General features: G+C 44.2%; 41 protein-coding genes and 1 riboswitch (1 of these 42 running past the window's edge). Of the genes, 10 read left to right on the top strand and 31 right to left on the bottom strand.

The window, feature by feature from the left end; genetic code table 11:
* Positions 1–2,061, top strand: partial view of a TRAP transporter permease gene (locus AACT19_RS05365; RefSeq protein WP_017078820.1) — the 3' portion only. It extends 519 nt beyond the left edge of the window; 2,061 of the gene's 2,580 nt are visible here — the last part of the coding sequence; its start codon lies off the left edge, out of view; the stop codon is at positions 2,059–2,061.
* A gap of 104 nt (positions 2,062–2,165) precedes the next feature.
* On the top strand, positions 2,166–2,603 hold the full coding sequence (locus AACT19_RS05360; protein ID WP_004735912.1) for a universal stress protein: 438 nt from the start codon (positions 2,166–2,168) through the stop codon (positions 2,601–2,603).
* A gap of 167 nt (positions 2,604–2,770) precedes the next feature.
* Here the strand turns inward: AACT19_RS05360 and AACT19_RS05355 are convergent, their stop codons facing one another.
* Positions 2,771–3,733, bottom strand: coding sequence for a D-2-hydroxyacid dehydrogenase (locus tag AACT19_RS05355; RefSeq protein WP_076645646.1), 963 nt, complete (start codon positions 3,731–3,733; stop codon positions 2,771–2,773).
* Between the two features lie 34 nt (positions 3,734–3,767).
* The gene (gene rluA / locus AACT19_RS05350; RefSeq protein WP_076645644.1) at positions 3,768–4,502 is read right to left on the bottom strand and encodes a bifunctional tRNA pseudouridine(32) synthase/23S rRNA pseudouridine(746) synthase RluA; all 735 of its coding nucleotides are present in this window, start codon (positions 4,500–4,502) and stop codon (positions 3,768–3,770) included.
* Positions 4,503–4,660: 158 nt separating this feature from the next.
* Here rluA and AACT19_RS05345 point away from each other — a divergent pair, with 158 nt between their 5' ends.
* Positions 4,661–5,938, top strand: a complete 1,278-nt coding sequence (locus AACT19_RS05345; RefSeq protein ID WP_076645642.1) for an NRAMP family divalent metal transporter — start codon at positions 4,661–4,663, stop codon at positions 5,936–5,938.
* A gap of 116 nt (positions 5,939–6,054) precedes the next feature.
* On the opposite strand, the gene rapA is transcribed toward AACT19_RS05345, so the two are convergent.
* Positions 6,055–8,964 carry an RNA polymerase-associated protein RapA gene (gene rapA / locus AACT19_RS05340; protein WP_017080869.1) on the bottom strand — a complete coding sequence of 970 codons (2,910 nt, stop codon included), beginning with the start codon at positions 8,962–8,964 and terminating at the stop codon, positions 6,055–6,057.
* Positions 8,965–9,430: 466 nt separating this feature from the next.
* Here rapA and AACT19_RS05335 point away from each other — a divergent pair, with 466 nt between their 5' ends.
* Positions 9,431–10,810 (top strand): PhoH family protein, encoded by a 1,380-nt coding sequence (locus AACT19_RS05335; RefSeq protein WP_004735919.1) that lies wholly within the window; start codon positions 9,431–9,433, stop codon positions 10,808–10,810.
* Between the two features lie 199 nt (positions 10,811–11,009).
* On the opposite strand, the gene tldD is transcribed toward AACT19_RS05335, so the two are convergent.
* The 26 genes from tldD to AACT19_RS05205 all read right to left on the bottom strand — a co-directional run bounded on the left by tldD (position 11,010) and on the right by AACT19_RS05205 (position 42,248).
* Positions 11,010–12,455 (bottom strand): metalloprotease TldD, encoded by a 1,446-nt coding sequence (tldD, locus tag AACT19_RS05330; RefSeq protein ID WP_004735920.1) that lies wholly within the window; start codon positions 12,453–12,455, stop codon positions 11,010–11,012.
* A 19-nt stretch (positions 12,456–12,474) separates the two neighbouring features.
* On the bottom strand, positions 12,475–13,287 hold the full coding sequence (locus tag AACT19_RS05325) for a carbon-nitrogen hydrolase family protein (protein WP_076645638.1): 813 nt from the start codon (positions 13,285–13,287) through the stop codon (positions 12,475–12,477).
* 75 nt (positions 13,288–13,362) lie between these two features.
* A complete protein-coding gene (locus AACT19_RS05320; protein ID WP_076645636.1) occupies positions 13,363–17,232 on the bottom strand; it encodes a YhdP family protein in 3,870 nt (1,289 codons plus the stop codon).
* Between the two features lie 10 nt (positions 17,233–17,242).
* Positions 17,243–18,712 (bottom strand): ribonuclease G, encoded by a 1,470-nt coding sequence (gene rng, locus AACT19_RS05315; RefSeq protein WP_004735923.1) that lies wholly within the window; start codon positions 18,710–18,712, stop codon positions 17,243–17,245.
* Positions 18,713–18,732: 20 nt separating this feature from the next.
* Positions 18,733–19,419 (bottom strand): Maf family protein, encoded by a 687-nt coding sequence (locus AACT19_RS05310; RefSeq protein WP_076645634.1) that lies wholly within the window; start codon positions 19,417–19,419, stop codon positions 18,733–18,735.
* A 7-nt stretch (positions 19,420–19,426) separates the two neighbouring features.
* Positions 19,427–19,915 (bottom strand): rod shape-determining protein MreD, encoded by a 489-nt coding sequence (mreD, locus tag AACT19_RS05305; RefSeq protein ID WP_004735926.1) that lies wholly within the window; start codon positions 19,913–19,915, stop codon positions 19,427–19,429.
* On the bottom strand, positions 19,905–20,792 hold the full coding sequence (gene mreC, locus AACT19_RS05300) for a rod shape-determining protein MreC (protein WP_004735927.1): 888 nt from the start codon (positions 20,790–20,792) through the stop codon (positions 19,905–19,907). Before mreC ends, mreD begins: the two co-directional genes overlap by 11 nt.
* Positions 20,793–20,886: 94 nt before the next feature.
* Positions 20,887–21,930 carry a rod shape-determining protein gene (locus tag AACT19_RS05295; RefSeq protein WP_004735928.1) on the bottom strand — a complete coding sequence of 348 codons (1,044 nt, stop codon included), beginning with the start codon at positions 21,928–21,930 and terminating at the stop codon, positions 20,887–20,889.
* A gap of 150 nt (positions 21,931–22,080) precedes the next feature.
* Positions 22,081–26,376: a DUF6701 domain-containing protein gene (locus AACT19_RS05290; RefSeq protein ID WP_083717868.1), complete on the bottom strand. Its 4,296-nt coding sequence runs from the start codon at positions 26,374–26,376 to the stop codon at positions 22,081–22,083.
* Positions 26,377–26,378: 2 nt separating this feature from the next.
* Entirely contained in the window at positions 26,379–26,801 is a 423-nt protein-coding gene (locus AACT19_RS05285; protein WP_076645632.1) for an MSHA biogenesis protein MshP, read from the bottom strand.
* Positions 26,791–27,558 (bottom strand): PilW family protein, encoded by a 768-nt coding sequence (locus AACT19_RS05280; RefSeq protein ID WP_076645630.1) that lies wholly within the window; start codon positions 27,556–27,558, stop codon positions 26,791–26,793. The genes AACT19_RS05285 and AACT19_RS05280 overlap by 11 nt, the downstream gene beginning before the upstream one ends.
* Positions 27,558–28,160 carry a prepilin-type N-terminal cleavage/methylation domain-containing protein gene (locus AACT19_RS05275; RefSeq protein ID WP_076645628.1) on the bottom strand — a complete coding sequence of 201 codons (603 nt, stop codon included), beginning with the start codon at positions 28,158–28,160 and terminating at the stop codon, positions 27,558–27,560. The genes AACT19_RS05280 and AACT19_RS05275 overlap by 1 nt, the downstream gene beginning before the upstream one ends.
* Complete coding sequence (locus tag AACT19_RS05270; protein WP_076645626.1) at positions 28,157–28,672, bottom strand: prepilin-type N-terminal cleavage/methylation domain-containing protein; 516 nt, start codon at positions 28,670–28,672, stop codon at positions 28,157–28,159. The genes AACT19_RS05275 and AACT19_RS05270 overlap by 4 nt, the downstream gene beginning before the upstream one ends.
* A gap of 127 nt (positions 28,673–28,799) precedes the next feature.
* Positions 28,800–29,267, bottom strand: coding sequence for a prepilin-type N-terminal cleavage/methylation domain-containing protein (locus AACT19_RS05265; protein ID WP_076645624.1), 468 nt, complete (start codon positions 29,265–29,267; stop codon positions 28,800–28,802).
* Positions 29,268–29,301: 34 nt separating this feature from the next.
* Positions 29,302–29,844, bottom strand: coding sequence for a prepilin-type N-terminal cleavage/methylation domain-containing protein (locus AACT19_RS05260; RefSeq protein ID WP_076645622.1), 543 nt, complete (start codon positions 29,842–29,844; stop codon positions 29,302–29,304).
* Positions 29,845–29,959: 115 nt separating this feature from the next.
* On the bottom strand, positions 29,960–30,439 hold the full coding sequence (locus AACT19_RS05255) for a hypothetical protein (protein ID WP_076645620.1): 480 nt from the start codon (positions 30,437–30,439) through the stop codon (positions 29,960–29,962).
* 2 nt (positions 30,440–30,441) lie between these two features.
* On the bottom strand, positions 30,442–31,662 hold the full coding sequence (locus tag AACT19_RS05250) for a type II secretion system F family protein (RefSeq protein ID WP_076645617.1): 1,221 nt from the start codon (positions 31,660–31,662) through the stop codon (positions 30,442–30,444).
* Between the two features lie 12 nt (positions 31,663–31,674).
* Positions 31,675–33,399 carry a GspE/PulE family protein gene (locus tag AACT19_RS05245; RefSeq protein WP_076645615.1) on the bottom strand — a complete coding sequence of 575 codons (1,725 nt, stop codon included), beginning with the start codon at positions 33,397–33,399 and terminating at the stop codon, positions 31,675–31,677.
* Positions 33,389–34,540, bottom strand: coding sequence for a tetratricopeptide repeat protein (locus tag AACT19_RS05240; protein WP_076645613.1), 1,152 nt, complete (start codon positions 34,538–34,540; stop codon positions 33,389–33,391). Before AACT19_RS05240 ends, AACT19_RS05245 begins: the two co-directional genes overlap by 11 nt.
* Before the next feature lie 2 nt (positions 34,541–34,542).
* Positions 34,543–35,382 carry an ExeA family protein gene (locus tag AACT19_RS05235; protein WP_076645610.1) on the bottom strand — a complete coding sequence of 280 codons (840 nt, stop codon included), beginning with the start codon at positions 35,380–35,382 and terminating at the stop codon, positions 34,543–34,545.
* A 52-nt stretch (positions 35,383–35,434) separates the two neighbouring features.
* Entirely contained in the window at positions 35,435–37,072 is a 1,638-nt protein-coding gene (mshL, locus tag AACT19_RS05230; RefSeq protein ID WP_019350689.1) for a pilus (MSHA type) biogenesis protein MshL, read from the bottom strand.
* Between the two features lie 15 nt (positions 37,073–37,087).
* A complete protein-coding gene (locus tag AACT19_RS05225) occupies positions 37,088–37,420 on the bottom strand; it encodes a hypothetical protein (RefSeq protein WP_004735948.1) in 333 nt (110 codons plus the stop codon).
* Positions 37,413–38,060: a type 4a pilus biogenesis protein PilO gene (gene pilO / locus AACT19_RS05220; protein WP_004735949.1), complete on the bottom strand. Its 648-nt coding sequence runs from the start codon at positions 38,058–38,060 to the stop codon at positions 37,413–37,415. The genes AACT19_RS05225 and pilO overlap by 8 nt, the downstream gene beginning before the upstream one ends.
* Entirely contained in the window at positions 38,060–39,502 is a 1,443-nt protein-coding gene (locus tag AACT19_RS05215; RefSeq protein ID WP_076645608.1) for an MSHA biogenesis protein MshI, read from the bottom strand. Before AACT19_RS05215 ends, pilO begins: the two co-directional genes overlap by 1 nt.
* A gap of 2 nt (positions 39,503–39,504) precedes the next feature.
* Positions 39,505–41,520 (bottom strand): RNase E specificity factor CsrD, encoded by a 2,016-nt coding sequence (csrD, locus tag AACT19_RS05210; protein WP_076645606.1) that lies wholly within the window; start codon positions 41,518–41,520, stop codon positions 39,505–39,507.
* A gap of 161 nt (positions 41,521–41,681) precedes the next feature.
* Positions 41,682–42,248 carry a single-stranded DNA-binding protein gene (locus AACT19_RS05205; RefSeq protein WP_017078845.1) on the bottom strand — a complete coding sequence of 189 codons (567 nt, stop codon included), beginning with the start codon at positions 42,246–42,248 and terminating at the stop codon, positions 41,682–41,684.
* A 278-nt stretch (positions 42,249–42,526) separates the two neighbouring features.
* Between AACT19_RS05205 and AACT19_RS05200 the strand changes: the two genes are divergently transcribed.
* From AACT19_RS05200 to AACT19_RS05185, 4 genes are all read left to right on the top strand, one after another.
* The gene (locus AACT19_RS05200) at positions 42,527–43,174 is read left to right on the top strand and encodes a LuxR C-terminal-related transcriptional regulator (RefSeq protein WP_017084684.1); all 648 of its coding nucleotides are present in this window, start codon (positions 42,527–42,529) and stop codon (positions 43,172–43,174) included.
* Between the two features lie 157 nt (positions 43,175–43,331).
* A complete protein-coding gene (gene galU, locus AACT19_RS05195; RefSeq protein WP_004735975.1) occupies positions 43,332–44,204 on the top strand; it encodes a UTP--glucose-1-phosphate uridylyltransferase GalU in 873 nt (290 codons plus the stop codon).
* A gap of 270 nt (positions 44,205–44,474) precedes the next feature.
* Entirely contained in the window at positions 44,475–47,306 is a 2,832-nt protein-coding gene (gene uvrA, locus AACT19_RS05190; RefSeq protein WP_076645604.1) for an excinuclease ABC subunit UvrA, read from the top strand.
* A 96-nt stretch (positions 47,307–47,402) separates the two neighbouring features.
* Positions 47,403–49,166 (top strand): PglL family O-oligosaccharyltransferase, encoded by a 1,764-nt coding sequence (locus AACT19_RS05185; protein WP_076645602.1) that lies wholly within the window; start codon positions 47,403–47,405, stop codon positions 49,164–49,166.
* A gap of 104 nt (positions 49,167–49,270) precedes the next feature.
* On the opposite strand, the gene AACT19_RS05180 is transcribed toward AACT19_RS05185, so the two are convergent.
* Entirely contained in the window at positions 49,271–50,410 is a 1,140-nt protein-coding gene (locus tag AACT19_RS05180) for a pyridoxal-phosphate-dependent aminotransferase family protein (protein ID WP_004735978.1), read from the bottom strand.
* A gap of 176 nt (positions 50,411–50,586) precedes the next feature.
* A riboswitch (Lysine riboswitch) is annotated at positions 50,587–50,764 on the top strand.
* 109 nt (positions 50,765–50,873) lie between these two features.
* Between AACT19_RS05180 and lysC the strand changes: the two genes are divergently transcribed.
* Complete coding sequence (lysC, locus tag AACT19_RS05175; RefSeq protein WP_004735980.1) at positions 50,874–52,241, top strand: lysine-sensitive aspartokinase 3; 1,368 nt, start codon at positions 50,874–50,876, stop codon at positions 52,239–52,241.
* Positions 52,242–52,349: 108 nt separating this feature from the next.
* On the opposite strand, the gene metH is transcribed toward lysC, so the two are convergent.
* Positions 52,350–56,027 carry a methionine synthase gene (gene metH / locus AACT19_RS05170; RefSeq protein WP_076645600.1) on the bottom strand — a complete coding sequence of 1,226 codons (3,678 nt, stop codon included), beginning with the start codon at positions 56,025–56,027 and terminating at the stop codon, positions 52,350–52,352.
* A gap of 169 nt (positions 56,028–56,196) precedes the next feature.
* Here metH and AACT19_RS05165 point away from each other — a divergent pair, with 169 nt between their 5' ends.
* Complete coding sequence (locus tag AACT19_RS05165) at positions 56,197–57,477, top strand: cation:proton antiporter (protein ID WP_017078851.1); 1,281 nt, start codon at positions 56,197–56,199, stop codon at positions 57,475–57,477.
* Positions 57,478–57,671 lie beyond the last annotated feature (194 nt).

Here is a 57,671-nt window from a genome sequence, read left to right as displayed (position 1 = left end):
CATAAAGGTGCAAGCCTGAACAAGGCAATGTCGCATCTGTGGCTAACAACTGAAGGTGTATTCGGTGTTGCTCTTGGCGTCTCTACGTCATTCGTATTCTTGTTTGTACTGTTTGGTGCAATGCTAGAACGCGCGGGCGCAGGTGCTTACTTCATCAAGGTTGCGTTCTCTTTACTTGGCCACATGAAAGGCGGCCCAGCGAAAGCAGCCGTTGTTGCATCTGGCCTATCCGGTCTTGTGTCTGGTTCATCTATCGCTAACGTGGTAACCACGGGTACTTTTACGATCCCTCTAATGAAAAGAGTCGGATTCTCAGGTGAAAAAGCCGGTGCTGTAGAAGTTGCCGCTTCAACCAATGGTCAATTAACTCCACCAATCATGGGTGCTGCTGCATTCTTGATGGTTGAATATGTGGGTATCTCGTATGTAGAAGTGATTAAAGCGGCGCTATTGCCTGCTCTTATCTCTTACATCGCCTTGATTTACATTGTTCACTTAGAAGCATGTAAAGCAGGTATGACTGGTCTACCTCGTCGCCACACACCAACTATCGTACAAAGCCTACTGTCTTTCACTGGTACCATTCTTGGGCTATGTGTCATCAGTGCTGCGGTTTACTACGGTGTCGGCTGGACGAAAGATGTCTTTGGCGATGCAGCAACCCCTATTGTTACCGTTGCTCTATTGATCTCTTATGTAGCCTTGGTTCGAGTATCAGCAAAATATGCCGCTGAAGGTGGCATGGACATCGATGCCGAGCTAACAGAAGTACCCGATCCAGGCCCAACCATTAAATCTGGCCTGCACTTCCTACTGCCTATCGTGGTGCTTGTTTGGTGTCTGACTGTAGAGCGATTCTCTCCAGGTCTTTCTGCCTTCTGGGCAACGGTATTCATGATCTTTATTTTGATCACACAGCGTCCTTTGATGACTCTGATGAACAAATCTGACGATCTTGCAGAACAAACTAAAGCAGGTTTCGTTGACCTATTAGAGAGCTTGGTTTCAGGCGCGCGCAACATGATCGGTATCGGTGTAGCAACAGCTGCTGCGGGTACGGTTGTCGGCGTGGTTACTCTGACGGGTATCGGCTTGGTAATGACGGACTTCGTTGAGTTCATCTCAGGCGGTAGCATCATTCTTATGCTGCTATTCACTGCGGTAATCAGCTTAATCTTAGGTATGGGCTTACCAACAACGGCGAACTACATCGTTGTATCAACGCTGATGGCTCCGGTAATTGTTACCTTAGGCGCGGCGCATGGCCTGATCATTCCTCTGATTGCAGTTCACTTATTCGTGTTCTACTTCGGTATCTTAGCCGATGATACACCTCCGGTTGGCTTGGCAGCCTTTGCGGCCGCCGCGATTGCAAAATCAGACCCGATCCGTACTGGTATTCAAGGCTTTACCTATGATATCCGGACCGCGATCTTGCCATTCATGTTCATCTTCAATACCCAATTACTGTTGATGGGCATTGATTCTTGGTGGCATCTATTCCTCACTATCTTCTCTTCTGTGACGGCGGTACTTATCTTTGCCGCTGCAACGCAAGGTTGGTGGTTTACCAAGAACAAATGGTGGGAAACGATCCTATTATTGGTTCTAACTTTCTCTTTCTTCCGCCCTGGCTTCTGGTGGGACATGATTTATCCAGAGAAAGTTCTTTCACCTGGAGTTGAGATCGCTCAAATCACAGAAGGTCTATCTGTGGGACAATCTCTTGAGTTAAGAGTGGGTGGCGAAAACTTAGAAGGTGACTATTCTGAGAAGACGGTTCGCCTTCCATTTGAAGATTCTGCGACAACAAGTGAAGACCGCATTGCTTCAATGGGCTTAATGCTGACGAAATCTGAAGGCAAAATGATTGTCGACATGGTTGAGTTCGGTAGCCCAGCAGAAGCGGCTGGCATTGACTTTGATTGGGAAATTAAATCAGTTATCCAAGACGCAGAAAGACCAATGAAAGAGTGGGTATTCTTACCATCCCTACTCATTTTGATTGGCTTAGCGATGAACCAAAGAAGGCGTGCTCGTAAGGATGAGATTAGCGCGTAATGGATAGAGCCAAGTAGCGCTCAACTCTATTTGGCTTTATTACATGGAAAGGATAATCACAGCGCTTGGTCAATACTAAGCGCTGATAAAAAAGAGAAAAACACATGTATAAACAAATCCTTGTTCCTGTTGATCTTAACGACAAAGGCTTTTCTGACAAAGCTGTTGAATTAGCGGTATGGCACGCAAAGCACAGTAACGCTGAAATCCATATCTTGAACGTATTGCCGGGCATTCACATGTCGATGGTGGCGTCTTACTTCCCGAAAGATGCAGCAAACCAAATGAAGCTCGATGTGAAAAATCAGCTGAAAGAGTTTGCAGACAAGTACATCGACGATGAAGTGGTTTATAAGGTTCACGTTGCCGAAGGTAAAACCTACACAACGATTCTAGATTACGCAGAAAAGCTTGGGGCGGACCTGATTGTGATGCCTAGTCATAAGCGCTCGAAAATCGACAAAGTGGTACTGGGTTCAGTGGCGAGTAAAGTCGTACAGAATTCACCAATCAATGTATTGGTCATCAAACCTCAAGGCTAATCGCTTCTGGCTTCTGGCTTCTGGCTTCTGGCTTCTGGCTTCTGGCTTCTGGCTTCTGGCTTCTGGCAGATAAGCTAAGTCGAACTACAGACAAAACATCTAAAAAGGTTGGCTCAAAGCCAACCTTTTTTATGTCTGAAGCTGAGTGTATAACCGCTTACTGCGGCTTAACTGACGAGATTCTGCGGCTTACCAGAAACAAAGGCATCAATGTTATCGATTAAGATATCAGACAGCTTTTGAATTGAGCTATCACTGCCCCACGCCACATGTGGCGTTAATAGTAAATTTGGCAAATGACTGTTAGCCAGTAATGGATTTGAGTTGTCAGCCGGTTCTTGTGTGAACACATCCATACCCGCGCCCGCAATCTCTTGATTTTTCAAAGCTTCAACTAAGGCTTGTTCATCCACGAGTCCACCGCGGCCAGCATTAACTAACACCGCATTTGGTTTCATCATTGCTAGCTCTCGCTCTGAAATCAGGTCTCGAGTCGCTTCGGTCAATGGACAATGTAAGCTGATTGCATCTGCTTGTTGTAACACCGTATCAAAAGGTAGATACCCTTCTCGACAAGAGTCAGCCCCTTTACGCTCAGCAAAGATGACATTCATACCAATTGCTTTAGCCAATATACCTGTTGCTTGTCCTAAGCCACCACTACCGATTAAGCCTAATGTACTGCCTGCAACATCTTGAATCGGATGAGTAAAGAAGCAGAATTGTTGGTCCTTTTGCCACTCGCCGGCTTCGATGTCTTGATGGTAACCAACGAGATTACGCTTTAACGCAAATAGCATCGCGATAACATGCTCAGGTACCGATTGAGTCGCGTAACCTTGCACGTTTGTCACTGCGATATTGTTACCCTTGCAGTACTCTACATCGACATTGTTCACACCCGTTGCTGAAACGGCTATTAGCTTAAGCTGTTGTGCTTGAGCTAAATTCGATTCGTTGAGCACCACCTTATTGGTAATAACCACATCAGCGCCTTCAATTCGTTCAGACACTTGCTCCGGCGAAGTGAAATCATACTCAACCCACTGATGTTCAAAGCTGAGAGGTTTTAAATGGATTTGAGATGGGATGGTGGCTCGGTCGAGAAAGACCACTTTCAACTTCGGCATTGTACGTCCTTGCATTGGTATTGATTTAACCATTCTAAGCTTTTAGCTTGCTGTAGTCTGGAAGCTCTGGCGCAATTTCAAAGTGCTGTTCAATTTGCGGTGATGCTTGAGGGTAAAACTCACACGGAACAAAGGCTTTGAAAAGCTGATTATTAGCCGGATGATAAAAGCTCAGTTCACACGCGTGCAGAGCTAACCTATCACTATAGTTAAACGCATCTGGCGTTGCATAAAACTCGTCGCCAACGATTGGATTCCCTAGTTCCATGCAGTGAACACGTAACTGATGAGAGCGGCCAGTGATCGGCAGCAACTTCAACAATGCCGTTTGAGCCTCTTGTTGCTCCACCACATAGCGAGTCTGTGATGGCTTGCCATCCCCGAAGCACACCTTTTGTCTTGGTCGATTTGGCCAATCACAAATGAGCGGCAGATCAATCAAACCTTCTGCTTCTTCTACTGAACCCCATACTCGGGCGTAATAGAGTTTGTGTGTCAGTCGATATTGAAATTGCTTCTTCAAATGACGCTCAGCTTGTTTGTGTTTAGCGAGCAGCATCAACCCCGATGTCGACATGTCCAGTCGATGCACCACCTGAATCTCCGCAAATTCGACAACCAACCGACTCCACATACTGTCGTAATGCTCTGGCAATCTCCCTGGCACCGAAAGCAGGCCTGCAGGCTTGTTCACCACAAGAATATCGTCATCTTGATAAACAATATCAATCCACGGTTCACGCGGTGGTGTGTACTGTTCTAACGCCATTAAAGCCTCTTAATTACTAGTGAATAAATAATTTACGGTTGATTCGTTTATTAATAAATACAATTTTCGACATTTTTGTACATAAAAGTTGACGACCTTACAAAACATGGTATTGATAGGGTAACGGATAATAAGAAGTCAGCATCAAAGGAAAAATGATGGAAAGTACGGTTAAAACCACCAGCACAAAAACACCAACCTCAGCTCCCCTATCAAGTTTAATTAAGTCTCTTGGCCCAGGCATTATGATGGCCGCAGCAGCTGTAGGTGGATCTCACTTAGTCGCCTCAACCAAGGCTGGTGCGATTTATGGTTGGCAGCTAGCCGCGCTTATTATCCTCGTAAACATATTTAAGTACCCGTTCTTCAAAGCTGGTATCCAATACACACTAGGAACGGGTCAAAGCTTGGTGGAAGGTTACTCTAACCTAGGCCGCCCATACCTTGTGATCTTTTCGATACTGAGTGCTATTTCCGCAGTCGTGAATACCGCAGCCTTGCTGTTATTCAGTGCGAGCCTACTCAGTTACTTTATTCCTTTCGATTTAGCCACCAGCACCTTGTGCATGATCGTTTTAGCGACCTGTTTGATCATTCTTTTTGCGGGCCATTACCGCGCGCTCGACACTCTCTCTAAAGCGATCATGGCGATCCTGACCATCACAACCTTAGCTGCTGTTGCGATTGCTATTGGCTCTCCAGTCGAACCTGATGCCGCTTTTGTGCCACCATCACCTTGGTCATTGGCAGCTATCGGATTTATCGTGGTGACTATGGGTTGGATGCCTGCGCCTATCGAGATCTCAAGCATCACCTCTATGTGGCTAAAAAGCCAAAAAGAGAAACAAGACGTGACCGCTCAATCTGCCCTGTTCGATTTCAATGTAGGCTACATTGGTACGGCATTGCTTGCATTGGTATTCGTTGCTTTAGGTGCTCTGGTACTTCACGGCTCGGGAGTTGAATTGTCTCGCTCTGGCGTTGGCTTCACTCATCAGTTGGTCGGTATTTACGCCTCTACAATTGGTGAATGGTCCCGTCCACTGATCGCAATCGTCGCCTTCTTCTGTATCTTTGGCAGCACCATTACCGTTATCGATGGCTACTCACGCGTACTTGCTGAATCACAGCGTCTACTGCTTAAAAAAGAGAGCAGCCCAAGAATGCTACAAGGGTGGATAATCATCGTATCTATCGCTGCGCTAGCAATCGTAATGTTCTTTAGTGCAGCCTTGATGCCAATGCTCGATTTCGCGATGATACTCGCCTTTATCACGACCCCATTCTTCGCATTACTGAATTTCATTTTGGTGAGCAAAGCAGAGCTACCTAAAGCGCTTGCGATTGGTAACAAACTGAAATGGTTATCGATAGCCGGTCTCACTTACTTGTTTGGCTTCTTAGCTCTGTTCGTTTGGTGGAAATGGTTGATGTAATCAGCTCTCCAAATTCCTAGCCAATCTCTTAACCAAACTGTTAACTAAGTTATAGATACAAATAAGGCCTTCATGATGAAGGCCTTATTTCGTTAAAGCATTTAGCTAATTCAAACCTAGTTGTGAGAAACCACAATCAAGCGTAATGAATCTAGCTGAACCTGAGCCTTGCTGATGTAACCGGTCAGTTCATTGATTTGAGCTTCGATAACCTCTAGCTCTTCATCACGAATGTTAGGGTTAACCGCTTTAAGCGCTTGTAGACGCTCTAGCTCACCGTTCAAGTTGGTTTGCATATCTTTCTGGGCTTGCTGACGAACTTCTTCAACCTTCGGCAGTACATGCGTCTCACCAGCTTCAATTAGCTTGTGAATTTCACCCTGTACTGAATTCACCAACTTGCTTGCCAAGTGACGGTTCACAGGGCTTAGCTGACGGTTAAAGCTATCGAACTCAACCTGAGCAGATAAATCGTTACCACGACCATCCATCATCAAACGAATCGGCGTCTTAGGTAAGAACTGGCTGATCCCGCTGCGCTTTGGCGCTTGTGCATCAACAAGGTAAACCAGCTCAAGCAGGATAGTACCAACAGGTAACGCTTTGTTTTTCAGTAGCGATACCGCAGACGCACCCACACCTTCACTCAATAGCAGATCAATACCGCCCTGAATCATTGGGTGTTCCCAGCTAATGAAGTTCATGTCTTCACGAGACAGCGCAGTTTCACGATCAAACGTGATGGTTGCACCTTCATAAGGTAGGCCTGGGTAGCTTGGAACCATCATGTGCTCAGATGGCGTTACAACTAGCGCATTTTCACCCTTATCGTCTTGGTTCAAACCAATGGTATCGAACAGACTCAGTGCAAAAGACACTAGATTAGTATCACCGTCAGTCGACGCGATCTTTTCTGCAATCTCATGCGCTTTTTCGCCGCCATTTGAGTGCATTTCTAGTAGGCGATCTCGGCCTTTTTCTAGATCTGATTTCAGGCTTTGGTTTAGCTTCGCTGATTCTTCAATCACTTCATCAAGCTGCTCGGTATTACCAGATGCCAGCATTTCGATCAGTACATCAGAATACTTATCGTAAACTGTGCGACCTGTAGGGCACGTCTCTGCAAATGCGTTCAGACCTTCATCGAACCAACGCGCTAGAATCGCTTGCGATGTGCCTTTTAGGTAAGGAACGTGAATGTCGATATCACGCAGCTGACCGATACGGTCCAAACGACCAATACGTTGCTCAAGCAAGTCTGGGTTGAATGGCAAATCGAACATCACTAACTGGTTAGCAAACTGGAAGTTACGACCTTCAGAGCCGATTTCACTACAGATAAGAACCTGAGCGCCACCCTCTTCTTGAGCAAAGTAAGCCGCGGCTTTATCACGCTCTAGAATTGACATGCCTTCGTGGAATACGGTTGCACGCACACCTTCACGCTCACGTAGTGCTTGCTCTAATTGAAGAGCAGTACTCGCACGAGAGGCGATCACTAGGATCTTTTCGCTGCGCTTATCTTGGATCTTTTCAATCAACCAGTTCACACGTGAATCGAACTGCCACCAGCTTGAATCTTCACCTTCAAACTCTTGGAAGATCTCTTCTGGGTACAGCATCTTCATCGCACGAGCTTCGGGAGCCATTTTGCCACCGATCATGCCTGATACACGCATAGAGGTTGTGTACTGGGTTGGGATATCCATCGGCAGTAAGTTTACATTGCGCTTAGGGAAGCCTTTGATTGCAGCACGTGTGTTTCTGAAAAGAACACGACCTGTACCATGGCGATCCATAAGATTATCAATCAGTTCTTGGCGAGCTAACGCTTGCTCTTCTTCGCTGCTATCGCCCTCGATAACGCGGAATAGAGGCTCAACATCTTGTTCAGATAGAAGCTCAGTGATCTGATTCTTCGCGCTGTTTTCAAGCTTCACGCCAGAGAACAATGCCGTTACTGCATCAGCAACAGGGGCGTATTGGTCTTCTTCTTCCACGAATGCTTCGTAATCGTAGAAGCGATCAGGATCAAGCAGACGCAGACGTGCAAAGTGACTCTCACGACCCAGCTGTTCAGGGGTTGCTGTCAGTAACAGTACGCCAGAAGTATTTTCAGCTAATCCTTCAACCACTTGGTATTCGCGGCTCGGTTTGTCTTGGCTCCACTCAAGGTGGTGCGCTTCATCGACAACCAACAAATCCCACTCACCTTCAAGTGCTTGCTCGTAGCGCTTACGGCTCTTGCGTAGGAAATCCAAAGAACACAGAACGTATTGCTGTGTATCAAATGGGTTATCTGACTCCGCGAAGGCTTCAATACAACGCTCTTCGTCAAAGATAGAGAAGTGCAGGTTGAAACGGCGCATCATCTCTACTAACCATTGGTGTTGTAGAGTTTCAGGTACCACAATCAGAATGCGTTCAGCACGGCCAGACAACACCTGTTGGTGAATGATCATGCCTGCTTCAATGGTTTTACCTAGACCCACTTCATCAGCCAGTAAAACGCGCGGAGCGTGACGACGACCCACTTCATGAGCAATGTACAACTGATGAGGAATCAAACCAGCGCGCATACCACACAAGCCACGCATCGGGCTCTTATGTTGTTGGTATTGATTGCTTAGCGCGCGGTAACGAAGCACAAAGTTATCCATACGGTCGATTTGACCTGCGTACAGCTTATCTTGTGGTTTGTTAAAGCGGATCTGGTTGCTTAAGAATATTTCACGCAGAGTCACCTCTGTCTCTTGAGTATCTTCACGAGTGCCCAAATAAGTCAGTAGCCCTTTATCTTCGATAACTTCTTCGACAGTTAGAGACCAACCTTCTTGGCATTCGATGACATCGCCAACATTAAACGTTACTCGGGTTACGGGAGCATCAGTGCGTGCATAAACACGATTCTCTTCTGATGCTGCAAACATTACTGTCACTGTTCGAGCATCCATTGCTACAACGGTACCTAAACCTAAATCGCTCTCCGTATCGCTTATCCAGCGTTGCCCCAAAGCAAATGTCATGAATCGACTACCTCAATCTTATAGTTGGAATTTGGTCATGTTAACTGCAGTTTTAAACAAGAGCGTTATCGCGCTTGAACTAAAAATATAGCTAAAGATGCCTAGTTTGCAGCCACTTTTTAAGTGCGCTCTTAATAATAAATATCTCGAGAAAATGGTGCAGAAAAAGGTCGCTAATCTTACTCGATGCTGTGATTTAGGTCACGCCTAAAGGAGATGATTTCATACTTTTTTTCTGTTTTCGCCAGTGCAATCAAACTGTCAAAAAATCATGGGTAATCTATAGGTAGCAGATTGCTGCTCTCAAACGAATACGCCATATTCATTCACAACGATATGGCGATATTTCTCTAGATGAAGTTTAGGTGAGTAGTTGACTATCACCGGAATGAGATACTAATCTTTATATGAGCTTTATCTACGTTCAATGAATGCAAGGCAAGCCGCACGTCGGCAAGGAGATGCTATGGGCGAGACCAACCGGAAGCTATTTGTTTTAGACACTAATATCCTACTTCACGAACCCTTCGCTATATTTTCTTTCCAAGAGCACGATGTCGTTATCCCCATGACCGTGCTAGAAGAACTCGACAGAATCAAAGACAGTAAAAGAGACGTTGCTCGAGATGCGAGAATTGCGATTCGAACGCTCGAAGACTTGTTCAGGGAAGCCACACCAGACCAAATATCGGAAGGCATTCCTTTTTCTAAAGACATAAACGCATCTGGCAGTATTTCAATACTCGCTGACTACGAACTTCAAGAAAGCATCAAAGCCTTCGCCGATGACAAGGCAGGCGATAACCGAATCCTCAACGCAGTTCTTTACCTTCAAAACAAACGCGCACCACGCGAAGTGGTTCTTATCACTAAAGACATCAACATGCGCTTACGAGCCAAAGGCGCTGGGGTCCGCTTTGTTGAAGACTATCAAACCGACCAATTGATTGATGACATCCAATACCTCACTAAAGGCTTTCAACAACTCGAAGGCTCATTCTGGGATGGCGTCGATAACGTCGAAAGTAGGAGTTTAGGCGGAAAAACGCTGCACACCCTAGCGAGAGCACCTTTCGATCCAACCTTCCTCAACCAATATGTGATTGACGAAGAAAGTGACTTTGCTGGTCGTGTAGAAGAGATTGAGGCCGAACGCATTACGCTCAGAGATCTCAGTCGAGAAAGGTTAATGAACCGCAAGACATGGGACATTACACCTAAGAATGTCTATCAAGGGATGGCGATTGATGCACTGCTCGACCCTGATATCGATCTGGTGATTCTAACGGGCGCTGCAGGTAGTGGTAAAACACTGTTAGCCATGGCTGCCGCACTTGAACAAACCATAGAGCGTAAACAATTCGATAAGATCATCGTAACCCGAAACACACCCGATATCGGTGAGTCGATTGGTTTCCTTCCCGGCACCGAGGAAGAAAAAATGCTGCCTTGGTTAGCGGCGGTGACCGATACACTGGAAGCTCTGCACAAGAACGATCACTGCACCGAAGGCTCGATGAAGTACATCTGTGACAAAGCCAATATCCAGTTCAAATCGATTAACTTCATGCGTGGTCGCTCAATCCAAAATGCCTTTGTCCTTTTGGATGAGTGTCAAAACCTCACTGCTTCACAAATCAAAACCATCATCACCCGTTGTGGTGAAGGCACCAAGATCGTCTGTTCAGGAAACCTAGCTCAGATAGATTCATCCTACTTAACCCCTGTAACTTCAGGCTTAACCTACATGGTCGAGCGTTTTAAAGACTTCGAAGGCAGTGCCAATATTCACCTCAATGGTGTGGTACGAAGCCGACTGGCCGAGTTTGCTGAAGAGAACATGTAACGGTTCGGTTTAGTAAATAGCGATCCAGAAACAGAAAAGCCCAGAGACAGAAAGCCCAGAAACAAAAAAGCGCCTCACATTGGAGGCGCTTTTAACTTTAGCTTTAGCTTTAGCTTTAGCTTTAACTTTAACTTTAACTGCAACTGAAACTGTAATTTCAACTAGCTTGCTATAACAAATCTGCTGAAGTTGGTCTGAATTACTCAGTACCACCAACCGTTAACGAGTCTAGTTTCAATGTTGGTTGACCAACACCGACTGGTACGCTTTGGCCAGCTTTACCACACACACCAACACCACGGTCAAGGCTAAGGTCGTTACCCACCATAGACACTTGCTGCATCGCTTCGATACCCGAACCGATTAGCGTTGCACCTTTCACTGGGTGAGTGATCTTACCGTTTTCAATCATGTACGCTTCAGAAGCGGAGAACACAAACTTACCAGAAGTAATATCCACCTGACCGCCACCAAAGTTCGGCGCGTAGATGCCTCTTTCAACCGTCGAGATAATCTCTTCAGGAGTATGCTCACCTGGCAGCATGTAAGTGTTGGTCATGCGCGGCATAGGAAGGTGTGCATAAGACTCACGACGACCATTACCTGTAGGCGCTACACCCATTAGACGAGCATTAAGCTTATCTTGCATGTAACCTTTTAGGATGCCGTTTTCGATTAGCGTGTTGTACTGACCATTAACGCCTTCATCATCGACGTTCAATGAACCACGTAGATCCGTTAATGTACCGTCATCAACAATCGTACATAGGCTTGATGTGACTTGCTCGCCCACTTTGCCAGAAAATACTGAAGACTCTTTACGGTTGAAGTCACCTTCTAAACCGTGGCCTACCGCTTCATGCAGAAGAACGCCCGGCCAACCCGAACCAAGAACGACAGGCATTGCACCAGCAGGTGCAGCAACCGCTTCAAGGTTAACTAACGCTTGGCGGATTGCTTCATCAGCAAATTGGTAAGCAACCTGAGAACCATTAGCATCACTTAAGAAGAAGTCGTAACCAAAACGACCACCGCCACCAGCACTGCCACGTTCACGACGATCGCCTTTCTGAGCAAGTACGCTAATAGACAAGCGAACCAGCGGGCGAATATCACCAGCGAAAGTACCATCAGTTGCCGCAACCAGCATCTGCTCATGTACACCACTTAAGCTTACCGATACTTCAGTTACCATCGGCTCTTTAGTACGAATGTAAGCATCAAGCGCTTTAAGCAATTCTGTCTTTTGCTGCTTTTCCCAGCTTGCTAGCGGGTTTACCGCGTCATAGTAAGCTTGGTTAGAGTTGCGCTTGAAAGCTTGTACCTTGCCGTTTTGGCCTTGTTTAGCGATACCGCGAGCCGCGATTGCACTCTGTTTAAGGCCATCCAATTGGATTTGGTCAGAGTAAGCAAAACCGGTTTTTTCACCAGAGACTGCTCGTACACCAAGACCACAATCGATATTGAAAGAGCCGTCTTTAATAATGCTGTCTTCTAGCACTAATGACTCGTGCCAGCTTGACTGAAAATAAATATCAGCATAATCAATTTGGCGGGTAGCAATGCTCGCCAATGTATCTGCGATATTTTGCTCCGTCAGCCCTGTTGGGTTCAGTAGCGCTTCTTCAATTTGATTAATGCTCATAAATGGCTCTTGTTTGTAATTAAAATTGATTGGTAAATCGAGTGTGTTGCGCGATTGGCATATTTTGCCTGATTGATTCGCAACTGGATGTGTCTATCTCAACCACCATACTTTTAGGATCTTGGTCTAGCTGTGCGACCACTCGTCCCCATGGATCAACCACCATTGAGTGTCCCCATGTTTCTCTTTGACAAAGGTGTTTTCCCCCTTGCCCCACCGCGACAATCCACGATTGTGTTTCGATCGCGCGGCATCTTAATAATGCTTCCCAATGCGCTTGACCCGTTACCGCAGTAAACGCTGCTGGTACCACTATGATTTGTGCACCTTGCTTGCGTAACTCTGAATACAAGTGAGGAAAGCGCACATCATAACAAATACTCAAACCTAAGCGACCAAAAGGCGTTTCCGTCGTCACAACTCGCTCACCCGGCGTGAAAATATCCGACTCTCGATAGCACTTGTGCGCATCGGCGACATCCACATCAAACATGTGTAGCTTATCGTAATGAGCAACTAGGCATCCAAAGTCATCAATCACTAGGGTTGTAGTGGTCACGCCTTCAGCTGTGCTTATCGGCATACTACCGACAACGATCCACATTCGGTGAAGCTTGGCTAACTCAAATAATTTCTTTTGTAGTGGGCCATCATTTAGAGGCTCAGCATACTGGTGATAGTCGGCTTTACTGCCAAAAACTAACGCGTTTTCAGGACACACAACCCACTTAGCCCCCAACGCTTTGCACTTTGCTACTTCTTGAGCAAGGTAAGCAAGGTTCAATTCAGGGTTAGGGCCAGATGTCATTTGAATCAACCCAACACTATCCATGTGTCTCGCTCCTCTATTCATTATGATTCAGAAATCGGCATTTGACCGTATATTAACCGACGGGCTTGTTATCAACTACTCAGCTAATTTTCTCAATTTTTCGGGTAGCTGGAACTCGCCAGAACTACGAGAAAGCTCACTTACCGTAGGTGAATCCAATGGGCCTTTTACCGAGTAATTCACTTGAGTAAAGACTTCAACCACCGGCGATATAACCGTAGTCACCGCCAATACATACAACGCCGTTTGAGGCGTTACCGCAAAGGCCGTTAATACTGGAATACCCGAGGTAATATCAGGGGTAAAGTTCACCTCAGCATCGACCAAGCGCGTGTTGAGGTTAGCGATTCCTTTGATTTTCATCTCACCTGCGACCGCATCCATGTTCAGATCGTTCGTCAGGAAGATACCATTTTGAATCTTGCCGGTTCCTGTGATGCTATTGAATGCCATGCCTTTATCAAATACATCCGAGAAATCGAGCTGCATCTTACGGATAATCGAATCTAAGCTAAACAACCCCAACAATCGAGCCGCGCCACTGACATCCGAGATGATACCTTTACCAAACTTGGTTTTAACGTTGCCATCAAGGGTATCCATTTTGATCCCCCAAGGCGAACCATCCCAATTCAGTTGGCCTTCTAACTCGAATGGCGCTTTTTGAATTCCGGATGTAATGCCGAAACGCTCCATGAGCTCGCTATTGTTTTCACCTTCAATATCAACGGTTAGCGATGAATGACTCTTGTCACCATTCAGTGCCCACCAGCCACTCACATCGGCTTTATTGCTCCCGCTACGAACTTGAATCTTGTTCCATTCAAGCCGATCGTCTTGTCTAGTCAACTCAACATCGACAGTACCGACCTTATAGCCTTGTAACCAAAAATCGTTCAGCGTTAACTTCAGGTTAGGCATCGCATCATAGATCTCTCTATCTAGCTTAGAGATCAATGGTGCTTCTTGTTCTTTACGTTGCAGTAGTTGCTCTTGGTTTTTCTTATCGCTCCATTCAGGAACAAACAGATGCAGGCGATCCAGAGAAACGGTTAAGTCGTAAGGAGGCAGATAATTAATATCTCCTTCGATCTCTTGGCTAGACACTTCCATTTGCCACGCTTGTTTGTTCTTTCGGGCACTAAAATCGACATCATTCCAAGAAATACCGCCTAAGATCAGCTCTTTACTCTCAAAGGTAATACGGCTTGGCGCTGGAATGGTTGGCGTATTCATCTGGCTAAGTATTGCATCTGACGGTTGCACTGGCTCCATCACCACTGATAACCAATCATCAGCATTGAATTTATCCGTACGAATCAACGCATGATGCCCAACGACAGGGCTAATTTTATAGCCACCACGACCCAGCACTAAGTTGGTCGCCGTTAACTCAGGAACATCGCCGGTAATATCAATCTCAGCTTGGTATTTAGTATTCGGCAGTTGCAGACGCGCGGTAATCGACTCTTGGTTGCCCGAGGCTTGAAGCCTTGCAGAACCACTTTCTAGTGATTTTTTCGCCAATGGATACGGGTAATCACTCGCCAAGTATTTAAGATCTGACTGTAAATCTAATTGGTAAGTAAACCCGATGTCATTAAGTTGAATATCGATCTGGCTTTGCCATTGCGCATGACCTGACAAGCCGCTCAACCACTGCTCACCAACATAAGGCTCTAGAGGCTTAACGTCCCAATCGCCCAATACATCGATATCAACGGCATATCCAGGCCCATCATTGAGCCCTTTAAAGTCAACGGAAATACCTTGCTTTAATAAATCGGCAGCGAGACCGTTGGCCGTAATCACATCATTATCAAATTCAATGCGCCCAGTGGTGTTTTCAAGCACCATTGGCGGCGCTTCAATCTCTACATGGTTATCTTTGAGATCAGCATAACCCCACGCTCTTGGCTCTTTTTCGGAATCAAAAGGAATATTAAGTTGGAATTCAGACGATACATCACCACTCACTTGCAGCGCCGTTAGGGCGGCACCCACAGAATCAACCAATGGTGAAGCCGTCATGTAATCACGAACCGCATTACCTGACGCCGTCGCTTTAGCTTCAATTTCAATATGGCCGCCTTCCCCTAAATAAGGAATGCGTCCTGTGATTCGGTCGGCTGTCACATCCATCAGTTGAGCGGAGCGAGAATCCAGATGCATCGCATCATTTTCAAACAACAGATCAAGTTGAAGATCGGTAATCAATGGCCAGGCAGTATCAAAACTGAACTTAGCGTCCTCTAAGCCAACCCAAACTTGGAAAATACCATCGTGGTTGGTGTATGGATACTGAGACAAATCGCCATGCCACAACAGTTTTACGGTATCCGCTTTACCCGCTTGAATCGCAGTAGAAAGGTAGTCGGTAAGATCTTGTCCAAGTGCCAATGTAGGTAAGTAACGCCATGTCTCGCCGACATTGTAAGCATCAGCTTCGCCGTAGAACGATAAGAATGGGCTAGCATCCTTTGGAAAGTCCAAGCGAAATGCGCCTAGGACTTGTAAATCTGGCGTGGCTGCTGTGATTTTATCTGACCAAAGCTTCCAACCGTTTTCATCTTGCTGCCAAACAATATCAACTTGACCTTGTTTGATATTCAAAGGCGCTTGAAAGACATCACCATAAGGAAACACATCATCAATCACATGCAGACTGGCTTTCGCTTCAGATGCAGAGCCAAACACACTGCCTGAAACTTGGCTAAAGCCCGGAACCAACTCCCATTGCTCAATGGCGAGATCAGAAAAATTCGCTGAATAACGTAAGCTTTCGATGCCAGAATCCATTGAGACCCGAATATCAGAAACGGAGCCACCAGGCTTCAACGAATTGATCATTTTGGTTGATTGCGCAGAATCAGGCAGCAACTTGATTAACGGGGTAATAGTTTCTACATCGAGTTCAGAAACATTGAGCTCCCAAGGGCCGCTATTCCACTTGAAGGCAACATCTAACTCAGGCCAAGGCCTATCATCCGTTCTAAGATTAAGTGAGTGACCATTCACTTGCCATCCATCATCAATTGGAGACAACTTAAACACCCCTGACTCAAGCATCAGATCATGTTGGCCATCTTCGTTCCAAGTCAATTCAGAAGGTAACACCTCAACATACGCACTCACTGGTTTGCTGTTTCTCAAGGTCAGCCAGCTATTCAAACTCACTGTACCTGTTTCAACACCAGACTCAGCCTGCATGTAACGGGTTAGCCATGGTTTAACCGAGATGTTATCTGCACTCACATAGAACTCACCGGTTACATCGGTTAATGAGCCACCATCGATAAAGTTAGCACTTACTGACAACGAGTTAAGATTGGCGTCTTTAATGCTAACAACCCCTTCAGCAAGGTGATGTTTATCTGTGTTTTGCCATTTTAAAATGTCGATATCGAGCTGACGATCTTCGCCCGAGACTGAGCGATAGAGAAGTGAAGAGTCTTTAGCGGTCACATCCACCAAAGTTTTCAATAGTAAATTATCCAGCTCTTTCATCACACGCTTCGAAGAACCGGGATCTTTAGGTTCGTCTGTACCGTTTCCAGCAAACAGATCAATTGAGCGAATATCAAGATACATTTGATTCATGACCAGATCGGCCACAACTGGACGCATCTGAACGAGCGATTGAATCAAGTCAAACTCGACTTCAACACGCTCAACAGAGAAGGTCACATCTTCTGCATTTGGGAGGCTGGCTTTAACGCCTTGTAGAGCAATAGAAGGGTGAGTGTTGCGCCAAAAACCGCCCACATCTTGAATAGAAAACTCAAAACCGGAATGTTGGTTTACCCAAAGCTCAATTTCAGATTGATACTTATTTAAATTGGGTAAGGCTACACGCAGTGTAGTAACAGCAATGGCTAGCGTTACTAAGAGAGTAACCACTAACCATAGACATGCACGAAGAATCAGAGTAACGCTTGAACTCACAAAATATCCATTACATCATAACAACATCAAACTGCTCTTGTATGTACAGAGGCTCAGCTTGGATTTTAACTTGTTTACCAATAAACACCTCAAGCTCCGCAAGCGCATGTGACTCATCGCCCTCTAGCGCCTCGGCAACGGCAGCTGCCGCATAGACCACAAACTTATCAGCGTCATACGCACGATTCACTCGTGTGATCTCTCGAAGGATTTCATAACAAACGGTTTCAACTGTCTTCACACTGCCACGCCCTTCACAGGCAGGACAACTCGAACACAGAATATGCTCAATACTTTCACGAGTACGTTTACGCGTCATCTCAACCAAGCCAAGCTGTGTGAAGCCATTGATATTGGTTTTCACACGATCTTTGTCTAGTGCCGCCTCTAAAGAAGTTAGTACTCGCTTACGATGTTCCTCAGACAGCATATCGATAAAGTCGATAATGATGATGCCACCTAAGTTACGCAAACGCAGCTGACGAGCAATGGCTTGCGTCGCTTCTACGTTGGTGTTGAAAATCGTCTCTTCTAGATTACGACGACCGACAAAGGCACCGGTGTTGATGTCGACGGTCGTCATCGCTTCCGTTTGGTCGATAATCAGATACCCACCAGACTTCAATTCGACTTTACGATCCAAAGAGCGTTGAACTTCGTTCTCGGTATCGTACATATCAAAGATAGGCTTGTCGCCTTCATACAACTCAAGCTTTTCAGTCAGCTCTGGCACGTACTCAGAAGTAAATTCTTTTAGGTTTTCATATTCTAAACGCGAATCGACCTGGATTCGGCTCAACTCAGTACCCACAAAGTCACGTAAGATACGCTGGCTTAGGCAAAGTTCACCGTATAGACGAGTACGAGCTTTATGTTTACCACGGCGCTCTAACACTTTGAGCCATAATCGCTTCAAGAATGCCGCATCTTGTGCCAACTCATTCGAGTCTGCGCCTTCAGCTGCAGTACGGATAATAAAGCCACCGTGTTCGTCACAGTAACGAGACACCACTTTTTTAAGGCGGTTACGTTCAGACTCACTGTCGATACGTTGAGATACGCCAACATGGCTTGCGCCCGGCATAAAGACCAAATAACGAGACGGTAAAGTAATATCAGTCGTTAAGCGGGCACCTTTGGTACCAAGAGGATCTTTGACGACTTGAACCACAATGTCTTGTCCTTGGCGAACAAGCTCAGAGATGTCACGAACCTGAAATTGCTTCTTTTCGTTTTCAGCAACACATTCAGTGTGTGGAACAATATCAGAGGCGTGTAGAAAAGCTGCTTTCTCAAGGCCTATATCCACAAAAGCCGCCTGCATTCCCGGAAGAACACGGCTTACACGTCCTTTGTAAATATTTCCTACGATACCGCGTCGAGCATCTCGTTCGACATGGATCTCTTGAAGAGCCCCCCCTTCAATCATGGCCACGCGAGTTTCACTCGGGGTCACGTTCAGCAACAATTCAGCACTCATGGTGCACCTCAGATTAGTAATTATAAGAATTCTTGCAGTAGCTGGTCCGTTTCATATAAAGGCAAGCCGACAACGGCGTAATAACTACCTTCGATTCGGGTAACAAAGCGCCCACCCAAACCTTGAATCCCATAGCTACCGGCTTTATCGCATGGCTCCCCTGTTTGCCAATATTGTTTTATTTCTTGTTCACTGAGGGGTTTAAACCATACGTCGGTAATAATGATTTCTGTTCTTTGTTTTTCTTCTGAAACCACAGAAACCGCCGTCATCACTTGGTGACGCTCGTTTGCTAACTGAGTAAGCATGCGCTTAGAGTCGGCAAAATCGGTAGGTTTCTCGAGCACTTGCCCTTGGCTTACGACGACTGTGTCAGAACCAAGAACGACTGTTTCAGAATCAAGAGAAATAGCATCAGAGTCAAGAGCTACGATGCCAGAGCCAACCGCTACATTATCAACACTAGAAACTACATTATCAGAACTAGGAACGACATGCTGCTTTTCAGAAGGGTTATCTTTCAATAAAGACAACGCAGCTAAGGCTTTATCTAAAGATAGTCGCTTAACGTACTCTTCGGCGGTTTCTTGGGCGTGTTTACACTCTTCAACATCAGTTACAAGGACAGAAAACTCATAACCAAGTTGAGATAGCAGTTCTTTGCGGCGTGGTGAACCGGATGCCAAAACTAAATGCTTCTTTTCCATTGTCACTCTACCTTACATGCCAATGACGACGTACGCGTCTCATTAATAGAAACATCCAAGGCCAAAGTATACAGTTTATCAATGCGCTCCATAACGATAATGGATTGAAAACGACATCTTGGATCAAATATTCACCAAAGAAGATCAACACCTCAAACAATACCGTTAACGCAGCAATAATCATCGCTTGTTGCCATAGCGCCATGTTACGAATGACTAGGAAATTCATCGCAATAATGTACATAACGATTGCCATCATCATGCCTCTAATACCTAACGTCGAGCCTATTAATAGATCCCACAATAAGCCAAGAATCAAAGCGCTACCCACGTTAACACGGTGAGGTAGAGCCAAAACCCAGTAACAGGTAACCAGTAGCAGCCAAGATGGTCTAAATAGATCCAAACTACCAGGCCAAGGAATCGTTTGCAGAATAAGGGCTACTAAAAATGAGCAGCCAATGACTACCTTGCTTCTTAAAACGCTATTGGCCATCTTCGCCCTCTAACAATGCTTGTTCTATGCTGGATTGATCCGCTTGCATCTGTTTGTTTTCATCAGGCCATACTAGCAGCAAGTATCTGAGCTTATCGAACTCAACCACAGGCTCCGCTTTGATAACGGCAAACTCACGTTTCGGGTCGTAATCAACGGCAGTAACGTAGGCAACTGGATAACCTTCTGGATATACTCCACCGAGTCCAGATGTCACCAATAGATCTTCTTCTTGTATATCGGTACTGGTTGGAATGTGCTCTAGCTGGATCTCATCAATCATGCCATTGCCCGAAGCGATCACTCGAATATCGTTGCGAATAACTTGTACGGGAATCGCATTGTTTGCGTCAGTCAGTAACAGGACACGACTATTGTGAGCAGCAACAAAAGTCACTTGGCCGACAATGCCTTTTTCGTTGATCACCGGTTGACCTTCATACACCCCATCAATCTGACCTTTGTCGATCACAACTTGATGACGATATGGTGAAGTGTCTACCGCCATAACTTCAGTGACGACTTTCTTTTCATCACGGATAAATGGAGATCCTAACAGCTTACGGAGGCGCTTGTTTTCTTCTTGGTATTGCTCAAGCAGAATCAGCTCGCTCTTCAGACGCAAGACTTCTCGTTTAATATTATGGTTGGATTCGATAAGGCCTTTACGAGTACTAAAACGATCGTAGACACCATCGAACATAGTACGAGGTAAGTTGGCTGCATATTGAATAGGTGCAACCATGCTGTTCAATAGATAGCGGACATTTGAGAAAGCATCTAAACGACTATCAGCCAGCATAAGGCTGGCTGATAAAATTACAGCAAAAAACAGGCGCAATTGTAGAGAGGGACCTCTACCAAAAATTGGCTTCATTCTATATTTGGTCCTAGAGCTACATTTGATCCTATAGACAAGGTCCTAGGCTCTTTACATAAAACTAGATAAGAAAAGAGCCTAACACTAGATATTATTCTTCGCTGAACAGGTCGCCGCCGTGCATGTCGATCATCTCTAGGGCTTTACCGCCACCTAGAGCAACACACGTTAATGGCTCTTCTGCCACAACAACAGGGATACCCGTTTCTTCAGTAAGCAGACGATCAAGGTCTTTAAGCAGTGCACCACCACCTGTCAGTACCATACCGTTTTCTGAGATATCAGAAGCAAGCTCTGGCGGACACTGTTCTAGTGCAACCATCACTGCAGATACGATGCCAGATAGCGGCTCTTGAAGTGCTTCAAGAATTTCGTTTGAGTTCAGGCTAAAGCTACGAGGTACACCTTCAGCAAGGTTACGACCACGTACTTCGATCTCATCGACTTCATCGCCAGGGTAAGCTGAACCGATTTCGTGTTTAATCTTCTCTGCTGTCGCTTCACCGATCAAGCTGCCGTAGTTACGACGAACGTAGTTGATGATCGCTTCATCAAAACGGTCACCACCGATACGTACAGAAGACGAGTAAACCACACCGTTTAGTGAGATAACCGCAACTTCAGTCGTACCACCACCGATATCAACAACCATTGAACCTGTTGGCTCAGATACACGTAGGCCAGCACCAATCGCAGCAGCCATAGGCTCATCGATTAGGTAAACCTCACGAGCACCAGCACCTAGCGCTGATTCACGGATAGCACGACGCTCAACCTGAGTTGAACCACAAGGTACACAAACCAAAACACGAGGGCTTGGTTTAAGCACACTGTTGTCATGCACTTGCTTAATAAAGTGCTGAAGCATTTTTTCGGTTACGTAAAAGTCAGCAATTACACCGTCTTTCATTGGACGGATCGCTGAAATGTTACCAGGCGTACGACCAAGCATTTGCTTAGCAGCGTGACCAACAGCAGCTACACTCTTTGCTGACCCCGTACGATCTTGGCGAATAGCGACAACGGAAGGCTCATCAAGAACAATGCCTTGGCCTTTTACATATATAAGGGTATTGGCTGTACCTAAATCAATCGATAGGTCGTTTGAAAACATGCCACGAAGTTTTTTAAACATATTCTTCGCTCATCCTGCAAGAATTAGAAGACAAAAATTGCACTAAATGTACCAATGCCTTGCTGTCACGGCAAGGCATTGAAGTATAAACATGGACTGAAACCCGCAATTTCTTACAGATTCCTAACTTAAGGGGCAAAAATTATATTTTTACTGACCTGTTAAACCACTTTCACCTCGATAGATCACTCGATCGTTACCGCGGTAGATGCCGAATGTGACAACGGTGGATGGATCCTGCTCTCCATTCACATCCGAGACTTTATCGCTACCCCAATCGTATCTGAGCCATGGCGTATCATCCATACTTTGCCACAACTGCACTTGTTCACGGGTATTTACGCCAGGGTTTTGAGAAGCAGTCAAGTCTCTAGACTCCCCATCAGAAACTTGGCCGCCATTAGCGAGTGTTACTGTCGTGGTGACACTGCCGCCTTCTGACCAAATTACATAGCTAGCGCTCGAAGAAGCAGCAACATTTGTTGTGCTATCAACGTCATTTACAACAAAACGGCTACCATTCCAGTATTCAGTTCTTAATGGAATAGTAATTGCTGTCCCGGAATTACCACCAACATCATCTAAATCTATTCGACCAAAGCGAATATCGGGTTGTATTGTTAACTTTTGACCACCTTCAACGAATTCTACCGGATCAACATTACCAACACCTGCGACAATAGAAATATCTGTAGGCGTTGTTAATACATTATCAACAAGACTTCCGTTGAAATTAAAAGGTCCATCTTCATAATTGTTCGCTGCACTCTGTTTTATCCAACAGAGACTCGAATTATCACCACATATACTATTATTTTTCGGCGAGTGAGAAAACTCTCCTAAACTGCCTATTTGTGCAGTCCAAGAACCATTCCCGAAGTCAGGAGACACAAAGCGACTTGTATATAAACCCGACTCCATCAAATTGAATTTCGCACGTAAATTTGAGCTGTAGTTAACGTTGGCATAATTGATAACAGTCTGCTTCTTAGAGTTAAGAGCTTCCACTTCAAAGCTAACTGAATCAAAATTTTGATTCATATAGATATAACTTTGTGAATTCGGCTCAACCCAGGCTTGGTCATAAAGAGAAAAATATTTAGGATAGAATCGCCCTATAAGTTGAGAATCTGAGTCTAACGTCATACCCAAGTAAGTGGGATTAGCCGTGTTACTTCCATCGTTGACTTCATAAGTCTTAACTTCAAAGCTTCCAACTTCGTTCCATGAGTTATCATTGAACTCTTTCACGCCACCAGAATCACTCGGCAGAAATGATGGAGAAACCTGGGAAAGGACCAGATCCCCAGCATTAGCGTTACCAACCGGATAAATAACCTGTCGAGTAATCGGTAAAGGCCCATTATCCAAAGCATAATTTGTCGTAATAGGTAATTGGCATTCATCAGCACCTATGTTGACTTCAGCATACGTGATAGGGCGATAAGTTATCGAAAACTCATCTCCTGAAGCCATAAAACCAGTATCTCTGCTCGTCGAAGCAGGATTTAAATTAGAAGGCGCTGATGTTTCTTTAACATCACAAATCGCAATTTTCCAAGGTCTAGCTTTAAACTTAACCTTCCCAACCACTTCTTTGATTGTGTTCTCTGGACAGTCTTCTGCGTTAGGGAAATCATCGCATGAAATAGGAGCCTTTAGATCACCTTCAAACATTCCAGATTCATCGAATTTAATACTAATACTCCCTTCACCATTGGTTACTGAGACATCAAGATCTAAAGGTGTGCTATCTCCCGAGTTAGGGATGAATTGAGTTTGAGTGATATTCGTCTCATCCAAATCGACAGAGTAGCCCAATGAAATAGGCTTGCCCGTACTATCACACGCCAGTGCCTTAATCGGGATTGAACCTTTCTGTTGACCCGCTATCAATTCGATATACTCTTCGTTATTGATCTCAAATTTTAGTGGCACAAAGATAAGGTCGCTAGTATCTTCAATCGCGGTTCCAACTACATTAGCCGTTACAGGAATAGCGCCATATTGATTACCATCTCGACTATCGATATCAAAAACAAATCGCTTGTTCTGACTGTCAAATGAACCATTACTAAAAGTGACTCCCTGTGCGCTTATTGATACGGATTCTCCATCCACATCATCCATTGGCTGATCGTTATCATCATAAGGTGTTACGTAAACTTGAGCAGTATCATCGCAAGTTAAATGGTAGTTATTAGGGTCAATAACTATATATTTTATCGAATCGCTAGGTTCTGGTGTCGTGCAACCGTCCAGAACTTTAGCGTATATATTATTATCATGGTTAGTCACCAAGATCTGTTGTACAGCAAGCGCACCTGTTAAATTTGTCCTAGTACCTTGTAACACAACGCCATTGGAACCAAAGCCAGTTGAATCAATATAAACACTTGCATTAACTGTAATATCATGATTATTAATCAACCAATCTGGTGTTCGCCCTCCTCCTGACTGATGACCTACGAAAATAAGATTCTCATAATTCCCATTGGCATTTATTTGAATAAAATCCTTGGAGATATCTATACTCTCATAGTGGATAACCACCTTTCCCTTTATATTTATCTTTGCGCTATTTCCAGAAAGAACTAAAGACCTAACCCAATATTCCCCTGGACTGAGTGTTAGTTCTCCTCTATCACCTGAAATTTTGATGCGTTCAAACTGTCCAGGAGTTACGATCCCATTACAATCATGGGCAGTACAATCAGCAACGGCACTACCATACTTAAAGTCAGGTAATGTTGGAGGGTAATAAAAGCCAGAGCTAGGATCGTTATAACTTAGAGTTGCATCAAAACCACAATCCTCAGCGACTCCTCCTTCACCATAAACGCAGCCACTAGATAAAGATGATGATGCTATTTCATTGAAAGACAGATCGTACTTGCTGTCTAAGAATAGTTTTATTCGGTCTCCAGAGAAAGATATTTTACTTGCGTGCGGTTTATCTTGGTAATAGCTATTGGTTTGAACAGAAGTCGGAAAATATTCACACACATCAAACTCTAGTTGTTTATTTTCAAAAGCAAAATAGCCAACCTGCTCCATCGCTCGATGCTTACGATCACCTAGGCTACTAGTATCCTCATCAAACGCGAATGTAAATTTATTATTAGTCTGCTTACAATAACGAAGCCAACCTCCATCCCCACCACTACGAGTTTGCTTGTTCGCAATAACACCAAACTTTTCGAATTGTTGAGGGTGATTTAGAGAAATTTCATTTTTATCACAAGACCATGCAATAGAACTCGAATAACCAGGATTATTTGTTTGATTAAACTCCCCCGCTTGATCGAACACCAGATTAGTAGCCCCATCTTTGTCTGTACCATAGAATGCATCAATAGCAAGATAAGCAACTTTTTTCTCTATAGTCGCATGCCCTTGCCGACCTGTCTCTAATGCTAACTTGAAACCATTGCTAGATAACCCAGAAATTGCCGTTGTCGCCCATTCAGAATCTTTCCCTTGCACTTGAGCCATTATGACAGGCTCAATCATACTCGGGATACTTGAATTAAGATTAACCGTCTCCCAATAATCATTACCACCGCCACAAGCTTTTCCCTTGCATTGAGACTTAGTAGTGCTAACTGTACCAGCTTGACCATATACGACATCCCCATTACTATCTAAAAACTCAAGTTTTCCGGGCTCAGTAACAAAATAATAAATAGGGTACATTCGGTCGGTATTTCCTGTGCCGGGTGGAGATTCACTAATTATTGTTGCTTGTCTCCTATCTAAACTAATACTCCCTACACTTGCTTTTGTTGGCGCACTAGCGTTAATTTTATCGGAATCAATCGTAGACATTAAAAATACAATAGGGTCGGAATATCGGTTTTTAAATACTAAATCACAACCACCAGTACAATTGGACCCCTCGATAACACCAAACTCGTAGTTAACATCTTTCAAGTCGGGGACAGGATCCGGCTCTTTTTCCCCTTCAGCACATTCAACGACCACGGTATCGCCCGATACCAGTAAAGTCCCATTCCCACCACTAATCGACATAGCTACTGGTGGTTGTTGCTGTATATACCCTGAACCAGTATCAAGCTTGTAAATGAGTCTACCTTGCTTGCCATTATCCGATGTAGGATCGTAAATTAGAAGAACACGTTCTCCTGGATTTACATCTGAGTCGATTATCTTGGCATTACTACCACTAACACTTGACCACAGCTCAACCACTGAGTTATTTGATGTAAACGTAATCGTTACCGGAGTTGGGGCAGGGACAGTGAATGCAATAGAAAAGCCATCTTTCCTTTTGAGGTTACTACACTGTTGAGGTGAAAAGTCATCATCAGCTGAAACGAAAGATGCGTGACACAACGCAATAATGAATACACTTAGCTTCAAAAAATTGAAATAACAACGAGCATTACTTTTAAATACTCTAAAAAAAACAACGAAATCTTTCATCACTACTCCCTCACCCATACTTCTTGGCGTCGGGTTACTTTAATATTGTCATTGCCACATGCTGCAGTAGCTTCTATTTTAAAAAATCGGCGATCTTCACCATCGAGATTTAGCTCTCCAATAGACGTGCATTGCACTGCTTCTAGAGCACAGTTGTCATTAGCCACATCAATACTTGGAACTACATTAACGACACTGCATGCATCTGATACAGCAGAGCTTCCCACCGGATAAATCTGAGTTAAAGCCCACTCATTAGCGGAATTTGCAAGTAACCACGCTTGAGAGCCCAAAAACTCTTGGGTTAGAGCATCACTACTTGCCCAACGGACACGGTTCAATGATGTCGCAAGAAAGCCCATAACTACCAAAGTAAATATTGCGACGATAAGTACGTTTCCTTGCTGCTTCTGCTTACGGGACATTTTGCACCTGCACATCATGTATGTAGTCACTCACTTCACCATTTTGTGAAAAACGTAACTTTATATGAACTAGCCCACCTCGATGTAGAGATGGCTCTAGGTACCTAAACTCGCTCTCAGCAGCATCAATGTTCGCAGCGACTGTTTCTCCGTTACGAGTAATAAACCCACCGGTTTCACTTATTCCTGTATTTAAGCAATAAATGATTACGTTATTCACATCATAAATAAAGTGGCGGTTAGCAATGGATTCACTATCTAAGCTGACTTCTGAGTCAGTTCTAGAAAATTGATGGTCATTATCTGGGTCAGGAACAACTTCTGTTGCATTGACCGATATTCTTTGACCTGAGGTATTATCCGTAAGATCAGACTGACGAGTAGGGTTCACCACCATAAAATCATTTTCGCCAAGAACTGGATTATCCTGTCCAATAAGAAAATCTACAGTGCGCGCTCCACCAATCAATACAGGGTCATAACTATAAAAACCCGAGTATTTAATTGGATAGAAAGACAGACACCTCTGCATAGCGATACTTATCGGCACATCAAAGCTGTTGGGAACAGCATGTTTAATTTCACGTGACATCTTTTCTAAAACAAACTGAGCTTGTGTTTGTAAGCGTTGGCGATCAATCGAGTCGGCATAACCCTTCATGCCAAATTGCACAAATCCCGCTATACCAAGGAACAAAAACATTGCGACGACGATGGTTACGATCATCTCTATAAGGGTAAAGCCTTTTTGCTTCATCAGTAATTTCCCTTATAGGCTGTCAATGTGTAAGGCCCATATTGACTGGCAAAGATATTAATCGTGATAATCTTAAAATCTTGGGGACGAGTGGTATCTGAAATATCGGAACTTGTCGCATAACTAACGCTAACTTCCGCACGAAAGTTCTTGTATTCATCAGCGCTAGAGTTGTTAAGGACATCAGTAAGATCGTGCTCTACATTACTACGACACTGAGCAGCAGTGGTTCCTGTCTTCCAGCAACCAATAAAGTCATCAACATCGTTATAGCTCTCAGGGCTCGATACTAACTCTCCAGCATCCAAGCCAAGAAAGCCTGCATCTGTACAGTTGTTATCTGGGTTTGATGCATTAGCAGGAACTCTTAGCTCACCACATCGAATAGAGCCGCCATCAAAATCGCTCCACTGATCAAACCCCCTTGATAGGATTTGACTCATTAAGCTCTGGCCAAGTGCCACCGCGCGAGTTTGATAGTGCGGTGCCGCAGATTCACGCATTTGTGGATACAAATAAGAGGTAAAGCCTACTAAAGCAATTCCCATAATGATGATCGCAACGATCATTTCGATAAGAGAGAAACCTAGGTGACGCTTCATGAACAGTTTCCCTCTGAAACGTAGCCTTGACTGTTAATAAGCACCTCACAAGAGCTGCCACCAGTAGAATCTCTTACGGTAATGGTTTCAGTAACAGACGGATTACCAAAAAGGTCAAAGGTGTAAGTTTTATCTGTAGGTGTAAAAAGCACATCCTCTTCGAAGTAATTGATATCGCTTCGAGTAGCGGCAATATCCGCCTTTTCAGATACAGAACTAGCTGTATCAATCAGGTTACAACCTGCTAAAGATCCCAAGCAATCTCCAGTGCTGTTGATCCGTAATTGATGTCTTGCTTCAGTGGCATCACTGTTTGATTGCATGCGGGCAAGCTGAACATAACGAATGGTAGCAATCACTTGCTCTTGCGCGGCATATGCAGACACACTGCTTAGACCTATATAACGACTAGTCGCAACCACACCAATAATCGCAAGCAAAATAATTACCACGATTAACTCGATAAGAGTAAAGCCATTGTGTCGATTTAAAAAAGGAGTTTTTACTGGCATGATGCACACTAACCATCTGATAGTAATTGATTAATTATAGCGCAGAGAACAGTTAATGTCTGTGGAGAAGGTGAGGCATTTTAAGTAAAAAAAAGGCCAGCTTAGCTGGCCTACTCAAGTTACAATATTAACACTTGGTATTAATTACTGTTGCAGTAGCAATCGCGGAGCTCGTCGCTTCCTGGTAACGGACAAAACAACCTTCTGTCGCAGACCAAGAGCTTTCTTTTTGCTCCTTAAAAGTATAGGCAATAAAGCTGCCAGTACCTACACCTGTCGAAACAACACTCCAGTCAGAACTTAGGCCGTCTACAGCTTCACCAATACCTGTAGCACTTGCCATTGGGTAACCATAAATAGTATCAATCTCATCTACGACAGTTTTTGTCTCCGCAGTTTCCACACCATTTATTGCGGCTTTACCGTAAACAATACCAGCTGCACCAGCCATTGCACCCTTTAGACCTTGCAGTGAAGATTCACGGGCATCGGTTTGCAAATTAAGGAAACGTGGTGCCGCAGTTACAGCAAGAATACCTAAAATAACAATCACTACCACTAACTCGATTAGGGTAAAACCACCTTGCTTTTTCATACTACTTTCTCACTTGGTTAAATTTAAAATATTCTTAATTGTCTAGCGTTACTGTTACCGAACCAGATGTAACGTCGTACTCAAAATAATGTTCTTTGCCTTCTTGCTGTGTATAACGACATACAGTATTCACATCTGCTGTCGCCACATATTTTTCTCCATTAGAAGCAGTCGTTGCAGCCACTGATGGTGGGTTCTGAAGAAGATTTTCCATAAGACGAACACATCTTGCCGGGTTAAAAGTAGGGGTACCTATACCGTTAGTACTATTATCTTCAAGTTCATAAGGGTAGCCATCACGGTAAGTATCATCGGACTCCGTTAACCAGAAGTCTTGACCATCATAATCAACTTGTGGTCGTTCTTGAGTTCCAGCTACCGGACGACCGTTCCCTTCCCACTGTGCACGAGCAGAAAGCACAGCTGTAGCATATCCACCAGCAACAGCTTCAATACTTGCTTCTTTTGCATTATCAGTTACATCAATAAATCGAGGTAACGCTGCCACAGCAAGTAAACCTAAAACAACGATGACAACAACTAGCTCAACGAGCGTAAAACCTGTTACTTTTTTCATGGAAATACCCTTGAAATGTTAAATATAAACGTATTCTAACTTGTAAAAAAATTAATGAAATGTTTTTGTGTCAAAAAAACCACTATCGTCAAAAAAAATGACAATATACAAGCAGTTACTCATTAAAACTTACTTTTACCAAGAATCCTACTGACTTATTTATTGTTAAAGTGGAGTTTTTAACTAATTGATAACGACATTCATAACTTCCATCAAATAATTCTCCCCTCCTTAGTTCAAAAGTGTAGCCTTTAAATTTTTTTTCAGGGGAAGCTAGTTTAAGTAACTCTTGACAAGTGTTGTCACCACTTGTCGATGGAATCACCCATCCACTTAAATCGTACGATATACCATTACCATCTAATTGCACAAACTTTGGTTGCTTATTCAACAACCAATATTCATGATATTCGTTTAACTTTAGTTGCATCGACTTTGCTGATGCAATCAATGAAACTCTCTGCGCTTCTTCATTAATTCTTTTCGTGAACGAAAGGAAAGTACCTATAAGACAAAGAACCACGGCATAAATGATAAAGCGCTGAACCCACTTTAAGCTTTTTACGTCTCGTTGAAACAAAGGCTTCGACAACATGACTATTTCATTACATCCATCATGCTCCACATTGGTAAGAAAATCCCCAATGCTAGCACTAACACCATACCGGCAACGATGACCAACAAAATGGGTTCTATTCGCGCAGTTAATGTTTTTAAGTCATAATCGACTTCTCGGTCATAGTAATCGGACACTTCCAGCAACAGCTCATCGATACGCCCCGTCTCTTCACCTACAGAAATCATTTGTATCACCAGTGGTGTGAAAATTTTGCTGTTAATGGCGGTAGATGAAACCGTACTACCTGCTTCTATTGCTGATTTCATTGCTTGAACGCGAAGTTCTAGAAAGCGGTTATCCAAAGCCTCTGCCGATAAAGCTAGCGACTGGTTAAGTGGCACACCCGCTTTTAGCATCAACGCGAAAGTACGAGAAAATCGCGAAAGTAGCGCTCGATTCACTACCCCACCAATCACGGGTATTTTTAAGCGTAACCTATCCCACTTTTCTAGGCCGTCATCTGTCTTAATCCAAGCCTTAAAAGCGAAGATAAGACCGAAAATCACACCTAGCATTAAGCCCCAGTAATTCACAAAGAATTCCGACATACCAATCAAGATACGAGTGGGTAGCGGTAGGTCGACGCCAAAACGTGCGAACATGCTAGAGAACTGAGGTATCACTTGTGTATTCAAGACAAACATAGCAACGGTTATAAAGGCAATAACAAAAGTGGGGTAACGCATTGCAGTCTTGATTCGTTTGCGAGTTTCGACTTCTTGCTCATAGTATCCAGCCAATTGCAGCAAAGCTTGGTCTAGACGACCAGTATTTTCACCAACCCCTATCATAGAGACAAACAGCGGACTGAACACCTTGGGATGCATCTGCATTGATGCTGATAATCCACGACCATTGGTTAACTCAGCAACCACGTCTTCTAAGGCCGCTTTCAACTGCTTATTTTCACAGTTTTGAGTCAGGCCTTTCATCGACCTTAATAGTGGTACACCCGCCTTGGTTAGGCTGTATAACTGTCGACAAAATAGAACCAAGACTTCAAGCGGAACATTTGGTGAAAACAGACTCGATACATCCATATCCAGTACTGAACCACCACTTTTACCCAGCTTGATTGAAGTCGGAATAATCCCCTTACTCATCAAACTTTCTGCGGCAAGATCTTCGTTATTCGCATCTAACTGACCAGTAACCTGGCTGCCATCAGAACTGCGACCTACATAACGATACGTTGGCATATCACTCTACCCCTACAGATAAATTGGGTCAGTGGCACCGGAAGCATCGCCTTCACCAAGGTGCATGATTTCATCGAGGCTCACGACACCTTGCAAAGCTAACTCCATCGCAGAAGCCAACAACGGTTTGTAGTTTTTAGACCGCCTTGCCGTTTGAGCAAAGCCAACCGCATCATTCGCTCTGAGTGCATCCATCATGTCTTGCTCTAGCTCCAACATTTCAAATACACCAATACGCCCTCGATAACCGGTTAGGTTACAGTTCTGGCAACCACGACCTTTCATGAATGGCACAGCCACTTGATTTGGGAAACGTACGCTCAACCACTGCTTACGAGGTTCATCCAATTCATCCTCAATCTTACAATCAGTACACACTTTACGAACTAATCGCTGTGCCACCACCGCTCTCACGGCACTTGCCACGAGATAACCGGGAGCCCCCATGTCCATCATACGTAGTGCGCTGTCTACTGCATCGTTGGTATGCAGCGTACTTAAGACTAAGTGGCCAGTCAGTGCGGCTCTCAAACCAATCTCAACAGTTTCGTGGTCACGCATCTCACCAATAAGGATGATATCGGGATCCTGACGAAGGAAAGTTCTGAGGATAGTAGAGAAATCGAGATTGATCTTAGGGTTTACCTGAACTTGGTTCACACGAGGAAGGCGGTATTCCACCGGATCTTCCGCGGTAATGATCTTTTTGCCCGGCTCGTTTAATTCGCTTAGCGCACCATAAAGGGTGGTTGTTTTACCTGAACCCGTCGGGCCAGTGACCAAGATCATGCCATGTGGGCGGCGTAACTGTTGACGAAGTCGAACCAACAGATCACTTGGTATTCCTGATGCTTCTAATTTACGAAGGCCGGCTGATTGGTTGAGAAGACGCATAACCACAGACTCCCCATGTTGCACGGGCATAGTCGACATACGAATATCAACAGACTGACCTTTGGCTCGAATGTTAAAACGACCATCTTGAGGAAGACGCTTCTCTGAGATATCGAGGTTTGCCATTAACTTCAAGCGCAGTACGAGTGCAGAGGCAATATTGACTTCATTCAGCAGTGTTTCATGCAGCACGCCATCAATACGCTGACGAAGACGCAATACGTTTGAATCTGGCTCAATATGAATATCAGATGCACCGACTTGGATTGCATCTTCAAATAGCGAGTTGATCAGCTTAACGACCGTAACTTCGTCACTGTCTTCACCTGCAATATCAAAATCAAAGGCGTCATTGACTTGGTGTTCGGCATGAAGCTGCTCGGCGAAAGACGCAATTTCTTTGGTTCGGCGGTAATAGCGATCAAAGCCATCCACTAATTGTCTTTCTTGAGCGACAACGAATTCAAGCGCGTAGTCACCTAGTTGGCCAAGCAAAGATTCCTGAGCAAACAGATCCGCAGGATCACTCATGGCGACACGTAACGTATCGCCTTGGCGTCCAATCACCAATGCACGAAGGCGACGGGCATGTACTTCAGGTAAAAGCTGCACCGCTTCAACATCAACAACGGCTCGACTTAAATCAATCAGAGGAATAGCGAGTTGCTGAGACAAGAAACTCAACATCTGTTGTTCTGATAAGAAACCAAGTTCAATCAGCGCATCACCTAGCTTACGACCGGTACTTTTTTGAGCAGAAAGAGCTTGTTCAACTTGGGCCTCAGTGATGATTCCCTCTTCGACGAGCAAATCACCTAGCCTTTTTCTTAATCTAATTTGCATCGCCACTCTCCTCTAAAGCTTTGATTATTTTTAAGCGGTCACGCACAAAGTTTTGCGATTGAGATGAGATTCCAATTCTGGTTAAGGCACCTTGGTATGACTCTTTTGCTGCAGAAAAATCAAGTTGACGCTCTTGTTGAATCGCAAGACCAAGCCACCAGCGAGCATTATCTGAATCAACCTCGACTAACTTTTGGTAACTCTCGAGCGCGATGTCTTCTTGCTGAGATTTTTGACTCAATGCCGCACGCATTGCCAAATAATCTTGAGTAGGATTTGGTGGCAGGTGGATTAACGGGCTTAAAGCCGCTTCTGCTTGGTTAGCTTTAACCAGAAGTTTAGATAAACCCAACCGTAGCTTTTCGCTATTGATATTAAGTTTGATGCCAGATTGAAACAGCTCGTAGGCTTTACGAGTATCACCCTTGCCAAAATAGAGAATCGCAAGTTTCTGGCGGACATCTTCATTTCGTGGCGTGTAGCGTAGAGCTTCAGTGTAACCTTTCAAAGCACCAGTAAGATCATTCGCATCAAGCGCTTTCTGAGCTCGCCCTTGTGCATTCACTGATAACTGCTCAGGCGTTAGCTCTACCTGCTCAATCAACATTTCGCTATTTGCTGAACTGTCAGAGGATTCTTTCTCATTAGAGATAGGAGCCGGATCTTTTTTTGCCACGCTAGCAACGTAAATCGGCTTTGGAATGTCAACATTACTCGCCTTAGCCGTGCTTAACGGTTTAGGCGTAGCGTCGGGGGTTCTCGCTTTAAAAGTACTCGACGTTGTCGTTGGCTTAGCTTGAACGTTATTTTCCGCTACTGTACTTTCTGCTGAACGGGGCGTTAAATCTAGCGTCACTAATTTCTTGGTTGGCGATGAGAGTGTTTGAGTAACAACATTCTGCATTTCTCCAGAACTCTCTATGACAGAGACCTGAACTTGTGCATCTCGAGTTGAGATTGAATGTTCAACGGTAGGGCCTTGTGATATCGCCCAACCGCCCATAGCTAAGCTCAGAGTGAAACCTGCCACTAACCAAACCAATGGGGAGCGTGTTTTCACTTTAGGCACCACTGCCGCTTCAATCGAAGTCGCTGACTTTTTCTTTGCCAATTCAGACAAGGCGTTATTTATGACGCTCATAATTAATTCCAACCCCACAGTATTGGCGTTTTAAATTTAGGCTTACACACATCGTAAGTTTCATGCATGGCTGAAAACAGGTGCTGGTTGTCGATACTTTTCTTATCTTCACTGAACGAGAGCAAAAGAGCCTTATGGCATAGTTGATTTATCAATCTTGGAATACCTAACGATGAGCGACAAATCGCCTTTTTTTGATTCAAACTGAACAATTCAGGATTACCGCCAGATTTAGCGATCCGATTATCAATATACGCCACCGTTTCATCGAGAGTCAGCGGCCTCAGTGTTGAACTAAACGTGATTCTTTGACGAAACTGCCGAAGGTGATAAGCCTCTAGTCGAGCATCCAACTCAGGCTGCCCTAATAAAACAATTTGCAGCAGTTTTTTATCTTCAGTTTCAAGGTTACCGAACAACCTTAATGTTTCGAGAGCTTCATCCGATAGAGCTTGAGCCTCATCAAGAATCGCTACCACTCTTAAACCTGAATTGTGCAATTCAATAAGCTTGTGCTGAATGTTATCAACCAAGGTTGCTTCATTATCGACAGCTAAACCAAGCTCTGTAGCAACAGCCTGGCGCAAGTCTGCCCCTGATAGCACAGGATTTGGTAAGTAGATCAGAGCTGTACAGTTATGTAGGTGATTGACCAACATCCGACAAACCATGGTTTTTCCAGTACCAACCTCTCCGGTGACCTTAATCACGCCCTCGCCCATTTCTAACGCCGAGATCACCGTCTGAATCGCTTCGAAATGAGGCACTAAACCATAAAATAAATCGGTATTCGGCGTTAAGGTAAATGGCAGTTGTTCAAAACCAAAGTGAGCTTGATACATAAGTGACCTAGCTTAGTTAGATGCTGCCAATCTACATGGAGAAGATGAGTGGCTACTCTTCATCAGGGAACCATTCTTGTAAAAGGTCTCGAGAACGCTCCAACTCAGATTGCCAAGTATTAACGCCTACAATGGTCGGTTTCAATAAAATCACAAGCTCAGTTTTTTGCGTTAACTGATTGGTATTACGGAACAAGTGACCGAGTGCTGGGATATCACCAAGGAATGGGACTTTTGAGGTCACATCACTGGTATTTGATTTCATTAGCCCACCAATCACCACAACATCTCCATCTTTGGCACGAATCACTGAGTCAGATTCACGAATAGAGCTTTTCGCCAAAGGAAGTTGCACTATGCCAGTTGTTGAACCTAGGTTGAGCTCTTTCACTTCTTCCTCTACTTCAATAACGGCTGGGTGAACATGTAAGAACACGCTACCTTTATCGTCTATCTGAGGGGTCACATCTAAAGAGATACCAGAGAAGAACGGAGTTAATTCAACCTCAGGTGCGACATTCGCGTCATCACCACTACCGACCGAACTTGATAAATCTGTTACGTAGTATTCGTCGGTACCCACTTTAATAACCGCTTTCTGGTTATTTGCCGCCGTGACTCGCGGGCTCGATAGAACATTAAGGTCACCTTGAGTGTCCATAAAGCTCAAAACTGCTTCAAAGCTGCCATCTGAAATCGTTACGTTAGTTTGTCCGCCTAACAAAGAGCTGATTGCATCTAACGGCGGTAAAGTACTTGCCGGACGATCAATTACAACGCCACCGCTGCCAATCGACTTAGACAAATTCGACCAGCTAATTCCCTGTTGGTAACCATCACTCAAAGTGACTTCCATGATCTTGGCTTCTAAGATAACTTGACGTTGCAAACGCTTCTGAGAAATACCTAAGAACTCTCGAACCTCACGAATTTCGTCAGGGTAAGCACGAACCGTAATCACACTGGCTTGCGGGGTTACCACTACGCTTTGCCCATCACCAGAACCAATGAGGTGAGCAACTGCCGCTTCAAGCTGTGGCCAGAAATCACTTTCAGAAGTCGTTTCAATCTCTGTTCCACCATTCGATGTCGAATTCGATGAGTTAGAAGAGTTGGATGAATTTGACGAGTTTGAGTTTGAGCTTGAAGAGCTCGATGAATTCGAATCTGAGTTAGAGATCGTGCCTGTGGTGATGGTCGTCAATGAGCGACCTGAACGCTTCACTTGTAAGTAATCAACCGGGATCGTAACCGTGCGCAGACCTGCAGGGTAAATCTGAATAACTTTGCCACGTTTTTCTATATCGTAGCCATACATATCCTGAGCAACAGCCAACACTTCATCTAACGTCACGTCAGTTAAATTAAGAGTAAGGTTTCCAGACACTCCTGGGTGAATAGCCGCGCTGTATTCAGTGCCTTTTACCAAGCTAGCAAAAAAGGTTCTCGCTTCAACACCTTTAGCCTGAATACGAAAACGCTTAACGGTTTCCATACCCGGAGACATGGCATCAGAATTAAGCTGAGGCATCAGGTCATCTTGTACCGACGAAGGAAGATCACGAAGCGCTTTGCTATTCGCTTCATTAATCGATTCGTTTAAAGACTCTTTGATCTCAACGGGATCTCGATGCCCCATCGAACAGCCGACTAAAGATGACACTAGGATTGCTACTACAAGTTTACGCATGTCTTCACTCTAACCTTAATTATTCTTAACATCTAAAGAGAACATCTCTAATTTCCACTGCTTAGAGCTTCTCTGCAGAGTGACGTATTCTGGATCTATGTTCTTAACTCGGTACCCTCTGATCGTTTCTCCTTGACCGAGAATCTGACCATTCATAATGGCATAGCAAGGTGTATCGCCTTTGCACACAATACTTTCTAGAGAAGGTAAGCGATAACGAGTTGGCGCCTTTTTAGCTGACGTTGTTTTTTGTTGTGGCGTCAACCAACCTAATGGCGCTGTAGGATCCTGTTCGGCCCAAGCCATTTGGCTACTAAAAAGTAATGACAACAAAAGAGTTCTAACCACCGATAAACTCCTGTCTAGTACCTAGTGTGTAAACCTCAAACACCAGTCGAGCTTTAGGATATTCTTCGACCGAATACTGAAATGTGCGCCAGTAATAACTGACAGGAAGAGACTCAAGCGCTTGAAGATAAGCGGAAATATCAAAGTAACTGCCCGTTAATTCCATTCTTACAGGGTGAAGAAAGTAGCCTGAATATTCACTGGTCTCTTGATTATTCGAAATCGCTTCCGGTTTTAACGACTCTAGCGATTCGAGCTTAAGTCCATTTCCGGCATTAAGAACACTCTCCAATAGCTGAGACATTTGAGAAGGCGTGATCAGTCCATCGACAATCTGGGAAAGCTGAAGTGACAGATCTTGGCTCTCCACCAGCAGTTTTTTGTACTCTCGATTAATGTCTTTGTCTGGGTCTTTGTTTAACTTAGCTTGAAGAACGAGCAACTCACCTTGCTGTCTCTGGTTTGCCTGAGTTAGATTCATCGTCTTTGCATTTTTAGCCTGTAAATCGAGATACGCAGGCTCAACCAACAAGGTGAACAACAACATGGATAGGCCAACAAAACCACACACGAAAAGTAGCCATTTTTCTCTCTGACTTAATGCAAGAAACTTATCGCTGAGCTGGTTCCACTGCTGCATTATTTACTCTCCCTGCGAGTACTTAGCTCAAACGTCACCACATCCTGATCATTGCGACCAATTTTTAGTTTTTCAAAAGCACGTCCAACTAAATTAAGCTCACTTTTAAACTGACCAATCCAGTTAGGAACCACATTTGCGTTACGAGCAAAGCCACTAAGATCTAAAGTATCGTGAGTCATGTAGATATGCGAAAGAGAGATGTCATTTCGGCCTAATTTAGCTAAGGAATTCATGACGCCAGAATACCCGACTTGTTGTGAATCGTCGTATTGTCCGACCGCCTTCAAAGCCTCTTTTTTAGCCTGAGTCTCACGTTTGAGACGCGCAACTGCCGCCACTTTCTCTGGAGACGGTTTATGCTGAGTTAACTTACTATTCAATTGGTTAACTTGCTTGTTAAGCTGGTTCGAGTCATGTTGCAAAGCTGTTAGGGCTTTATCTAGATTAGAAGCTTGATACTGCATTACAAAGTAACCACCAAGTAGCAGTACACAAACGAGCCCCCAACTCGCAACAACATTGGTCAGCGTAAAATATTCTTTCTTAGGCTTGAGATGTTCAGGGTAAAGGTTGACATTAAAAGCCTCTTTTTCAGCCGCGAGCTTAACCAGCAAGCCCTCTGAATTATCACGCTCACCTTCAACGAGTAGAGAAACTGTCGAACTCAATGTGTTATTTAACGCGCCCTGTAACTCAGACTCATCTTCCTCATCACAGCAGATTTTCAACTGATGAAGTTGAGTACCTTTAATTTGAGAAGAAAGGTAATCAATCGAGCGTTGGAGTTCTAGAGCAAGACCATCTAACTGCAGAGCGCTTGATGCAACACCCGTTAAAGGTGGAACAACACTACGGATGGTTCTTTGAAAGCAAACAGTATTTTCAACAAACGCACCTAGCTTAAAGTGTGAATTGGCGCTGCGCTGCAAAAGGATGAAATTAGACAGTTCGCCAGCACTGTAACCCCAGATTTCATCTTCAGGAGCAACGCCTATTAATTCAACCTGAACCGAATTAGCAATATTCAAAAGCTTGTCTAACAGCTTTTTAGGCAGAACATACACTTGCAGCTTATTCGACGTCGGTAACGCGACTGCACTCGCGATAATTTCAGTCACTCTTTCAGAGACAAGATCTTTGAGTAAAAAAGGCAAGGCAACCGACCATTCACTCTCTGGAATGTCCGGTTTATCAATTTGGTAGGTTTGGTAGTAGTTAGCACAGACAATCAGCTGGAGGCTATTACTGGTAAACGCCTCACTGCTAAGCGATTTTTTTAGCGCACTCTCCCAGTCCCCATTAACCACGGGAGTGCTGGTTACTTGAGGTTCTTGTTCTGTCGATGAAATATAAATGGCATCGTTGCCTAACATGACAACTTGAGAGCTGCCTTTATTATTCGTTGGCTTTATCTTGTCTAAAATCGCTTTAAAATTCATTGTTAACTACTACTCTTACGCCATCGATTTCTTCGTCCAACTTTCACAACAGATTCCGCTTTCGCGACCTTTTCAGCTTGATTAGGCAAAGGGATAATTTGTTGTTCTTCGTCGAAATATCTCCCTTGATAGCCGTTAATGCCTAACTCTATCAAGGTGTTCTTTTCTTGTTTAGTCTCGACTCCAACGGCAATAACTTGAGTTGGAGAGTCACCGCATGCCCCAATTAAGCTTCGGACAAACAGTTGGTTCTCATGCCTTTGATCGATTTTCTTTATTAAGCTTCGATGAAGCTTAATATAATTGACCTTTAAGTCTTTTATATAGTGAGTGCTAACAATGGTTCGTCCAGCTTGGCCAACCACCACTTTACACCCTAAACCTCGCAGCATCTTTGCCACCGGTCTCATATAATCAAGATGGGCAATCAAGTGCCCTTCTGGAAACTCAAACGCAAGCTGAGAGCGGTGCTGAGCAGAGAGCTGTAACAACTCACTTCTAAACCACTTAAAATGCTGTTTATTCGCAAATGGAGTAACATTCAGATTCACCGAATAGTTGAGAGGCTGAGTTGACTCTTTCAGCGATTTCAGCAACACCTTTAGAACCGATAGGTCCATTTGAGCTTGATAACCCACTTGCTCTACCGCAGGCATAAATCGAGACGATTTCAATAAACCTTTATCAGGATCCTGAATTCTAGTGAATATTTCTCTATGTAATTCATTAGCTTGACCAGATTCCGGCATAAGATAACATCGCTGAGCAAAGATTACTAAATTTTCAGGAAGCAGCGCTTTATCCAATAATGTTCTCCAACGAACGCTGCCTCTATCCAACTCATTTGTATTCTGCTTAGGGTAACGGCTCCAGTTATTAATACGCTCCAGCTGAGCACTCTTTAATGCTGTTTCCGTTTCATCCATGATCTGACTGTGACGCTCACCTTCGGTATACATGGTTACGCCAATATGGCACCAATTATCAGAATCTAAAGGCTCTGGCGGGGTTAGTTTATCTAACTGCCTTAAACACTGAGCCGCCAAGGTAGCAATATCTTTAGCCCCTTGATGCGGAATAAATACGGCAAAATCAGCATCGTAATAACGAGAAAAAATGACATCAGGATAGCGTTGAACAATATTCGACAATACTTCGCCAACTTCGATAATAAAGCCGTCAGTGATTTGCTTGTCATTAACATCACGAACTTGCTCCCATTCGTCGATACGTATCAATAACACACCACCTCGAGCACCGCTTTCATGCAAAGCCGATTCAAGCTTGTTATCGAATAAGACTCGGTTTGCCGTGCCTGTGAGTTTGTCTAGGAAGGTATGGGTACGAATAAAGGTATCGAAGCGGCTTCTTTCTTGACGAGCATCTTGCAGCTCTTCGATCAAGACATCCAAGGCTTCACTTGCCGTGTATGGCCATTCAAGTTCATCTCCCTTTGCATGAGTCTCAACTTGCCCTGCGAGGATCATTCTTCCTCGCTCTTCCAAGATCTCAGAACCCATCAACTGTTCCTTCAACCAACGAACACCACGAGCCAGACAGAAAAGGATCAATGCAACCGCCAAAGTAATTGACCACATTGCTTCCATTGAGTAGCTATAACCAATATAGGGAGGCAATGCTTTAAACTCGATTCGATAACCTTCATTGCGCTCTAGAATGAAGCTTCTTTCATAAAGACGATTGGGATCAATTTGTGGGGAGGTATCTTTGAAGCGATAAACGATGCCAGTCTGGTTCGAGAGTTTCATCTCAACAATATTGCTCGCCTGCAACATCTTAGGCATCCAACGCTGCATCGAATACGCGGCGTCAGGATCTTCCATCTCTTTATCTACAACGTCGACAATACCAACCAAATAATGGTCTAAATATTCCTGTCCGATACGCTTAAAGGAAAGTGTGCCACCAATAAAAAGAATGAACATCGCACTGATCACTATCACAGTGACAAATGCGACCAATCGAGTACTCAATTTTAGTGTCGGGGTATATCTCATGAATAACGAAATCCTTTTCAACTCACATTATACCGTATTGCTACTTATACTATAAATTGACGTTGTAAATAAAGCGTTAAGAATTCTAGGTAACAAAAAGCCGCGATAAACGCGGCTTTTTCCAATTTAATACTGTCTTTATAATATATTAAAAACAGGGCTTAAAATGGGATGTCATCATCAAAATCCATTGGCGGCTCATTATATTGAGGTTGAGCCTGCTGAGGAGCTTGTTGAGGTGCTTTCGGCTGCTGTTGAGCTGGAGCACTGTATTGTTGTTGTGCTTGTTGCTGCTGTTGTGGCTGCTGTGGCTGACCCCAACTACCTTGCTGTTGGTTGTTACCCATACCACCTTGAGCAGGAGCACCGCCTTGAGCACGACCGCCAAGCATTTGCATTACACCGTTGAAGCCTTGAACAACGACTTCTGTTGTGTAGCGATCTTGACCGCTTTGATCTTGCCATTTACGCGTTTGAAGTTGACCTTCAATGTAAACTTGAGAACCTTTACGTAGGTACTCACCAGCAACTTCCGCCAGCTTGCCAAACAGAGCAACACGGTGCCATTCTGTTTTTTCACGCTGCTCGCCAGTTGCTTTATCACGCCATGACTCTGACGTTGCAATGGTAATGTTCGCTACTGCACCGCCATTGGGCATGTAACGAATTTCAGGGTCATTACCTAGGTTACCCACTAATATAACTTTGTTAACTCCACGGCTAGCCATGATTTGCTCCGTCTAAATTCATAGTCTCAGAAAATTTTAGCGCACAAGAATAGCATGCTTTTCTGCAGTGATAAATCGCATTCCTATTCTCGCCTCACTACAAAGAATAAAAACGTAACAAATCATGATATTCAGAGCGATGTTGCTTTTTTCTCCACTTACAAACCACTCATTTACTTTGATAATTGATATTCAACGCAAGTCACCATTAAGGCGCTAGAGAAGCGAAAGCATGCATGACAACGTGAAATCTCATCCCAGTTCAACAAGGAATTTCAATGAGAAAATCTCGATACGCTCGCACTTTGCATTTTCTGTGCATCGACCCAAACGACACCTATCTACATGTAAAAGAGATAGAAAAGCACTTATCTATTATTCTCTACAAAATGACACCGGACGATTTGATGTTATTTGATCGAAAGCAGAGCAACCGAATTTTACTGGTTGATTACAAAGAGGTGCCTCGATTAATCAACCTTCATCCAAATCTACCTGTGATGTGGAAAAATCATGAGATCATTCTATTCAACGTCCCCAAAGCTCTTCCCACATCGGAGTTGATTACGTTTGGCGTATTAAAAGGTCTCTTTTACAACTCTGAAGAGAAAGCCAAAATAGCGAAGGGGCTTGAAGAGGTCATTAATGGAGACAACTGGCTACCTAGAAAAGTGGCAAGCCAATTACTCTTCTACTATCGAAATATCGTGAGCACCAATACCACCCCTACTAATGTCGACTTAACCATTAGAGAGCTGCAAGTGATTCGCTGCCTTCAATCAGGCTCATCAAACACGCAAATAGCCGATGACTTGTTTATTAGCGAATTCACCGTCAAATCTCATCTTTATCAAATATTTCGCAAGTTAGCCGTTAAGAATAGAGTCCAAGCTATTGCATGGGCAAACCAGAACTTGCTTGCATAATTGATCAGCCTCTTAAACTGACGATAATTTTGAGGAAAACTCTAGTGAACCATACGGATTGTTGCTGAATTTTCGACATAACTTATGCTAGAGTTGCCCTCAGAAATATCAACCACTCAGGTTGAATCCATAATTATTATAGATAAAGGGTCTTATCATGATCAAAAAGTGCCTTTTCCCGGCAGCTGGCTACGGTACTCGCTTCTTACCAGCAACTAAGTCAATGCCGAAAGAAATGATGCCTGTCGTCAACAAACCTCTGATTGAATACGGCGTTGAAGAAGCAATTGAAGCCGGTATGGATGGTATGTGCATTGTTACTGGCCGTGGTAAGCATTCATTGATGGACCACTTTGATAAGAACTACGAGCTTGAGCACCAGATCAGTGGCACCAATAAAGAAGATTTGCTGATCAATATCCGTGAGACGATTGAAGCAGCAAACTTCACGTACATTCGTCAACGTGAAATGAAAGGTCTTGGCCACGCTATCTTGACGGGTCGCGAACTTGTGGGTGATGAACCTTTTGCAGTAGTGCTTGCTGATGACCTTTGCGTTAACGAACAGCAAGGTGTACTGGCTCAAATGGTTGCACTATACAAACAGTTCCGTTGCTCAATCGTTGCTGTACAGGAAGTACCTGAAAACGAAACACACAAATACGGTGTTATCTCTGGCGAAATGATTAAAGATGATCTTTTCCGTGTTGATGACATGGTAGAAAAGCCAGAACCAGGCACTGCGCCAAGCAACCTAGCAATCATTGGCCGTTACATTCTGACTCCAGATATCTTTGAGCTTATCGAACAGACGGAACCAGGCAAAGGCGGCGAAATCCAAATCACTGATGCATTGCTAAAACAAGCAAAAGCAGGTTGTGTATTGGCTTACAAATTTAAAGGTCAACGTTTTGACTGCGGTAGTGTTGAAGGCTACATCGAAGCAACAAATTACTGCTTTGAAAACCTATACAAAAAAGACCAGCAACAAATCGAGCTAGGTAAGCACTCAACAACAAAAGAAGCTTAATCGCTAATTTTGGCTTACTCGCTGTTTAGCTATTGAGCAGTTTAGCTATTGATCGGCTTAACTATTGAGCTATTTAGCTATTTAGCTATTTAGCTATTTAGCTATTGAGTTAACAGCAATTAGCGGTTGGTTAACAGCACATTAAATGATTCCAAGGGTGACTCAAAAGAGTCGCCCTTTTTTGTTTACTGTTTTTTTATCCAGTAAAACTTTGCACAAATCTCACTCTATGTAATACTTTAGCCACTTAAAATTACATGGTCTATTGAGATGGATAAAATAGAAATTAGAGGCGCTCGTACGCATAACCTCAAAGACATTAACCTAACCATACCCCGTGATAAGCTGACGGTTATCACTGGTTTATCAGGTTCAGGAAAGTCGTCACTTGCGTTTGATACTCTCTATGCGGAAGGTCAACGTCGTTATGTTGAGTCTTTGTCGGCTTACGCCCGTCAATTTCTATCTCTTATGGAAAAACCCGATGTCGACCACATCGAAGGTTTATCTCCAGCCATCTCGATAGAACAAAAATCGACCTCTCATAACCCTCGCTCAACCGTCGGTACCATCACTGAAGTCTATGATTACCTAAGACTACTTTACGCGCGAGTCGGCGAGCCACGCTGCCCTGATCACAATATCCCCCTCGCGGCGCAAACCATCAGCCAAATGGTCGACAAGGTATTAGAACTGCCTGAAGGCTCAAAGATGATGCTGATGGCACCGATCGTCAAAGAACGTAAAGGTGAGCATGTAAAGACACTGGAAAACCTCGCTGCGCAAGGCTTTATCCGAGCTCGTATTGATGGCGAGACTTGTGATTTGTCCGATCCACCCACATTGGAACTGCACAAGAAGCACACCATTGAAGTTGTGGTAGACAGATTCAAGGTTCGTCCTGATCTTCAACAACGTTTAGCCGAATCGTTCGAGACCACATTAGAGCTATCTGGTGGTATCGCTGTTGTCGGTTGGATGGATGATAAAGAACAAGAAGAGATCGTGTTCTCAGCTAACTTTGCTTGTCCAAAGTGTGGCTACAGCATGCAAGATCTTGAGCCGCGCCTATTCTCATTCAACAATCCTGCAGGTGCATGTGGTACGTGTGATGGACTTGGTGTTCAACAATATTTTGATCCAAGTCGAGTGATTTTAGATGAGAACCTAAGCATTGCAGAAGGTGCAATAAAAGGCTGGGATCAGAAGAATTATTACTATTTTCAGATGCTAACGTCGCTATCAGACCATTATGGTTTTGATCTGTATGTGCCATTCAACTCTCTGCCTAAAAAGACTCAAGAGATCATTCTTAAAGGATCAGGGCGTACTGAAGTGGAATTCAAGTACATCAATGACCGAGGTGATATTCGAGTCAAACGTCATCCGTTTGAAGGCATCTTAAATACGCTAGAACGTCGCTACCGCGACACTGAATCTAGCGCGGTGCGTGAAGATCTTGCCAAGTACATATCAACGAAATCATGTTCTAGCTGTGATGGTACGCGCTTAAGATTAGAAGCTCGAAATGTCTTCATTGGCGATACCACACTGCCAGAAATCGTTCAGCTCAGCATTGCTGATGCACTAGAGTTTTTCCAAAACTTATCGCTCAGCGGTCAGCGTGGTCAGATCGCTGATAAAGTAATGAAAGAGATCAATGATCGTCTGCATTTCTTGGTGAACGTTGGTTTGAATTACCTGAACCTATCACGCAGTGCAGAAACGCTGTCTGGTGGTGAAGCGCAAAGGATTCGTCTAGCAAGTCAAATTGGTGCTGGTTTAGTGGGTGTTATGTATGTGCTCGATGAACCATCAATTGGCCTCCACCAGCGCGATAATGAACGTCTACTGCAAACTTTGGTTCACCTCAGAGATCTAGGAAATACAGTGCTTGTTGTTGAACATGATGAAGACGCAATCCGTTGTGCTGACCATGTTATCGATATCGGCCCAGGTGCGGGTGTGCATGGTGGACACGTGGTCGCAGAAGGCACCATGCAAGACATCATCGAAAACCCGAATTCTTTAACCGGGCAATACCTGAGCGGCGCCAAAGAAATTGAGATACCAAAACAAAGAACGCCTATCGACAAGAAAAAGGTCGTCGAGATCGTTGGCGCAACGGGGAACAACCTAAAGAATGTCACTGCGACGATCCCTGTAGGCTTGTTCAGCTGTATTACGGGGGTATCGGGGTCAGGTAAATCTACACTAATCAATGACACCTTCTTTAAAGTTGCCCACACTCAATTAAACGGTGCTACAACCGCAGTTCCGGCGCAGCACAAAAAGATAAAAGGCTTAGAGCATTTCGACAAAGTGATCGATATTGACCAAAGCCCTATCGGTCGCACACCAAGATCAAACCCTGCTACCTACACTGGTATTTTCACGCCAATTCGTGAGTTATTTGCCGGTACCCAAGAATCACGATCTCGTGGCTACAAGCCAGGTCGATTCAGTTTTAACGTTCGTGGTGGTCGCTGTGAAGCGTGTCAGGGAGACGGTGTCATCAAAGTAGAGATGCACTTCTTGCCAGATGTGTATGTGCCGTGTGATGTGTGTAAAGGCAAGCGTTATAACCGTGAAACTTTAGAAGTTCGCTACAAAGGAAAAACCATTGACGAAGTTCTAGAGATGACAGTGGAAGATGCTCGAGAATACTTCAACCCTGTTCCTGTTATCGCTCGTAAGCTGCAAACATTGATGGATGTTGGCCTTTCCTACATTCGCCTCGGACAAGCAGCGACGACCTTATCTGGTGGTGAAGCGCAACGCGTTAAATTAGCGCGTGAATTGTCTAAACGAGACACGGGAAAAACCTTATACATTCTTGATGAACCAACAACAGGTCTTCATTTCCACGATATTCAGCAGCTATTGACGGTATTACATAGGCTGCGTGATCACGGTAATACGGTAGTGGTGATTGAGCACAACCTAGATGTCGTCAAAACAGCAGACTGGATCTTAGACCTTGGTCCCGAAGGTGGTCAAGGTGGTGGTGAGATTGTTGCAGAAGGTACACCTGAAGATGTGGCGTTAGTCGAAGGTTCGCACACTGCTCGCTTCCTTAAGCCTATGTTAAATTTGAAGTAGGTGTAAAATAGCGCCCTGCGAGCAGACAGAAAAATGTTAAAGTAACAGAGCTTGTTTCAGAAGGAACAAGCTCTGTTTTTATAAGGTTAGGGATTTATGGCAACAATACACACTAGCGGTACCCAACTAGAAAATCAGGTAACTCAGCTACCACTCAATAAAGCATTTCTGGCTTCTTTAGCTGTTGTATTCTTGTTAGCCATGCATTTTTTCATGCCGAATCCTGGAGGCTCAGGCCTTGCGTTATCGTTTAACCCAACCACTTGGTTAGCTCTTAGCTTTACGTTAGCAATTGGCTTCTACCAACTCGCGACTAACCGAGTGATCAAATACTCCAAGTTAACCGTTGGCTTGCTGATCAGTTGCGTGATACTTACGCTACCCACGCTCTACAGTAACGCCTTTCCTCAAGCCGCATCTGGTCGACTACTGGGATTGTGGGCGGGCTTCGCTTTATTCGTCGTACTACAGCAATTTAAGTTCAGTAATAAACACAAACAACGCATGTTGTGGTTCATTGTGCTTGCTGTGGTTATACAAGCACTCTTTGGTTACGTGCAATATTTCTTACTGGAACCCGGTAATCTATTTGGTTACAACACTGCGGCTAATCGACCTTATGGGATATTCCAACAACCGAATGTAATGGCCAGCTTTTTAGCTACTGGTTTTGTGCTTTCAGCGTATCTTTTAGCGAGACAGCCCGCTAAATATAATCACAAAATTAGCGAGTCATTCTTACTATACCTAACCCCGACCTTAACCGTACCTTTGCTGATCATCATCGCATCACGTACCGGATGGTTGGCTGCCGTCATTGGGTTTGTCTGCATTCTGCCTTATCTATACAAATTCTCGACCAAGAAACGCTTCTATGGATGGTGTGCATCAGTGCTAATCGGTATCGTGGTCGCTTTTTCGGTAATCAGTCTCAGTACAACTGATAGCCTCGCAAGTAAAAGGGCTAACTTAGAAAGCCCACGAGCTTATACCTTTCCACAAGCGCTCGATATGATGATCGAAAAGCCATTTACAGGGTATGGCTACGGGAAGTTCGAATCCGAGTACACGCTATACACAGCTCGCCAGCATCAACTCAACCCAAATTATCATCCCGGCCTTCCTTCAATGGATCACCCACACAATGAGTTCCTGTTTTGGGGGGTTGAAGGTGGAATAGTACCAATCATCGGTATCTTGCTTGCTGCAGTGTTGGTGATGTCACGCATAACAAGCTCAGCGAAGGGAACACGTCTAGCACTACTCGCGCTATTTATACCGATACTCTTACATTCTCAGCTCGAGTACCCTTTTTACCACTCAGCGATTCACTGGATAACATTCATCATCTTGATTTACTGGGTCGATCAACGAGCTTCTCGTCACTATCAACAGCCGTTTAGTATCGTTAGTAAAACCCTGTTTAGAGTGTCTAGCTTGGTGGTTCCGATCTTGGTGAGTTTCTATATGTTGAGCGCGCTGCATACCAATTATGTCCTGACTCAATTTGAACTTTCTAAACCCAAAAACCCGGATATTCTTAAGCAGGTAACGAACCCTGTAGTCTGGAAAGATCGCTATGATTGGGACGTATACAGCACCTATCTAAATATCGGCCTCTACAAAGCTGATCCTAGCTTGATCCAACCTTATATAGATTGGTCGTTAGAGATCATAAAACGTAAGCCAAGGCCTGCTTTCTACAGCAACCTGATTCTAGCGTATCAAGGATTAGGCGATCACAGTAAAGCCGAACAAATTCGTAGTGAAGCGAGCTTCTTGTTCCCAAATAGAGACTTTTCCAAGGTTCAATATAATAAAATATCGGAAGCTGAAAACAACATTTATTCTGCTAAATGACGCCACGGAATCTAGAGTTAATTCACCATATTGACGTTTAGTCTAGACACAAAAAAGCGCACGATCTTTCGTGCGCTTTTCTTTTGAACTTGAGTTTATTACCGCTATTTTAAAACGTCTTGCAACGCTTTTAAGCACAAAGCGACATTCTCTTTTCGAGCACCATAACCCATTAAACCAATACGCCAAGCCTTGCCAGCCAAAGAACCAAGTCCTGCGCCAATTTCAAGGTTATATTCTTCTAGAAGTTGTGTTCTGATTTTGGCTTCATCGATTCCTTCAGGGAAATAAAGCGCATTGAGCTGCGGAAGACGACTCTCTTCATCAACCACAAACTTTAATCCTAGTGCTTCTACGCCTTCTTTAAGCTCTTGGTGCATCGCATGGTGACGTGACCACGCATTATCCAGGCCTTCATTTTTCAATAAAACCAACGACTCATGCAGAGCATACAGGCTGTTCACGGGTGCCGTATGGTGGTAGCTACGCTTGCCTTCTCCACTCCAGTAACCCAGTACTAAGCTTTGATCTAGAAACCAGCTTTGTACTGGAGTTTGACGTGCCTTCATCTTCTCAACCGCACGTTGAGAGAAAGTCACTGGAGACAGGCCAGGAACGCAAGATAGACACTTTTGACTACCTGAATACACCGCATCGAGTTGCCATTCATCAACCAACAATGGCACACCACCTAATGATGTCACTGCATCCACAATCGACAATGCATCAAACTGACGAGCGACTGCTGAAATCGCTTGAGCATCCGATAACGCTCCAGTAGACGTCTCTGCATGCACAAATGCGACAGCAACTGCATCAGGGTTTTCTGCCAATGCCTTTTCGACCTTTTCAACGGAAACGGGCTTGCCCCACTCATCATCTACAAGGATCGCTTCACCACCACAGCGCACAACATTCTCTCGCATACGTTCACCAAAAACGCCATTGCGACAAACAATTACCTTCTCACCGGGCTCAATCAAGTTAACAAAACAGGTTTCCATACCTGCGCTGCCCGGCGCAGAAACAGCAATCGTAAACTCATTTTCAGTTTGGAATGCATACTTAAGAAGTTGTTTCAGTTCATCCATCATCGCGATAAATAACGGGTCGAGGTGACCAATAGTTGGACGGCTCAAGGCCTGTAAAACTTGAGGAGAAATGTCTGAAGGCCCCGGCCCCATTAACGTTCGGTGTGGCGGATAAAAGCTCTCGATAGCAGTAGTGAGTGTTAAATTAGACATGTACATCCCTTACGTTAATGTTGTGAACAATCCACCCTAAAGCAAATCGATACCGTCATCAATTAGCTAAAAGTATTGAGGTCACACCAGTGTCACATAATTGTTAAAATTATTTTTTAAATATCTCCAGTTACGGATTGACATTGTTACCGCAAACACGTTCAATGAAATAGCTATCTAGCAGAAGAGGAGCACTGCCCAGGCAGATGTTTTGTGGAACCGCATTTCCAATACAAAGCATCAAGGGGGAGCAGTGCCGAGATAATAAAAGGATGCAGGACCTTTATTATCGGTTGAGCGGGCTGAATCCCGGCAACTGTCGCCATTTCTATATGGTGAAGAGCTTCTGAGGTTACTATTCTAATAATTCCTCTCTTTTTGCTCTAAATACTCTCTTCGAAAAACATCGGACGTTGGATTACCCAACCGTAATTTTATTTTAGGAAGTCGTGGGAGATATATCGTGAGTGCATCTAATGTAGCTGGTTCTTTTAATGTCGCTAAGTTTGGTGGAACAAGTGTTGCCAACTTTGAAGCAATGAGCCGTTGTGCTGCCATTATTGAAAATAACTCGAATACTAAACTGGTTGTGAGCAGCGCGTGCTCAGGCGTCACCAACTTGCTGGTTGAACTAGCGAATGGTGTCCAAGACAAAACTCGTCGTCAGGAATTATTGACGCAATTGACTGACATTCATAACGCGATTCTTGATCAGCTAGCTGACCCAATTAGCATTGAAAAAGATGTGCACTGTATTCTCGATGACATTGCGAGTGCAGCCGAAGCGGCATCATTCCAAGCCAGTACTAAACTCACCGATCACCTAGTGGCATGTGGCGAACTGATGTCGACACATATCCTCGCTCAAATCATTCGCGAGCGTGGCACACCCGCTGTCCGTTTTGATATCAGAGAAGTGATGCGCACCAATGGTGACTTCGGCAAAGCAGAACCACAGTTAAAAGATATTGCAGCCTTAGCGCAACAGAAATTGATTCCACTATGCCAGCAGCAAGTTGTCGTTACCCAAGGCTTTATCGGCGCCGATAGCGAAGGTAACACCACAACGTTAGGTCGTGGTGGTAGTGATTACTCAGCAGCACTGATTGCAGAATCTGTACAAGCGATTGGTTTAGAAATCTGGACTGATGTTCCGGGCATCTACACCACGGATCCACGTATCGCATCGAAAGCATCTCCTATCCCAGAGATCAGCTTCAGCGAAGCATCGGAAATGGCAAACTTTGGCGCGAAGATCTTACACCCATCGACTCTAGTCCCGGCACTACGCCATCAAATTCCGGTATTTGTCGGCTCATCAAAAGCACCAGAGCTCGGTGGCACATGGATTCGTCAACAAGTTGAAAGCTCCCCTCTGTTTAGAGCGCTTGCCCTACGCTGCAACCAAACCATGGTTACGCTACGCAGCGCCAATATGTTCCATGCTTATGGCTTCCTCGCAAAAGTGTTCGAGATCCTCGCTAAGCATAAGATCTCTGTCGATCTTATCACTACCTCAGAGATCAGTGTCTCACTCACTCTCGATCAAACAGATACATCGGGTGGTGCTCCTCAGCTACCAGAAGCCGCTCGAATTGAGCTTGAAGAGCTGTGTTCTGTGGATATTGAACACGACCTATGCCTTGTTGCTCTTATTGGCAACAACATGAGTGAAAGCAAAGGCTATGCGAAGCAAGTATTCGGCACGCTTGAAGACTTCAACCTACGTATGATTTGTTACGGAGCGAGCCCACATAACCTGTGCTTCTTGCTTGATGAATCTGTCTCCAAGTTAGCGATTCAAAAGCTGCATCAAGAGCTGTTTGAATAAAACGACGGTTGCTCGATTAGTTTAAAATCACCAAACGACAGATACAAAAAGGGTTGCTCTTAAGCAACCCTTTTATTTTTACGAATCAAAACCCGTTATAGATTCAAACTAGTTAATGTTTGGACCTAACCACTTCTCAGCTTCCAACATATCCCAACCTTTACGATCAGCATAGCTATCCACTTGATCCTGTTGAATCTGTGCAATAGCAAAGTATCGGGCATCAGGATGAGAGAAGTACATACCAGACACAGAAGCACCTGGCCACATTGCGTAACTCGTGGTTAGCGACATGTCGATTGCTTTTTCAACGTCCATCAACTCCCACAACGTGCCTTTCTCTGTATGCTCTGGGCAAGCAGGGTAACCCGGGGCTGGACGAATACCTTGGTACTTCTCTCGAATCAAATCGTCGTTAGACAAATTCTCATCAGGTGAGTAGCCCCAAATGTCCTTTCTCACTTCTTTATGCAAGTATTCAGCGAACGCTTCAGCCAATCGGTCTGCAACCGCCTGAATCATAATCGCGTTGTAGTCATCACCATTGGCTTTGTATTCATCAGCCAGCTCTCGCTCACCAATACCACCCGTTACTGCAAAACCACCAATCCAATCCGCTTTACCGCTGTCTTTTGGCGCAATGTAATCTGACAAACAGTAGTTAAATCCTTTGGGCTTTTCGGTTTGCTGACGAAGGTTGTGCAGAACCTTTAATACTTCAGTACGCGATTCATCGGTATACACTTCAATATCATCGCCAACACTGTTCGCTGGGAACATAGCGCACATACCACGAGCTTCAAGCAACTTCTCTCTTTGTACTCGATCTAATAAATCATTGGCGTCTTTAAATAAGCGCTTCGCCTCTTCGCCTACTTCTTCATGATCAAAAATTGCCGGGTACTTACCAACCAAAGACCACGTCATAAAGAACGGAGTCCAGTCGATGTACTGACGTAAAGTAGCCACATCAAAGTCCTTGAAGATGTGTACTCCCGGTTTAGCGGGTGCAGGGGGAGTATACGCATTCCAATCGATAGCAACTTTATTGGCACGCGCTCTCTCTAGCGAGACTGGCTTAGTGCGCGGCTTTTTGCGGTTGTGTTGATCGCGAACGCGATCGTAATCAATATCCAACTTCTCAACAAATGCAGGCTTCAGTTCGTTAGATAGTAGAGAAGTACACACACCAACAGCACGTGAGGCATTGTTTACGTAGACCACAGGTTCAGAGTAGTTCTGTTCAATCTTAACGGCTGTATGCGCTTTAGATGTGGTTGCTCCGCCAATCAGAAGAGGCAGTTTAAAGCCTTGTCTCTCCATCTCTTTAGCCACATGAACCATCTCATCCAATGAAGGAGTGATCAAACCCGAAAGACCAATGATATCGACGTTCTCTTCTTTAGCGACCTTAAGGATTTTTTCACATGAAACCATCACGCCCAGATCGATAATTTCATAGTTATTACACTGCAAGACAACGCCCACAATGTTTTTACCAATATCGTGAACATCGCCTTTTACGGTCGCCAGTAAGATTTTTCCGTTAGTCGCACCTACGTCTTTGGTTGCATTAATAAATGGTTCTAGATGGGCTACCGCTTGCTTCATAACACGGGCAGATTTCACCACTTGAGGAAGGAACATCTTACCTTCACCAAAGAGGTCACCAACTACGTTCATGCCATCCATTAATGGACCTTCAATTACCTCGATAGGACGAGAAGCATTAACACGAGCTTCTTCGGTATCTTCAACAATAAAGTCGGTAATACCTTTCACTAAAGAGTGTTCTAAGCGCTTTTCTACTGGCCAAGTACGCCACTCTAAAGCCGATTTATCTTCAACTTTCCCCACTGCACGCTCTAGATACTCAGTCGCAATATCGAGCAAGCGCTCTGTTGAATCGTCTCGACGGTTTAGAACCACATCTTCAACGGCTTCACGCAAATCCTCAGGCACATTGTCGTAAATCTCAAGTTGCCCCGCATTTACAATGCCCATATCCATACCATTTTTAAAACAGTGATATAGGAATACCGCGTGGATTGCCTCACGAACGTAGTTATTACCGCGGAAAGAGAATGAAACATTCGACACACCACCCGAGATCATCGCATGCGGAAGATCGCGTTTGATATCCCCTACTGCTTCAATGAAGTCGACCGCATAGTTGTTATGCTCATCAATACCAGTAGCCACTGCGAAAATGTTCGGGTCAAAAATAATATCTTCTGGCGGGAAACCGACTTCATCAACAAGAATGTTGTAGGCATTGGTACAAATCTCAACTTTACGCTCTCGGGTATCAGCCTGCCCTAGTTCATCGAACGCCATCACAATGACTGCTGCGCCATAACGACGAACCAGTTTCGCTTGTTCGACAAACTTTTCTTTCCCTTCCTTCAATGAGATAGAGTTAACGATGCCTTTACCCTGAATACATTTCAGGCCCGCTTCGATAACTTCCCATTTTGAAGAATCGACCATAACTGGTACTTTCGAGATCTCTGGCTCAGACGCACATAGATTAAGGAATTTAACCATACACGCTTCAGCGTCTAGCATCCCTTCATCCATGTTGATATCGATGATCTGAGCGCCGTTCTCAACTTGCTCTCGAGCAACACTCAAGGCTTCGTCGTAAAGCTCTTCTTTAATCAATCGCTTAAATCGAGCAGAGCCGGTAACGTTAGTACGCTCACCGACGTTTACAAACAATGATTCTTTAGCAATCGTTAATGGTTCTAAGCCAGATAAACGGCAAGACACAGGCAAATCAGGTAATTGACGTGGAGTTACGCCTTCAACGGCCTCAGCCATGTGACGTATATGTTCTGGCGTTGTACCACAACAACCACCAATTAGGTTCAAGAAGCCACTCTCAGCCCATTCCTTAACGTGTTCAGCCATATCTTCAGGAGAAAGGTCATACTCACCGAATGCATTAGGTAAACCCGCGTTAGGGTGAGCAGAAACGTTACATTCTGAGATACGAGACATCTCACCAACGTACTCTCGCAGTTCGTCAGGGCCTAATGCACAGTTCAATCCAAATGAGATAGGTTTAACATGACGAAGGGCGTTGTAGAAGGCTTCTGTTGTTTGCCCTGAAAGCGTACGACCTGATGCGTCAGTAATGGTACCGGAGATCATCACAGGAAGCGTGATGCCTACCTCTTCAAAAACAGATTCAACCGCAAAAGAACATGCTTTTGCATTTAACGTGTCGAAGATAGTCTCGATAAGAATAAGATCTGAGCCGCCTTTGATAAGTGCTCGCGTCGATTCTGAGTACGCTTCAACAAGCTCATCAAAGCTAACATTACGATAGCCCGGATCATTAACGTCTGGGGAGATAGAACAAGTTCGGTTAGTTGGACCTAACACACCCGCTACGAAACGAGGTTTGTCTGGGGTCTTTGCCGTCCATTCGTCTGCCGCTTCACGAGCTAATTTTGCAGCTGTAAAGTTAATTTCTTCGCTAAGACTTTCCATATCGTAGTCGGCCATAGCGATGGTTGTAGAGTTAAAGGTATTGGTCTCGAGGATATCAGCACCGGCTTCCAAATATTCCATATGGATATCTTTGATAAGCTTAGGTTGTGTAAGTACCAAAAGGTCGTTGTTACCTTTTAAATCACTATGCCAATCAGCAAAGCGCTCACCACGATAGTCTTGCTCTTCCAATTTATAATCCTGAATCATGGTACCCATGCCACCATCAATCAGTAAAATTCGTTGCTTCAACAGAGCGTCAATCTTTTGCCTTACATTACTTCCCACGGTACAACCTCATTCCTTTAATTATCTCTCCATCCTACCACACATTAAAAAGGAGTCTAGACGTCTAAAAGATGAAATTGATTACCAAGTCATGACAAAAAAATGTTTGCTATTTGAGCATGAGACAACGAAAATTCATATTCATACTTTGTTACATGTTGGGATCCCAATGTCGGTCTATTACACCTTATGCTTCTTGTCCGCAGCTGCCATGCTTATTGCTTTCGTGAATACCAAAATTGGTAAAATGCAGACAACCATCGCCATTACAGCTGGCTCAATGATGTTATCTCTATTAATTATCATTGCGGGACAAAACAATTGGTTCCAATTGGCTGACATCGCCTCAGAAACCGTTGCCAGTATCAACTTTGAAGATTTCCTCCTGAAAGGAATACTGGGATTCTTACTCTTTGCAGGTGGTTTGGGGATTAAATTACCTAATCTAAAAGATCAGAAATGGGAAATAACGGTACTCGCTCTTGGCGCTACACTATTTTCGACATTCTTTATTGGCTTTGTACTGTATGGATTCTGTCAGTTTATCGGTATTCAATTTGACCTAATTTATTGCTTACTTTTTGGCTCTCTAATATCTCCAACCGATCCAATCGCTGTATTAGCAATAGTGAAAAAGCTCGATGCTCCCAGACGAATCTCTACTCAAATCGAGGGAGAATCTCTATTCAACGATGGTTTTGGCCTAGTGATCTTCGTTACCCTATTTACCATTGCGTTCGGTACAGAAGCACCGACTGTAGGTAGCGTGACCATGTTATTCGTCCAAGAGGCTATCGGTGGTATCGTCTATGGCTTTGTTCTAGGTTTAATATTCCATTACCTAATCAGCAACACCGATGACCACTCGATGGAGTTGCTATTAACCATAGGTATTCCTACAGCTGGTTATGCCTTTGCTGAAGTCCTACATGTATCAGGACCGTTAGCAATGGTGGTATCAGGTATCATGATTGGTAACTGGACGCGCTTTATTGGGTTCTCGAAAGAGAGTGAGGATCACCTAGACCACTTCTGGGAATTGATAGATGAATTCTTAAATGGCGTATTGTTCTTATTGATCGGTATGTCGATGTTGCTATTCAAATTCCACCAAGAAGACTGGATCTTAATGGCGTTCGCAGTACCTCTAGTGCTAAGCGCACGCTACCTAAGTGTTTTCTTGTCTTATATCGGATTCAAACGCTTTAGAACTTACAACCCTTGGTCAATCAAGATCTTAACTTGGGGTGGTTTGCGTGGTGGACTAGCTCTAGCCATGGCACTTTCAATCCCTTCAGGTATCTGGGTGATTGAAGACAAGGCAATAGATGTTAAAGAGATTATCCTTGTCATGACATACGCTGTTGTTGTGTTCTCAATCTTAGTCCAAGGTTCAACAATTACTCCGATGATAGAGAAAGCGAAACAAGCTGAGAAAGAGTTAGATTAACGCCGAAAAATATAAAACTAGGCTGCCTAATTTAGGTGGCCTTTTTTATACCTGATGAAAGTCAGATTCACCGATTTCCTCACTGAAAATCTAGCTGAAAGGTATACATAAACAATAGAACTTACCACGGCGTTTACTGCACTGTTATTGAAGCAACCAAAAGCCTTTATGTTGGGTAATACCAATTCCATTAA

The sequence above is a fragment of the Vibrio sp. 10N.222.47.A9 genome (assembly GCF_963872585.1).
In the GTDB taxonomy this organism is placed as follows: domain Bacteria; phylum Pseudomonadota; class Gammaproteobacteria; order Enterobacterales; family Vibrionaceae; genus Vibrio; species Vibrio splendidus.
The sequence above is the reverse complement of the archived record's forward strand: the minus strand, read 5'-3'. Positions and strand labels throughout refer to the sequence as shown.

Coding starts and splice junctions, on each gene's coding strand:
- AACT19_RS05360 (WP_004735912.1), top strand. CDS start 2,166: ATGTATAAACAAATCCTTGTTCCTGTTGATCTTAACGACAAAGGCTTT.
- AACT19_RS05355 (WP_076645646.1), bottom strand. CDS start 3,733: ATGCCGAAGTTGAAAGTGGTCTTTCTCGACCGAGCCACCATCCCATCT.
- rluA (WP_076645644.1), bottom strand. CDS start 4,502: ATGGCGTTAGAACAGTACACACCACCGCGTGAACCGTGGATTGATATT.
- AACT19_RS05345 (WP_076645642.1), top strand. CDS start 4,661: ATGGAAAGTACGGTTAAAACCACCAGCACAAAAACACCAACCTCAGCT.
- rapA (WP_017080869.1), bottom strand. CDS start 8,964: ATGACATTTGCTTTGGGGCAACGCTGGATAAGCGATACGGAGAGCGAT.
- AACT19_RS05335 (WP_004735919.1), top strand. CDS start 9,431: ATGGGCGAGACCAACCGGAAGCTATTTGTTTTAGACACTAATATCCTA.
- tldD (WP_004735920.1), bottom strand. CDS start 12,455: ATGAGCATTAATCAAATTGAAGAAGCGCTACTGAACCCAACAGGGCTG.
- AACT19_RS05325 (WP_076645638.1), bottom strand. CDS start 13,287: ATGGATAGTGTTGGGTTGATTCAAATGACATCTGGCCCTAACCCTGAA.
- rng (WP_004735923.1), bottom strand. CDS start 18,712: ATGAGTGCTGAATTGTTGCTGAACGTGACCCCGAGTGAAACTCGCGTG.
- AACT19_RS05310 (WP_076645634.1), bottom strand. CDS start 19,419: ATGGAAAAGAAGCATTTAGTTTTGGCATCCGGTTCACCACGCCGCAAA.
- mreD (WP_004735926.1), bottom strand. CDS start 19,915: ATGGCCAATAGCGTTTTAAGAAGCAAGGTAGTCATTGGCTGCTCATTT.
- mreC (WP_004735927.1), bottom strand. CDS start 20,792: ATGAAGCCAATTTTTGGTAGAGGTCCCTCTCTACAATTGCGCCTGTTT.
- AACT19_RS05295 (WP_004735928.1), bottom strand. CDS start 21,930: ATGTTTAAAAAACTTCGTGGCATGTTTTCAAACGACCTATCGATTGAT.
- AACT19_RS05290 (WP_083717868.1), bottom strand. CDS start 26,376: ATGAAAGATTTCGTTGTTTTTTTTAGAGTATTTAAAAGTAATGCTCGT.
- AACT19_RS05285 (WP_076645632.1), bottom strand. CDS start 26,801: ATGTCCCGTAAGCAGAAGCAGCAAGGAAACGTACTTATCGTCGCAATA.
- AACT19_RS05280 (WP_076645630.1), bottom strand. CDS start 27,558: ATGAAGCAAAAAGGCTTTACCCTTATAGAGATGATCGTAACCATCGTC.
- AACT19_RS05275 (WP_076645628.1), bottom strand. CDS start 28,160: ATGAAGCGTCACCTAGGTTTCTCTCTTATCGAAATGATCGTTGCGATC.
- AACT19_RS05270 (WP_076645626.1), bottom strand. CDS start 28,672: ATGCCAGTAAAAACTCCTTTTTTAAATCGACACAATGGCTTTACTCTT.
- AACT19_RS05265 (WP_076645624.1), bottom strand. CDS start 29,267: ATGAAAAAGCAAGGTGGTTTTACCCTAATCGAGTTAGTGGTAGTGATT.
- AACT19_RS05260 (WP_076645622.1), bottom strand. CDS start 29,844: ATGAAAAAAGTAACAGGTTTTACGCTCGTTGAGCTAGTTGTTGTCATC.
- AACT19_RS05255 (WP_076645620.1), bottom strand. CDS start 30,439: ATGTTGTCGAAGCCTTTGTTTCAACGAGACGTAAAAAGCTTAAAGTGG.
- AACT19_RS05250 (WP_076645617.1), bottom strand. CDS start 31,662: ATGCCAACGTATCGTTATGTAGGTCGCAGTTCTGATGGCAGCCAGGTT.
- AACT19_RS05245 (WP_076645615.1), bottom strand. CDS start 33,399: ATGCAAATTAGATTAAGAAAAAGGCTAGGTGATTTGCTCGTCGAAGAG.
- AACT19_RS05240 (WP_076645613.1), bottom strand. CDS start 34,540: ATGAGCGTCATAAATAACGCCTTGTCTGAATTGGCAAAGAAAAAGTCA.
- AACT19_RS05235 (WP_076645610.1), bottom strand. CDS start 35,382: ATGTATCAAGCTCACTTTGGTTTTGAACAACTGCCATTTACCTTAACG.
- mshL (WP_019350689.1), bottom strand. CDS start 37,072: ATGCGTAAACTTGTAGTAGCAATCCTAGTGTCATCTTTAGTCGGCTGT.
- pilO (WP_004735949.1), bottom strand. CDS start 38,060: ATGCAGCAGTGGAACCAGCTCAGCGATAAGTTTCTTGCATTAAGTCAG.
- AACT19_RS05215 (WP_076645608.1), bottom strand. CDS start 39,502: ATGAATTTTAAAGCGATTTTAGACAAGATAAAGCCAACGAATAATAAA.
- csrD (WP_076645606.1), bottom strand. CDS start 41,520: ATGAGATATACCCCGACACTAAAATTGAGTACTCGATTGGTCGCATTT.
- AACT19_RS05205 (WP_017078845.1), bottom strand. CDS start 42,248: ATGGCTAGCCGTGGAGTTAACAAAGTTATATTAGTGGGTAACCTAGGT.
- AACT19_RS05200 (WP_017084684.1), top strand. CDS start 42,527: ATGAGAAAATCTCGATACGCTCGCACTTTGCATTTTCTGTGCATCGAC.
- galU (WP_004735975.1), top strand. CDS start 43,332: ATGATCAAAAAGTGCCTTTTCCCGGCAGCTGGCTACGGTACTCGCTTC.
- uvrA (WP_076645604.1), top strand. CDS start 44,475: ATGGATAAAATAGAAATTAGAGGCGCTCGTACGCATAACCTCAAAGAC.
- AACT19_RS05185 (WP_076645602.1), top strand. CDS start 47,403: ATGGCAACAATACACACTAGCGGTACCCAACTAGAAAATCAGGTAACT.
- AACT19_RS05180 (WP_004735978.1), bottom strand. CDS start 50,410: ATGTCTAATTTAACACTCACTACTGCTATCGAGAGCTTTTATCCGCCA.
- AACT19_RS05165 (WP_017078851.1), top strand. CDS start 56,197: ATGTCGGTCTATTACACCTTATGCTTCTTGTCCGCAGCTGCCATGCTT.